The sequence below is a fragment of the Limnothrix sp. PR1529 genome (assembly GCF_002742025.1).
GTDB lineage: Bacteria > Cyanobacteriota > Cyanobacteriia > CACIAM-69d > CACIAM-69d > CACIAM-69d.
This window is the reverse complement of sequence record NZ_LIRO01000067.1, coordinates 1-49,058: the sequence shown is the minus strand read 5'-3', so window position 1 is coordinate 49,058 and position 49,058 is coordinate 1. Positions and strand designations below refer to the sequence as shown.

General features: G+C 54.0%; 41 protein-coding genes and 1 tRNA gene. 26 read left to right on the top strand and 16 right to left on the bottom strand.

From position 1 onward, the window contains the following. From AMR42_RS10930 to AMR42_RS10920, 3 genes are all read left to right on the top strand, one after another. On the top strand, positions 1-284 hold a 284-nt coding region (locus tag AMR42_RS10930; protein WP_199858149.1), incomplete at its 5' end, for a transposase. A 379-nt stretch (positions 285-663) separates the two neighbouring features. Further along, positions 664-1,353 carry a PEP-CTERM sorting domain-containing protein gene (locus tag AMR42_RS10925; protein WP_099533488.1) on the top strand — a complete coding sequence of 230 codons (690 nt, stop codon included), beginning with the start codon at positions 664-666 and terminating at the stop codon, positions 1,351-1,353. 275 nt (positions 1,354-1,628) lie between these two features. Further along, a complete protein-coding gene (locus tag AMR42_RS10920; RefSeq protein WP_099533487.1) occupies positions 1,629-1,826 on the top strand; it encodes a hypothetical protein in 198 nt (65 codons plus the stop codon). Positions 1,827-1,855: 29 nt separating this feature from the next. Here AMR42_RS10920 and AMR42_RS10915 read toward each other — a convergent pair whose 3' ends face one another. The 3 genes from AMR42_RS10915 to rsmA form a co-directional block, all read right to left on the bottom strand. Then, positions 1,856-3,331 (bottom strand): sensor histidine kinase KdpD, encoded by a 1,476-nt coding sequence (locus tag AMR42_RS10915; RefSeq protein WP_143473029.1) that lies wholly within the window; start codon positions 3,329-3,331, stop codon positions 1,856-1,858. Positions 3,332-3,406: 75 nt separating this feature from the next. Next, positions 3,407-4,627 carry a cysteine desulfurase family protein gene (locus AMR42_RS10910; RefSeq protein WP_099533485.1) on the bottom strand — a complete coding sequence of 407 codons (1,221 nt, stop codon included), beginning with the start codon at positions 4,625-4,627 and terminating at the stop codon, positions 3,407-3,409. Between the two features lie 117 nt (positions 4,628-4,744). Continuing rightward, entirely contained in the window at positions 4,745-5,626 is an 882-nt protein-coding gene (rsmA, locus tag AMR42_RS10905; protein ID WP_099533484.1) for a 16S rRNA (adenine(1518)-N(6)/adenine(1519)-N(6))-dimethyltransferase RsmA, read from the bottom strand. A 534-nt stretch (positions 5,627-6,160) separates the two neighbouring features. On the opposite strand from rsmA, the gene AMR42_RS10900 reads away from it, so the two are divergent. From AMR42_RS10900 to AMR42_RS10890, 3 genes are all read left to right on the top strand, one after another. Next, positions 6,161-6,532, top strand: a complete 372-nt coding sequence (locus AMR42_RS10900) for a sulfite exporter TauE/SafE family protein (protein ID WP_099533483.1) — start codon at positions 6,161-6,163, stop codon at positions 6,530-6,532. A gap of 104 nt (positions 6,533-6,636) precedes the next feature. Next, complete coding sequence (locus tag AMR42_RS10895) at positions 6,637-7,329, top strand: MotA/TolQ/ExbB proton channel family protein (RefSeq protein WP_099533482.1); 693 nt, start codon at positions 6,637-6,639, stop codon at positions 7,327-7,329. A gap of 964 nt (positions 7,330-8,293) precedes the next feature. Next, positions 8,294-8,773, top strand: coding sequence for an RNA-binding protein (locus tag AMR42_RS10890; protein WP_099533481.1), 480 nt, complete (start codon positions 8,294-8,296; stop codon positions 8,771-8,773). Between the two features lie 32 nt (positions 8,774-8,805). On the opposite strand, the gene AMR42_RS19865 is transcribed toward AMR42_RS10890, so the two are convergent. After that, positions 8,806-9,129 carry a hypothetical protein gene (locus AMR42_RS19865; RefSeq protein ID WP_143473028.1) on the bottom strand — a complete coding sequence of 108 codons (324 nt, stop codon included), beginning with the start codon at positions 9,127-9,129 and terminating at the stop codon, positions 8,806-8,808. Positions 9,130-9,840: 711 nt separating this feature from the next. Beyond that, positions 9,841-9,966, bottom strand: a complete 126-nt coding sequence (locus AMR42_RS21400) for a hypothetical protein (RefSeq protein ID WP_255407543.1) — start codon at positions 9,964-9,966, stop codon at positions 9,841-9,843. 211 nt (positions 9,967-10,177) lie between these two features. Here AMR42_RS21400 and AMR42_RS10880 point away from each other — a divergent pair, with 211 nt between their 5' ends. Beyond that, the gene (locus AMR42_RS10880) at positions 10,178-11,515 is read left to right on the top strand and encodes a glycosyltransferase family 4 protein (RefSeq protein ID WP_099533479.1); all 1,338 of its coding nucleotides are present in this window, start codon (positions 10,178-10,180) and stop codon (positions 11,513-11,515) included. Positions 11,516-11,617: 102 nt separating this feature from the next. Here the strand turns inward: AMR42_RS10880 and pheA are convergent, their stop codons facing one another. Next, positions 11,618-12,475 carry a prephenate dehydratase gene (gene pheA / locus AMR42_RS10875; protein ID WP_099533494.1) on the bottom strand — a complete coding sequence of 286 codons (858 nt, stop codon included), beginning with the start codon at positions 12,473-12,475 and terminating at the stop codon, positions 11,618-11,620. A 205-nt stretch (positions 12,476-12,680) separates the two neighbouring features. On the opposite strand from pheA, the gene AMR42_RS20450 reads away from it, so the two are divergent. The 13 genes from AMR42_RS20450 to AMR42_RS10815 all read left to right on the top strand — a co-directional run bounded on the left by AMR42_RS20450 (position 12,681) and on the right by AMR42_RS10815 (position 25,178). Continuing rightward, positions 12,681-12,830 (top strand): hypothetical protein, encoded by a 150-nt coding sequence (locus AMR42_RS20450; protein WP_158234450.1) that lies wholly within the window; start codon positions 12,681-12,683, stop codon positions 12,828-12,830. Positions 12,831-12,977: 147 nt separating this feature from the next. Continuing rightward, on the top strand, positions 12,978-13,571 hold the full coding sequence (locus AMR42_RS10870) for a DUF1997 domain-containing protein (protein ID WP_143473026.1): 594 nt from the start codon (positions 12,978-12,980) through the stop codon (positions 13,569-13,571). Positions 13,572-13,600: 29 nt separating this feature from the next. Then, entirely contained in the window at positions 13,601-14,410 is an 810-nt protein-coding gene (gene cobM, locus AMR42_RS10865; protein WP_099533477.1) for a precorrin-4 C(11)-methyltransferase, read from the top strand. A gap of 200 nt (positions 14,411-14,610) precedes the next feature. Continuing rightward, positions 14,611-16,179 (top strand): class I SAM-dependent DNA methyltransferase, encoded by a 1,569-nt coding sequence (locus AMR42_RS10860; protein WP_099533476.1) that lies wholly within the window; start codon positions 14,611-14,613, stop codon positions 16,177-16,179. Positions 16,180-16,252: 73 nt separating this feature from the next. After that, the gene (locus tag AMR42_RS10855) at positions 16,253-17,335 is read left to right on the top strand and encodes a virulence RhuM family protein (RefSeq protein ID WP_199858148.1); all 1,083 of its coding nucleotides are present in this window, start codon (positions 16,253-16,255) and stop codon (positions 17,333-17,335) included. 17 nt (positions 17,336-17,352) lie between these two features. Beyond that, on the top strand, positions 17,353-17,664 hold the full coding sequence (locus tag AMR42_RS10850) for a nucleotidyltransferase family protein (protein WP_099533475.1): 312 nt from the start codon (positions 17,353-17,355) through the stop codon (positions 17,662-17,664). Between the two features lie 113 nt (positions 17,665-17,777). Beyond that, positions 17,778-18,992 (top strand): restriction endonuclease subunit S, encoded by a 1,215-nt coding sequence (locus AMR42_RS10845; protein WP_158234449.1) that lies wholly within the window; start codon positions 17,778-17,780, stop codon positions 18,990-18,992. Then, the gene (locus AMR42_RS10840; protein ID WP_099533473.1) at positions 18,989-19,744 is read left to right on the top strand and encodes an abortive infection family protein; all 756 of its coding nucleotides are present in this window, start codon (positions 18,989-18,991) and stop codon (positions 19,742-19,744) included. Before AMR42_RS10845 ends, AMR42_RS10840 begins: the two co-directional genes overlap by 4 nt. An 87-nt stretch (positions 19,745-19,831) precedes the next feature. Continuing rightward, the gene (locus AMR42_RS10835) at positions 19,832-20,179 is read left to right on the top strand and encodes a DUF2442 domain-containing protein (RefSeq protein WP_099533472.1); all 348 of its coding nucleotides are present in this window, start codon (positions 19,832-19,834) and stop codon (positions 20,177-20,179) included. Then, entirely contained in the window at positions 20,179-20,628 is a 450-nt protein-coding gene (locus AMR42_RS10830) for a hypothetical protein (protein ID WP_099533471.1), read from the top strand. Before AMR42_RS10835 ends, AMR42_RS10830 begins: the two co-directional genes overlap by 1 nt. Then, the gene (locus tag AMR42_RS10825) at positions 20,625-21,383 is read left to right on the top strand and encodes a DUF1828 domain-containing protein (RefSeq protein WP_099533470.1); all 759 of its coding nucleotides are present in this window, start codon (positions 20,625-20,627) and stop codon (positions 21,381-21,383) included. The genes AMR42_RS10830 and AMR42_RS10825 overlap by 4 nt, the downstream gene beginning before the upstream one ends. 15 nt (positions 21,384-21,398) lie before the next feature. Beyond that, positions 21,399-21,995, top strand: a complete 597-nt coding sequence (locus AMR42_RS10820) for a hypothetical protein (RefSeq protein ID WP_099533469.1) — start codon at positions 21,399-21,401, stop codon at positions 21,993-21,995. A 45-nt stretch (positions 21,996-22,040) separates the two neighbouring features. Then, complete coding sequence (locus AMR42_RS10815) at positions 22,041-25,178, top strand: type I restriction endonuclease subunit R (protein WP_099533468.1); 3,138 nt, start codon at positions 22,041-22,043, stop codon at positions 25,176-25,178. Positions 25,179-25,199: 21 nt separating this feature from the next. On the opposite strand, the gene mfd is transcribed toward AMR42_RS10815, so the two are convergent. The 4 genes from mfd to AMR42_RS10795 form a co-directional block, all read right to left on the bottom strand. After that, positions 25,200-28,715, bottom strand: coding sequence for a transcription-repair coupling factor (gene mfd / locus AMR42_RS10810; protein WP_099533467.1), 3,516 nt, complete (start codon positions 28,713-28,715; stop codon positions 25,200-25,202). Between the two features lie 580 nt (positions 28,716-29,295). After that, a complete protein-coding gene (locus AMR42_RS10805) occupies positions 29,296-30,468 on the bottom strand; it encodes an Hsp70 family protein (protein WP_099533466.1) in 1,173 nt (390 codons plus the stop codon). A gap of 178 nt (positions 30,469-30,646) precedes the next feature. Then, positions 30,647-31,873 (bottom strand): elongation factor Tu, encoded by a 1,227-nt coding sequence (gene tuf / locus AMR42_RS10800; RefSeq protein WP_099533465.1) that lies wholly within the window; start codon positions 31,871-31,873, stop codon positions 30,647-30,649. A 339-nt stretch (positions 31,874-32,212) separates the two neighbouring features. Then, on the bottom strand, positions 32,213-32,485 hold the full coding sequence (locus tag AMR42_RS10795) for a hypothetical protein (RefSeq protein ID WP_143473025.1): 273 nt from the start codon (positions 32,483-32,485) through the stop codon (positions 32,213-32,215). 46 nt (positions 32,486-32,531) lie between these two features. On the opposite strand from AMR42_RS10795, the gene AMR42_RS10790 reads away from it, so the two are divergent. After that, the gene (locus tag AMR42_RS10790) at positions 32,532-32,987 is read left to right on the top strand and encodes an SRPBCC family protein (protein WP_099533463.1); all 456 of its coding nucleotides are present in this window, start codon (positions 32,532-32,534) and stop codon (positions 32,985-32,987) included. Between the two features lie 73 nt (positions 32,988-33,060). On the opposite strand, the gene AMR42_RS10785 is transcribed toward AMR42_RS10790, so the two are convergent. Beyond that, positions 33,061-33,471, bottom strand: coding sequence for a hypothetical protein (locus tag AMR42_RS10785; RefSeq protein WP_099533462.1), 411 nt, complete (start codon positions 33,469-33,471; stop codon positions 33,061-33,063). Between the two features lie 95 nt (positions 33,472-33,566). Between AMR42_RS10785 and hslO the strand changes: the two genes are divergently transcribed. Then, positions 33,567-34,469 carry an Hsp33 family molecular chaperone HslO gene (hslO, locus tag AMR42_RS10780; RefSeq protein ID WP_099533461.1) on the top strand — a complete coding sequence of 301 codons (903 nt, stop codon included), beginning with the start codon at positions 33,567-33,569 and terminating at the stop codon, positions 34,467-34,469. A gap of 87 nt (positions 34,470-34,556) precedes the next feature. Continuing rightward, positions 34,557-34,629, top strand: a tRNA-Ala gene (locus AMR42_RS10775). A 435-nt stretch (positions 34,630-35,064) separates the two neighbouring features. Here the strand turns inward: AMR42_RS10775 and AMR42_RS10770 are convergent. From AMR42_RS10770 to uvrC, 4 genes are all read right to left on the bottom strand, one after another. After that, the gene (locus AMR42_RS10770; RefSeq protein WP_099533460.1) at positions 35,065-36,201 is read right to left on the bottom strand and encodes a hypothetical protein; all 1,137 of its coding nucleotides are present in this window, start codon (positions 36,199-36,201) and stop codon (positions 35,065-35,067) included. A gap of 268 nt (positions 36,202-36,469) precedes the next feature. Then, the gene (locus AMR42_RS10765; protein WP_099533492.1) at positions 36,470-37,021 is read right to left on the bottom strand and encodes a GNAT family N-acetyltransferase; all 552 of its coding nucleotides are present in this window, start codon (positions 37,019-37,021) and stop codon (positions 36,470-36,472) included. Positions 37,022-37,060: 39 nt separating this feature from the next. Beyond that, positions 37,061-37,444, bottom strand: coding sequence for an STAS domain-containing protein (locus AMR42_RS10760; protein WP_099533459.1), 384 nt, complete (start codon positions 37,442-37,444; stop codon positions 37,061-37,063). A gap of 422 nt (positions 37,445-37,866) precedes the next feature. After that, on the bottom strand, positions 37,867-39,954 hold the full coding sequence (uvrC, locus tag AMR42_RS10755) for an excinuclease ABC subunit UvrC (protein WP_099533458.1): 2,088 nt from the start codon (positions 39,952-39,954) through the stop codon (positions 37,867-37,869). A 313-nt stretch (positions 39,955-40,267) separates the two neighbouring features. On the opposite strand from uvrC, the gene AMR42_RS10745 reads away from it, so the two are divergent. Together AMR42_RS10745 and AMR42_RS10740 are read left to right on the top strand one after the other, a co-directional pair. Beyond that, entirely contained in the window at positions 40,268-42,451 is a 2,184-nt protein-coding gene (locus AMR42_RS10745) for a calcium-binding protein (protein WP_099533456.1), read from the top strand. A 685-nt stretch (positions 42,452-43,136) separates the two neighbouring features. Then, on the top strand, positions 43,137-45,686 hold the full coding sequence (locus tag AMR42_RS10740) for a prolyl oligopeptidase family serine peptidase (protein ID WP_234406949.1): 2,550 nt from the start codon (positions 43,137-43,139) through the stop codon (positions 45,684-45,686). 89 nt (positions 45,687-45,775) lie between these two features. Here AMR42_RS10740 and AMR42_RS10735 read toward each other — a convergent pair whose 3' ends face one another. Further along, complete coding sequence (locus tag AMR42_RS10735) at positions 45,776-46,234, bottom strand: hypothetical protein (protein WP_199291368.1); 459 nt, start codon at positions 46,232-46,234, stop codon at positions 45,776-45,778. 515 nt (positions 46,235-46,749) lie between these two features. Between AMR42_RS10735 and AMR42_RS10725 the strand changes: the two genes are divergently transcribed. After that, the coding region (locus AMR42_RS10725) for a transglycosylase domain-containing protein (protein WP_234406948.1) at positions 46,750-49,058 on the top strand (2,309 nt) is incomplete at its 3' end.

Genomic DNA, 49,058 nt, shown 5'->3' with positions numbered 1-49,058 from the left:
TCCTAATTGAATGTACTATAATTCCGTCGCTGCTTCAACCCTCGGTTTTAGTCCTGGACAATGCGGCGTTTCATCGACCCCACAGGGTAACGGAGTTAATGGAGCAGGCCGGTCATCGAGTGTTATTTCTGCCGCCTTATTCTCCAGACTTCAATCCGATTGAAGGGGATTTTGCGGCCCTCAAGAAGAAGCGAGCCTATGAGTCAGACGAGACATCCCTGGATGAGCTGGTGGCATCGTACCAGCCCCAAGCAGGTAGACTGTCTCGTTCTTATTTGAAATGACTATAATTTTTGTGGATATTTTAAATCTTTTGTCTTGGAAGAATTAGAAAATATTGCAATTTCAATTGATTTTTTGAAAATCGGTCATTTCTTCTAAATTTCGCATCTTATTCGACCTTTGTATAAATTAATTCCACCCAAGAATGAAAATCAAAAGATATTTTCAATCACCCTGAAGACATTTCTTTAAACAAGAAGCCTATTGCTTGAAATTATCATTAAAAGCCATGATTATGAAGCACCAAGCGCTCTTCACGGAATCTTCGTCTAGAGATCACTTAATCTTTAAACCGATTTTTCAAAGTGTGATCTAAGATGTAACTCAAGAACCTAAACGTTGGGTGCTAGACCTCTCCACTACTGCGGAAAAATTGTCACTATGAAACGCTTCCAACAAATTGCTAGCACCCTGGCTCTTGCCCTAGTTCCTGCTCTGATTGCCACCCAGCCCGCACAGGCTGCCAACCTGGTTAAAAACGGCAGCTTTGAAGTGACCCCAGGCGCTCCCCTCAACGGCGGCTGGCGGACTTTTTCAGAAATTGAGGGCTGGTCTGCAACCAAGGGCGGCAAAATTGAGGTGCAAGCCGGGGTAGCCGGGAAAGCCTACGACGGCAAAAACCTGGTGGAACTCGACAGCCACTTCTACGACAGCAAAGCATCCGAGCTGGGCCTGTTCCAAGACATCGTGACCAAAGCAGGAAAGACCTATGAACTTTCCTTTGTTTACTCAGCTCGTCCGGGAATTGCAAACAACTGGAAAGGCGGCAAAGACCAAAATGCCTTCTCCGTTTTGTTTGGTTCCAGCTTCAACCAAGTTTTCAATGCGGGTAACGGCGGCAGTCAAACCAACTGGCTTAACAGCGGCCCTCTGTTGGTGAAGGCGGTGTCTGATCTAACGCGCTTGCAGTTCAACTACCTGGGCACGCGGGACACCTACGGAGCCTACATTGATAATGTCAGCTTGACGGAAGTGGCCTCGACCCCTGAGCCGGTTAGCTTGCTGGGTCTGTTGGCTGTGGGGACGGCGGTTGGTGTGGCTGCGAAAAAGCGCCAGCACGCGATCGACTAAATCGCGATTGCTAAGGGCTGCCGTTTTGGCTACTTTTTGACAATTGTTCATGCTTCGTTGAGGGCGATCGCTTGGAAATCAGGCGATCGCCCTTGTTTTGTTCATGTCCCCATGGCGGCTGAAGATTTGCTTTGAAGATCTCCCGTGAATGGCAGAATTGCCTAATACGAGGATGGCTGGAGAGCCAGAGCTGATTCACCCGGTGGGGTAAGCCATTGGCGGCTGGCTCCGCTGTTGTTGTTAAGTCCCTGATTACTGGAATTGAACGTTTTGCTATGACCCCTCCCTATTTGCGGCCGGCTCCTTGGTGGAATTGGTTGGGCCTGTTGGCTCTGGTGACGGCGGTGTTGTGGTTGTTGCGGGGGGTGGGGCTGTTGGGCTTTGTGCCGGGGATTGTGTTTGGTGTTTTGTTTTTGGCGATGGGGGTGTTGCTGCTGTTGGGCGTTTGGGGGGTGCGATCGCGCCGTTGGTAGTGGATGGCGGGCCGTCCCGTGGCAGCGCCCTATTGCAGGGGCAAGAAGATGGTCATCACTTCGCCGCGCTGGGGCCGTTGCCGGATGGTGAGTTTGCCCCCGATCGCCTGGAACAGGTTTTTGGTGACATGTAAATTCAAGCCAAAGCTGCCGGTTTCCGGTTGGAAGGTCAACAACTGCCCGATCGACTTCAGCGATTCCAGGCGGGTGGCCGCGCCCATTGCGTCGTAGCGCAATTGCACCTTCAGTTGGCTGCCGGCCGTTTCCGCTTCCATGTCGATGCGGCTACCGGCGGGCAGGGTGCGGGCCAGGTTTTCAATAATTTCCGCCAACATTCGATCGAGCAAGGTGGGGTCGCTGGCAACCGTGGGTAGTTTGTGCGGTAGCTTCACCGTCAGTTCCAAGTTGTGGCGGCTGGCCTGTTGTTGCCAACGGGGAATGCTGGATTGAAACACCTGGGCCAGGGGAATGGGCGTGAGGGACAGGTGGGCGCTGTTGCTGGTTTCCAGTTCAACGGCTTTGAAGATCAGGTCAAAGCGGTTGATTTGTTCAGTACATTCCCGATCGATTTTTTCGATATAGTTCACCGCCTTGTCCTGCAAATTTTGCTGGCGCATCAGCAGGCGGGTGAAGGTGCGGATCGTGGCCAGGGGCGTGCGGACGCTGTGGGCGAGGGCTTGCAAAAGCTCCAGGTCGATCGCGGGTTTGGCCGGTTGCGGCCGGGCTGAGGCCCGCAGGGGGCGACGGCGCGGCTCCGAATGGGCGGGGTTGCTGGGAGCTGGCAGGGCTTGCAGCAGGCGCTCTGTGAAGGCGCTGACGATCCGATAGCTGGGTTCCACCAAAGGAAACTGTTGAGCCAGGGCATCAAACGGCCCGAGCTGCTGCGGGGCGTTCAGTTGCACCCGGGCCCGCAAGGCTTGCCAGACGGCGGCGATCGCCTGAGGCTCAAAGGAGAAGCGAAAAACCAGTTGGCCGGTGGAGTCTTCTTGGAGTGAGAGGGCCAAGCTAAAGTCCCGCATTCGCACCACGCAAAAGGATTCTGCGGCCAGGGGATCCACCGGAGCTAGGCCGATCGCCCGTTCCGTCACTTCCGGGCAGGGTTCGCCCCCATCGGCGGAGGGCAACAGCCACAGGGATTGCCAAAGGTGGCTGCTGAATGTCCAGACCGAGAGGCGATCGAGCCAAGACCCCGTAAACAAGGGTAGGGGCCCCAACAGCACGACCCCTTGATCGATCGCTTCGGAGGGTAAGGCTTCCGCAAAGTCCGTGATGAAGGCCGCTTCGATCGCGTCGGCCGCTTCCATGGACTGGGCCATGATTTGGGCGATCGCCTTCGTGGCCCCCTGCCATTGGGCCTCGGCGGATAGGGTTCCTGGGCCCGCTCCGGGGGTAAGGGGAGCAAGCAGATGACCCACCGTTGGTAACACCCATCCATTCATAGTTGGTCGATCGATCCGTTGGCGATCGAGCGGGCGATCGCTCAGAGCAGGGGAGGGAAGCGGCATCGCGGGTTTGGGGTTCGCCGCAATCGTCGAGAGCGTCGTCACACGCGCTAGGGATTTAGACTTAGGGGATTTGCCTCAAGTGTATCGGCAAGGCCCCGGAGTCGCGCACCCCAAAACCGAACGTTGCGAGTCGCGATCGCCGCCATTGAGTTGGCCAACGCCCAATCGCTCCAGCACTTGAGCCAACACCAACGCAGTCCAATCAATATCCGCTTCCGTGGTGCTCTGGCCCAGGCTTAAGCGCAGGGCCGCTGTGGCTTCGGCGGGATCGTAGCCCATGGCCAACAGGGTGGGACTCGGGGTCAGGCTGCCGCTGCTACAGGCGGATCCAGAGCTGGCGGCAATGCCCGCTCGATCGAGCTGGCGCACCAAATCCCGACCACTGGGCAGGGGCAACCGTCCCCGTAAACAAAAGCTGACATGGTGGGGTAATCGATGGAGCCGATCGCCCGTGGGATGCAAAGCGGGCAAGGGAGCCAAGCGCTCAAACAAGCGATCGCGCAGTTGACCAAGCCGCTGAGCCTCCGTTTCCCAGGTTTGGGCCATGCGTTCCGCCGCCGCCCCAAAGGCCGCGATCGCCGGCAGGGCCTGAGTTCCCGATCGCCGCTTACTCTCCTGGCCACCGCCCAGCAACTGGGGAGCCAAATTAATCCCCGGCCGTGCCCACAGGGCCCCGGCCCCTTGAATGCCGTAGATCTTGTGGCTGGAGAGGGACAGCAAATCCACCGGCAGGGTTTGCAAATCCACCGCCACCCGGCCCACCGCCTGCACCGCGTCCGTGTGGAATAATGCGCCCGATCGCCGGGTAATCGTCCCCAACTCCGCGATCGGTTGCAGGGTTCCCACCTCGCTTTGGGCAAAAATAATCGACACCAGCACCGTTTCCGGGCGAATGGCCAAAGCCAAGTCTGAAGGATTCACCCGTCCGGCGCGATCGACCGGCAAGCGCGTAATCGCCCAGCCTTGGGCCTCCAGTCGCTCCAAGGTTCGCTCGATCGCCGAATGTTCCACCTGCGAGGAAATGATATGGCGCGGTTGGGTGAACCGCTGGGCCACCCCCAAGATCGCCAAATTGTCCGCCTCCGTGCCCCCCGAGGTGAAAATCACCCCCGTGGGATCCCCATTAATCAACGTCGCCACCTGCAACCGCGCCGTTTCCAGCACCATGGCCGAGCGATCGCCCCAACTATGAATGCTTGACGGATTTCCCCATAGTTCCGTCATCACCCGTTGGGCCGCCGCGATCGCCACATCACAGGGCGGCGTGGTGGCGCTGTGGTCTAGATAAATTTGCATGGGCAATCCATTGGCATCAAGGTTCAGGAATTTTGGCGCAGGAATTAAGGTTCAGGAATTTTGGTCTTTGGCCATTGAAGATGCAGTATTCAAGGTGCAGTCTTTAGGGTGCAGTATTCAAGGTGCAACATTGTCCATCGATTCTTCCGCCTCTCCTGCTGCGATCTCGATCGACAAAGAACCCAAAACCAAGCGATCGCTTAACTGAATCCATTGCTCCAGGCTCAGTTCTTCTGCCCGCGCCGTTTCAGGAATTGCCAGCTCAACCAAAGTATGACGCAACTGATCCAAATCCACGACGCTTTTTAGATTGTTGCGCAACATCTTGCGGCGACTGGCAAAGCCCAATTTCAACAACGTTTCAAAGCGCTTCACATTTTGCGGCGACTGCGGAAAAGGGCGGGGCTGAATTTTCACCACCGCTGAATCGACCTTAGGCGGCGGTGAAAAAGCCTTGGCTCCCACATCGCAAACCCAAGAGCAATCCGCTAAAAAGCGCGATCGAATCGAAAGGGCGCTGTAATGTTTGCTGCCCAAATTCGCCACCAACCGCAGGGCCACTTCCTTTTGCACCAACAGCACGATCGACTCAAAGGGTTGCGATCGCGGTTGGGCGATCGTCCCCAATAAATGCTCCAAAATTGGGCCCGTAATGTTATAGGGAATATTGGCCACCACCTTATTGGGATTTTGGAACTGGGGATTCGGAAAAGCCGCCAACTGTTCCGGCCAATCTAAAGTCAAAATGTCGCCCTGAAGCAGCAAGAAATTGTCCCGCTGCCCAAACTTTTTCACCAGCTCAGGACAAAGATCGCGATCTAACTCAACGGCAACCACTGCTCCCGCCTGATCCAGCAATTGCCGAGTCAAGACCCCCTGACCGGGGCCAATTTCCAAAACCCGATCCTTCGGGGTCAGTTCCGCCGCTGAAATAATTTTGGCAAGGGCTTTTTCACTTCTCAACCAATGTTGACCAAAGCGTTTCCGAGGTTTTGGCATGGCTTTGCTGCAATCTTTGCTCAGTGATCTGTACTCAGTAATTAATTCACTATTCAATCAGCATCAAAAATGGATTCATAATCCAATCAATGACCGATCGCACTTTTGAAAGAATGATCATGAAGAATAGGGGAATGTATGGATCTCATGATCGATCTATAGGATCCAATGAATCGAGAATCAGGAAATCATTGATCGGGGGTTAATTCATTGGGATTGATTCATCGGGTTGATTCATCGGGTTGATTCATCATTGAATCGCCAATCGATACGTCGTTAAAGGGGAGTGGATGGTTGATGAATCCCGGATCAACGCTGATCACTCGGGTCTTGCCAAGAAAAATGTGTCGCCTTTAACTTGTCTTGGTTCCAAAAACAGTGCCAGAGTCTGACGAGACAGCGCTTGGGAGCATGACTCGCTCAGGCTTAGGCTCCAGTACCAAGCCCAAGGGATTCACTCGAAATTGCCAAAATTGCGCTCACAGGCAAGCTGAACATCAAAAACCAGAATTGCTCAAGAAAGGAGAAAACCGAATGACGGACGTGGTTTGGCAATTGCTGCTGATTGGATTGGCGGCAGGGTTAGCGGGGGGCCTGTTTGGCATTGGCGGCGGGGCGATTATGGTGCCTGCCATGGTGCTGTGGCTGGGCCTAGACCAAAAATTAGCAACGGGCACATCCCTTGCGGCTCAGGTGTTGCCGATCGGGCTGTTGGGGGCGATGGTGTATTACCGCAACGGCAATCTCAATATCAAGTACGGGTTGTTGATTGTGGTGGGATTGCTGGTGGGGAATTACTTTGGGGCAATATTCGCCAATCAACCCTACATCAGTTCGGCCCTGATGAAGAAACTGTATGGGGGCTTTTTGCTGCTGATTGGGTTGCGCTATTTGACGGTGCGCTGAGAGGTTGATCAACAGGTTGGGCGATGATCGCACGGACTGGGAATCAAGGTGGGGGATGATCTGGCAAGCGCCATACATATGAAAACGATGGGAGAAAGTCGCCCATGATTGCTTGGGCTATTTTGCAGGCGGGTGGGCCGGTGGTTGTGCCCTTGCTGTTGGGATCGATCGCGACGGTGACGGTGGCGATCGAGCGGGCTTGGTTTTGGGCCCAGGTGCGGCGCGATCGATCCCAACTGGTTCCAGCAGTTTTTGAGCTGTATGGACGCGATGCCAAGGCGGCGATCGCCCGGTTCCAGCAATATGCCGACGGCCTCCCGATCGCCCGCATTAGTTTGGCAGCCTTGGAGCTACACCGCCCCCACCCGATCGCCTTTCGCTTGGCCCTCAGCGCCGCCACCCAAGCCGAACGGCCCCAACTGCGGCGCTTTGACCTGTGGTTGCAAACCGTGACGGCCCTGGCTCCGTTGTTGGGCCTGTTGGGCACGGTCACTGGCCTGATGGGAGCCTTTGCGGGTCTCGATTGGGCCGGGGAGGGCCCCAGCCGCGTGAATGCGGGTCTGAGTGAAGCGCTGGTTTCCACGGCGATCGGGCTGGTGGTGGCGCTGTTGGCCCTCACCCTGGGCAATCTGTTCCGGGCCTATGCTCGACGGGAGCAAATGGCCATTACGCGCGATTGTCGTACCCTAGAGCGGCTGTATTTGCATCATTACTGGCACTTCAACGCGCCCGATCGGCCCGGATACCGCCGCCGTCGGCGCGATCGGCGCGATCGTTCAAGCCCCGCCCAGCTCTAGGGTTACCCGATTTTCCAAGCTCCCGATTTTTCAAGCTCCCGATTTTTCAAGTTCCCGGCTTTCCACTGCTCAGAATCCCTGAGTGTCCAGATCTAGTGTCCAAATCTCTGGTGTCCAAATCTCTGGTGTTCAAATTTCCCCAATATTCAAATTTCCACCGAATTCAAATTTCCACCGATTCTCTACGCCAGATTTACAGTGTTGCTTCATTGATGTTACATTTCTTCACAGGAGGCTAATTAGCCAACGCCCGGAGAACTGTCAAGCACTAACCGCCGCTTCAAGTTGCCATCAACCCTATTCGTTGAAACTGCTGAAACTGCGATGGTGTGCGTCTTTGTCACTCAAAATGCAAAGTCGATGACATCCCCGGCCAGGTTTTAATTGGTATTCTCCCAACACAGCAAGCACGGCCAGCCGCCCCAACGGCTGGCTTTTTCACGATCGGGGTAGCAATCACCGCTGCGATCGAACCCGTTGCCCAGCCCTCGGAGATCTTGGCCCAATTTGCAAAGCGTCGTGATAGACTTTTATGCCAGCAAACCAGCCGCTCGATCGATGCTGTTTTAACTGTTTGGTGAGTTTTGCTGCCCCCATCGTGGCAAAATCTTCAGCAGCAACACACCCGATCGACAACGCACGGGTCACACGGCTCCGGATGGCTAAAGGTCAGCGCTTGACTGCTCAAGACTGGCGACAGATCCTTTCCTTTCAATTGAGCAATAGCAAGTCTATTTGAATTGAATAGTTATCAAACAACCTTTATTCAGCAGCTTGCAGCAGAGCGTTTGATATCCCCGCGCGAGCTGTGTTTTGCTCAGAGCTGGCAAGTTTTCCAAACTTGTCTTTTCCATCGAGGTGCTCTCGATTCAATGGCAACCGAATGGTAACTGCCAACCACCACATCCAGTCACCCGGCGCTTAGTCTCCTGGCGCTTGCTGCAAACCATCAGAGGGATCCGTCATGTCCATTCGCCTGTACGTTGGCAATCTGCCCAAAGAAGTCGATCGCAAAGAACTCGAAGCCGTCTTTGCCGGCACGGGCGACCTGACCTCCACCAAGGTCATTGTCGATCGCAAAACCGGAAAATGTCGCGGTTTTGCATTCGTGACGGTTCCCACTGATGAACTCGCCGACCAAATCATCGAACAGTTCAACGGTTCCACCTTCAAAGACACCGTGCTGAAAATTGAGAAAGCCATGCCCCGCAAAGGCAAGGGCGATGACGAAGCCCCCGAAAGCGCCGAAGCTAGCCCCGTCAAGGCAGCTCGCCGCAGCGGTGGCGGTGGTGGTGGCAAAAAAGGCAACGGTGGTGGTCGTCGTGCTCCTGGTGGGGCTGTGGTTGCCGAAAGCAGCGCCGCTTCTGCCCAGCCAGATCCCCGCTGGGCCGGTGAGTTGGCGAAGCTGAAGCAACTGCTGAACGCTCAAACGACTGGCTCCTAAGGTTTTCTAGGTTTCCGGCGGGGCAATTGGGTTCAGGTCAGCGGTTCGATCGCCCTCAATTGCCCGAGAAGCCAGAAAAGATTGAACGCCCATTGAACGTTCATCGTGCAACAATTGACCCGATCGCAGCTCTGATCCTGTTGATGAACCCAACGGCTTAAGGTCGGCTTCAGTCGGTTGAGGTTAATTCCAGACCAGTTGCCCAAACCGCACAACGTTTTCCACTCTTCAGAAATTGCAATCACACCATGTTTGGTCGTGGGTTTGTCCCTTGCCAGATGTGGTGTTTTTTTTGGCTGAATGCCAGAAATTCTCAAGAGTAATCTCCAAGGGCAATATTCAAGAGTAATCTCCAAGAGTAATCTCCAAGCATGAGTTGGCGGAACCGGAGGGCAAGGGCGATCGCTCGATCGCTCTCCATCGTGATAGCAAGGGAAACATTGACCCTTTAAGGATCTCTCGGAAAAAATTACGAATTGGAAATTTTAGCTGAACATCTAATCGATCTTCAGAGTAAGCTCTAATTGGGGATTAGCAGTTCGCCATCTACTCCAATTTGCTGGAATCTACTCCAATCGGCTGGGATCTACTCTAATTCGCCTGCGCTGATCTCCTCTTCGCCAGTGCTTTCATCGGCCCATATCAGGGACAATTTCAGCGAAATCTGGCATCTTTGGTTAGCCTTGCTCTGCAAAATGCGATGTAAGACGCAACTCGAGATTTTCAACCCAAGATTTTCAACCCAAAGCTTTATTGAAAACTGAATCCCAGACTAGATTTCAGACTGAATCAGGGACTAGATCTTAGATTTAAGGCTGAATTTAGACCGGAGTCTAAAAACCATATCCCGAATTGGAGGTTGGAATGGGTTAACCTCAATGCCATTCATTCAGTGATTCATTCAGTGCGATTAATTCAGCACCAAGAATCCAGTGATATTGATTCAGCACGGTTCAGAGCCGATCGAGCAGTTTGCATGATCCCACTGCCCATTTGGTCATTGCTGATCGCGTCCTGACCCATTTTGATTGAGTTACTTGACCATTTTGCTGACGGATGATCAGGAGTCAGTGGCGCGTCTTTGAGCCGGTCGCAGTGAGTTTTGCACCGGTTCCTAGGCGGAGGTTATACAGGGTGGTGGTGTGAATTCGCGATCGCCCGGTCACAGGTGCTTTGACCCATGAAAACTGCACTTCAACTAATCCTAAGGGTGTTAGGGTGTGCCCCCGATCGCAGCCTGCGGTTTTTCCTGGTTACAGACGCTGCGTCAGGGAATCAACAGAATAGGAACGGCCGCATCATGATCGGCTGGATTGCGGGATGCTCAAGTGCAATTGAATGGGCGAAACCACAACATAGTCACTCCTTGTTCTACGTCACCCTTAACCTGGTAAACCCAAGGCTATGAAGATTCTGATCTATTCCTACAACTACCATCCTGAGCCGATCGGGATTGCACCGTTGATGACTGAGCTAGCGGAGGGGCTGGCTCGGCGTGGTCACGAAGTCCGTGTTTTGACGGGAATGCCAAACTACCCGGAACGGCGGATTTACGAAGGCTATCGGGGCAAGTTGTATTGCACGGAAGTGATTAACAACGTGCGAATCGATCGCTGCTATGTCTGGATTCGACCCAAGCCCGGCCTGCTGACGCGGTTGGCCCTGGATGGCAGTTTTGCGATCACGAGTTTCCTGCGGGCCCTGAATGGCTGGCGGCCCGATGTGATGTTGATGACTTCGCCCCCGTTGGCGGCAACGGTTCCGGCGGCCCTGCTGCGGTGGATGTATCGCTGCCCTCTGATCCTAAATTTGCAAGATATTTTGCCGGAAGCGGCGGTGCATACGGGGTTGATTACCAGCAAGCGGGCGATTCAGGTTTTTGAGGCCCTGGAGCGATTTGCCTACAAAACCTCAACGGCGATCAGCGCGATCGCGGAGGGTTTTGTGGACAACCTGGTGAGCAAGGGGGTGTCGCCCAACAAGATTGCCCTGATTCCCAACTGGGTGGATGTGAACTTTGTGCAGCCCATGCCGAAAAACAATGCATTTCGTGCAGCCCATGGGTTACAGGGCAAGTTTGTGGTGCTTTATTCGGGCAACATTGCCTTGACCCAAGGGCTGGAAACAGTGATTGATGCGGCGAAGGTGCTGGATGGCCGGCCCGAGGCGGCCCAAATTCAGTTCGTGATTGTGGGTGAGGCGCGGGCGATCGAGCGATTGGGGCAATATTGCCGTGAAAATGCCGTGAGCGATCGGGTCAAGCTGTTGCCCTTTCAACCTCGGGAAGCACTGCCGGAAATGATGGCGGCGGCGGATGTGAGCTTGATTGTGCAGCGGCGCAACGTGGTGGGCTTCAATATGCCCTCGAAAACCCAGGTCATTTTGGCCAGTGGCCGGCCGATCATTGGATCTGTGCCGGGCCATGGCACGGCGGCCCAGGCCATCCGGCGCAGTGAGGCGGGGATTGTAGTGGAGCCGGAGTCGCCCCAGGCCTTGGCGGAGGCGATTTTGGCCCTGGCTCAGGATCCCGATCGGGCTGAACGGTTGGGTCGTCAGGGTCGCCAACATGCGCTGGAGATGTATAGCTTTGACTCGTCGCTCGATCGCTACGAACAGTTGTTTAACCACTTGGTGAAGCAGTCTCGCCGCCATTCGGCTGCGGTGACAGTTCCGGCGGCCTTGGCGGGCACGTCGCAACCGCTGCAACTGCCCCAACCCTCAGCCAGCAATCGATCGCACTAAATTACTCGCGATCTCAGCAATTAGCCTTCTTGATCCAGCGTGATTCAGCGAAATTCCGCCAGATCTCGCAAGGCTAGCCCAATGCGCCTGGGTCAAAAAGTCCTAGGTCAGCTTCAGGGCATCGTAACTGCCGAACACCTTCAAGGTTTCCACCCGATCGCGCAGTTCTGCCAATGCTGCCTGGGTGCGAGCTTCCTGTTGCCCGGCTTCCAAATCCAAAAAGAAAACATAATCCCCCAGGCCGCGCTTGGAGGGACGAGACTCAATCCGACAAAGATTGATGTCCCGTTCTGCCAAGGTGGCCAGGGGCTGCAAAAGGGAGCCGGGCCGGTTAATGGTTGAGAAGGCGATCGCCGTGTGGCTGCCGGTGAGGTGTGCCGGTTCTCGGGCAATGACCCAAAACCGGGTGCAATTGTCTGGGCAGTCACTGATATCACGAGCCAAAACGGGCAAATCGTACAGTTGGGCCGCTCGCTCTGAGGAAATGGCAGCGGTTTGGGGCTGTTCTTGCACGTTGGTCAAGGCTTCGGCGGTGGAATTGGTGGGCAGGGGCTTGGCGTTGGGCAAATGGGTTTCGATCCAGCGCTGACATTGAGCCAGGGCTTGGGGATGGGAATAGACCGTGGTGATCGCCTTCAGGTCTGGGGCTTGGGTCACCAGCACATGGGCGATCGGGAGCAACACCGCCTGTTGCACATGTAGCCCCTCCAGTTGCCAAAGGGTGTCGAGGGTGGTGGTGACGCTGCCTTGAATGGAATTTTCCACGGGCACGACAACCAGGGGCACTTCGCCGCTGGCGGCCGCTTCCAGGGTTTTGGCAATGCTTGGGTAGGGGCGAAACTCCCCTCGGAAGGCTTCCTGGCTCGATCGCCACTGGGCATAGCCATTGGTGGCGGCCTCGGCATAGGTTCCCGCCGGGCCAAGGTAGCCAATCGTGATTGGGTGGGGGGAATCGGTCATCGCCATAGCCATCGCCAGAATATGGGGTATGAAATCCGGTATGCGGAATTAGGGAGTTGCAGGGTGCGGAATCGGCAGCGGCCATCAAGAACCGTTGATGAACCCTCGTTTTGAATCGCTGCCCAGTTTGCAGAAAGTTCTCCGCAGAAAGTTCTTTGCAGATAGTTCTCAGAATACGATTTCCAGATCCCGACTGTGCCGGTTGATGCGCCCAGTCTTGGGCCGAATTGAAGCCAACCGATCGCCCCGAGACCAGGGTTTTGGCAAAATGCACCGCCACTCTGGGCGATCGCTCGGGTTCGGCTGGCCGCCCCCCGCTGATCGCCAAACCGGTATGATGGAATGCATTGGGTAGCGTTAAGTCATGCTTAGTCCCCAAAATTTGGGTCTAATCGGGTCTAATCTGCGCCAACCGCTTGCCAAGGAGCTGTTCTGTGGCGACAGCCCGGCGGTGACCACCGTTGCCCAAGGATGAGTTGAACCTAACGCGGAGACTTTTTCGGTGGCTGCTGGCTTCTCTGCCTCACAGACGATCGATATGCCGGTGCCGCCAATGCGTCGCCCGGTCGCTGAATATCTGCGTCAGCCGCACCGGGTCGCGTTGGCGGCGGCCCAACCGGGGCACTTAGTGGCCCTGGGGGGCGATCGCTATCGGCTTTCGGTGCCAACCCTAACCTTTGCTCATTTGCAGTTCCAACCCATGGTGGATTTGCGGGTTTGGACTGACGAAGCAGGCGTAGTGCGGATGCGATCGGTTGGTTGCCAACTGGTGGGCCTCAAGGGGTTGGACAACGGCTTTTCCCTGGAGTTGACGGGCCAAATGCGAGCCATTAGCACCTCAGCGGGCGATCGCCTGAAGGGTGTGGTGGATTTAGGGGTGCGTGTAAAATTGCCCCCACCGCTCGATCGCCTGCCGGCCGCCACCATGCAGTCCACGGGTCAACTGCTGTTGACCCAAGTGCTGGCCAAGATGAAATATCGCTTGGTAGACCGATTGAGCGCTGACTATCGCCGTTGGGCCACGGAGTCCACCTCCGCCTCGCTGCCCCTGCGCTCTATCCCAGGCTCCAATGCCGCCCGCCGCAAAACCCCATGACCTCCGATTCCAGCCCTGCAATCAATCCCATGACCCCTTTGCTCGAGTCGGCCCTCGATCGCCCCGCCACCGTGCGGATTGTGGGCGCGGGGCCCGGTGACCCCGACCTCATTTCCGTGCGAGGTCAAAAACTCCTGGCGGCGGCCGATACGGTCTTTTTTGCTGGCTCCCTCGTGCCGGAAGCAATGTTGAGCCATTGCCAGCCAGAGGTGGAAGTGATCGACACCCGATCGCTCGTCTTAGAAGATTGGTTGCCCACGTTGATCGATCGGGCCCGGGCCGGAAAACAGGTGGTGCGACTGCAAGATGGCGACCCCTCCCTCTATGGCGCACTCCATGAAGTGGTGGCCCAACTGTTGGAGCAAGAAATTCCCTTTGAAGTGGTTCCCGGAATCAGCGCCTTCCAAGCGGCCGCCGCCCGTTTGGCCGTGGAGCTGACCGTGCCCAACCTGGTGCAAAGCATCATCCTCACCCGGGCCCGAGGCGAAACCCAAGTGCCCGACGCGGAAGATCTAGCCAGCCTGGCCGCCCACAAAGCCAGCCTTTGTCTATACCTGAGTGCCCACCATGCCCAGCGGGCCCAAGACCAGCTCGCGGCCCACTACCCACCGGAGATGACCATCGCGGTTTGCTACCGAATCGGGTGGGAGGATGAGCGAGTGGTACTTTGCCGGTTGGATGAGTTGGCCAGCATCACCCACCAGGAAAAACTAACGCGCACCGTTCTTTATGTGATTAGTCCGGCCCTGGATGCCATGACCACGGCCACCACCGCCCGATCGCGCCTTTACAGCGGCGATCACCGCCACATTTTCCGTCCCAAAGCCAGCCAAGCCTAGACTTGAGGGGATCAACTACCCATCGCTGGAATGGGTATAGCCCAGCAGCAATAGAGTTTCGAGTAGTGCCAGAATTCAGTAATGATGAGCGACTAAAAGCCTCGCGGTGTCAGCGATCCGTTACCGAAAGCCATCACCACACAGGCACTACTCGCTTCTGAATATAATGGTCTCCTAACTCAGAATTGATCCCTATCTCCATGCCGAAGTCTGCCGCATCCACCACTAATCAGGGTGCCAACCTTGGTTATGAGTCCGACCTGTTTAAAGCAGCGGATAAGTTACGGGGCAACATGGAGCCATCGGACTATAAGCACGTTGCCTTGGGCTTAATTTTTCTGAAGCACATTGGCGATCGCTTTGAAGGGCGGCGACAAGAACTGATCGCAGAATTTCCCGATGATGCGGAAGCTCTGGAAGACCGGGACGAGTACATGGCCGAAAACGTTTTTTGGGTTCCCCCGGTGGCCCGGTGGTCACATCTGCAAGCGAATGCCAAACAGCCGACGATCGGGAAGTTGATTGATGAGGCAATGTTGGCGATCGAAAAAGAGAATGCCTCACTCAAAGGCGTGCTACCGAAGGAATACGCCCGGCCAGCACTTAGTGCAGTGATGCTGGGTGAATTAATCGATCTGATTTCCAATATTGCGTTGGGCGAGGCTCAGGATACTGCCAGGGACGTTTTGGGGCGGGTCTACGAGTATTTTTTGGGTCAATTTGCTGGGTCGGAAGGAAAGCGGGGCGGCGAGTTTTACACACCCCGATCGGTCGTGCGGGTGATGGTGGAAATGCTGCAACCATTCCAAGGGCGGGTCTATGACCCCTGTTGTGGTTCCGGCGGTATGTTTGTGCAGTCGGAAAAGTTTGTGCAAGATCACGCGGGGCGAATTGGCGACATTGCCATTTATGGCCAGGAAAGCAACTACACCACTTGGCGACTATGCAAGATGAATTTGGCGGTTCGGGGGATTGATTCCGATATTCGTTGGAATTCAGACGGATCGTTTCATAAGAATGAATTGCCCGATTTGCGCGCCGATTTTATTTTGGCGAATCCGCCCTTTAATATTTCCGATTGGGGTGGCGATCGCCTGCGGGAAGATGGGCGCTGGAAATTTGGCATCCCGCCAGCGGGCAATGCGAACTATGCCTGGTTGCAGCACATTTGGCATCATTTGGCCCCCAGGGGAACGGCGGGCGTGGTGTTAGCCAATGGGTCGATGTCGTCGCAACAGAGCGGTGAGGGTGAGATTCGCAAGGCAATGATTGAAGGGGACGCGATCGATTGCATGATTGCGTTGCCGGGTCAGTTGTTTTATTCAACGCAAATTCCGGCCTGTTTGTGGTTTTTGGCAAAGGACAAATCAAACGGCATTGCGAGGGATAAAAAGCTGCGCGATCGGCGGGGAGAAATCCTATTTATTGATGCCCGCAAGTTGGGCTACATGGTCGATCGCACCCGTCGCGAATTTAGCGATCAGGATGTGGCGAAAATTGCGGACACGTACCACGCTTGGCGCGAAGGCAGCGGCTATGAAGACGTGGCGGGCTTTTGCAAATCGGCGGCCTTAGACGAAATTCGCGGCCATAACTATGTGCTCACGCCGGGGCGGTATGTGGGAGCGGCGGCAACGGAGGAGGACGATGTGCCCTTTGAGGAGCGGATGGCGGAGTTGACGGCAACGCTGGCGGAACAGTTCAAGGAGTCGGCAAGACTGGAGGGGGCAATTCGGGAGAATTTGCGGGGCTTGGGCTATGACTTTTGAGGCCTTTTGCTAGGCGGTGGTATCGATTCCTGATATTTGTAGTTGTTCGATCGCCCATGGGAAGGCTGAAGCGATGGCAGATATAGAAATTACTGGCGATGTTCCGCAGGCTCCGGGGGGGCAAATTCTGATTTATCAGGATGGGGGGCTGAATTTACAGGTGCGTTTGGCTGGGGAGACGGTGTGGCTAACCCAGCGCTTGATGGCTGACTTATACCAAGTCTCGGTTAAGACCATTAATGAGCACCTTGTCAACATTTACAGCGAAGGTGAACTGGACTCGTCGGCAACTGTCCGGAAATTCCGGATAGTTCAAACGGAAGGGGCGCGGCAAGTCAAGCGAAACCTCGACCATTACAGCCTTGAGGCGATTTTGGCGGTGGGGATGCGGGTGCGGTCGGCGCGGGGGACGGTGTTTCGGCAGTGGGCGATCGGGCGTTTGGGGGAACTCCTGGTGAAGGGGTTCACGATGGATGATGAGCGCATCAAGGCGGGGCGGACGCTGGGGGATGACTATTTTGAGGAGTTGCTGGCACGGATTCGGGATATCCGATCGTCGGAGCGGCTGTTTTATCAAAAGGTCTTGGACATCTACGCCACGAGCATTGATTACGATGGCAATGCGGAGGCATCGCAGCTATTTTTTAAGACGGTGCAAAATAAGATGCACTGGGCGGCCCATGGCCACACGGCGGCGGAAATTATCGCAGAGCGGGCGGATGCAAACCAGCCGAATATGGGTTTAACGTCTTGGAAAAATGCACCCCATGGCAAGGTTCGCAAGGGAGATGTGGGAATTGCAAAAAATTATTTGAGTCAGGATGAGTTAGAGGCTTTGAATCGGATTGTGTCGGCGTATTTGGAGTTTGCGGAGCTTCAGGCGCTGAATCGAAGACCGATGTATATGAGTGATTGGATCACAAAGTTAGATGATTTCTTGAAGTTGTCGGATCGGGAGATTTTGACCCATGCGGGCAAGATTTCAGCAGCCCTGGCGAGGTCAAAGGCGGAGGCAGAATACGAAAAATTTCATGAGTTTCAGTTGGGGGAACCGCAACCGGTGGATGATGATTTTGGTGAGGTTATGGGCAAGGTTAAGAAAATTGAGACGATAACGAAGCGAAAAACTACCCGTAAGAAAAAGAGTACTGATTGATAAGAAGGTAGCGATCAATGAGTGATCTAAAAGAAAGACCGCATCTTAGCTTGCTACAGCAGAAACGAGAGGATATCCTCGCGATCGCCCAAAAACACGGGGCTAAGAATGTCAGGATTTTTGGTTCTGTGGCCAGGGGTGAAGCGGGCAAGGATAGCGATATTGATTTTTTGATTGATTATGACCTCGATAAAATATCGCCTTGGTTTCCTGCGGGTTTACTGCTAGATTTGGAAGCACTGCTGGGGTTTAAGGTTGATGTGGTGACTGAGCAGGGACTCAAGCCGCGAATTAGAGAGCGTGTACTAAAGGAGGCTCTCCTGTTATGAGAATGCTAGCTAGAAGTTGCGGGCGGTTTTGCCGAGTGTGGCGCGATTGACAGCGGCGTTAGATGAAATTATTGAAGGTAAAGGAAGGGCGATCAATGAGTGAGTGGCAAATAATGTCTCTTGCAAAAGCTGGAGTTGAGCTACTTGATTGTGTGCATAAAACACCAAAAGCTCAGTCAAATGGGATGCCTTATATTTCAATTCCACAAATGAAGAATGGAGAGCTTGACCCAACTGATGCTCGCCGAATTTCTCATGGTGACTTTGTAGAGTGGACAAAAAAAGCTCTTCCAAAACGTCATGACGTTGTTTTATCTAGACGTTGTAATCCTGGGGAAACAGCATATGTACGTGGTGATTTCCAATTTGCGCTTGGTCAAAATTTGGTTTTGCTACGATCAGTGGGGAATCACATAGCTCCAGAATTTCTTCGCTGGTTAGTGCGTAGTCCTGGTTGGTGGGAAAATATTGATAAGTTTCGGAATGTAGGGGCTGTATTTGATAGTTTACGATGTGCTGATGTGCCAAATTTCGAGCTACTGATCCCCCCACTCCCTGAACAACAAGCGATCGCCCGTATTCTCTCTGCTCTCGATGACAAAATCGAGCTGAATCGGCGGATGAACGAAACCTTGGAGGCGATCACGCGGGCGATTTTCAAGGATTGGTTTGTGGACTTTGGCCCCACCCGCGCCAAACAGGAGGGCCGCGCCGCCTATCTGCCGGAGCATTTGTGGTCGCTGTTTCCAGAGGCGATCGACCCTGAAACAGGTATACCGACGGGTTGGAAACTTAGTAGACTAGACGAATTAGTTGTTTTGCAAAGAGGATTTGATCTTCCAAAATCAAAAAGACAAAATGGAAATTTCCCGGTTATTGCAGCTAGTGGCTTCAATGGAACCCACAACGAATATATGGTTGAACCGCCAGGTGTTACCACGGGAAGAAGTGGAGTTTTAGGAAAGGTTTTTTACATACAAGAAAAGTTCTGGCCACTGAATACATCACTTTGGATCAAGCAGTATATTGATACAACTCCAATATACGCTTACTTTCTTTTGCAAAATATTGATTTCAGTTCGTTTAATGCTGGTTCTGCGGTCCCAACGTTGAATCGAAATCATATACATAATTTATTTGTGCCTAAGCCCAATATCGAAATCATTAGAGAATTCAGCAGCTTGGCAGAAAATCTTTTCAATCTACAATACCGCAACTCCAAAAGCTCGGATGATCTTGCTGACCTGCGCGATCGCCTCCTCCCCAAGCTCATGTCCGGCGAAATTCGGGTTAAAGATGCTGAAAAACTCGTGGAGGAGGCGGTATGACAGCAGATTGGTATCCCGGCATTCGGGCATTCTGCCAACATTGGAATCATGCCCAAACCCTACAAAACACCTTCGCAACATTAGAACAAACCTTTGCTGAAGAACAGGATGCTTGTATTGACGCGGCAAAAGCAATGGTTGAGTGTGCCTGTAGGGTAATTATCGAAACCCTAGATGATCCTCAGAATCCCAAAAAACCTACCGAATCTGATCCTAAGCTTGGCAAGCTTCTTGGGATTGCCACCCAGATGTTAAAGCTAGGAGAAATCAGGCATCGCGCCTTTTCAGATTTAATCCGAGAATATAACCGTCTTGCAGAAGCACTGCGAGTTCTCAGAAATGAAGCAGGCACAATTAGTCACGGGAGAGATGGTTTTATCACCAAACTCTCAATTCACCATCGCCGCACCGCAATTCTAGCCGCCGATGCAATTGTAACCTTTTTACATGAAGCCTATATAGAGCAAGGATTAGACCCTTTGCACACTCTGGAACCTTACGATCGGTTTGAACTTTCCAACACGATAATTGATAAATATACTGTCTTAAAGGTGGATGAATATCAAGATGATGGGTTTCTCTCCATCACAGCTAAATTACCCAATGACGATGAAATTTCTCTTGTCATTGAACCTTCGCGGCTCTTATTTGGGGTCGATCGGCAGGCTTATAAGGCGGCCCTTGATGCCTGCCGAGATGCTGAGTTGATGGATATTAAATCCCCAGAGACTAATCTAGAAGAAGCTGACTAGCAGTACTTAGCCAAGTCTAGCTTAGGAATACTTTGAAATCCTTCTAAAACTTCGCCTTAAAGTTTGTTGACTCCTTAAGCCAATCCAATGTTAAAAGACATCATTGCTGTTAAACCTATTCAGGACTATCAACTTTTTCTAACCTTTGAAGATAATCAGCAGGGAATCGTTGATCTGATCGAAATCATCGAATTTACAGGCATCTTTGAACCCCTCAAAAATCATGAATACTTTTTAACCGTCCGCGTCGATCCTGACCTCGGCACAATTTGTTGGGACAACGGCGCAGACATCGATCCCGTCCTTTTGTATAGCAAGCTCTCTCAGCCCGATCGCACCCTGGCCGACCTGCGCGATCGCCTCCTCCCCCAGAGCTTCATGTCTGGCAAAATCCGAGTCAAAGAAGCCGAAAAAATGGCTGAAGAGGTGCTGTAGTGCTGAATCAGGAAGAATTTGAAACATTGATCAACGACCCAAATAAATTGATCGAAGGCGATATTGCTTGGAAAAAAGAGCGATCGCCTTGGTCAGGTTTTCGGGCAGAAATCATCAGTCCTGCGGGCTATCCCCTCTTTCTCAAAGGCAGCTACAACCCGATTATTGCTGCCCTGTCCTATCACATTATTCATCACGCCGCTGGACGGATTTATGGACTCGATCTTGGCAAAGATCATCGCAACCCCAACGGCGAATATGTCGGCGAAAAACACAAACACCGCTGGTACGAACCCCTACGGGACAAACAAGCCTACGTTCCGCCAGATATTACCGCCCCCGCCACTGACCCCATCCAGGTTTGGCAGCAGTTCTGCCAAGAAGCAAAAGTCATCCATAATGGCATCATGACACCGCCCCCCGCCGCACAACTCAACCTGTTCCTATGACCACCTCGCCCTGCCAACTGATTGCAGACACCATCGGGCAACTCTACACCTGCTCCGAGGTGAATGGCTTGGTGCGGATTCGGACTCCCTATCTTTATCCCGACGGCGACGTAATCGACTTATTTCTTAAGCCCGAAACCCAAACCTTAACCGACCTCGGCGAAACCCTACGCTGGCTAGATCTGCAAACATTTCGGCAGTCCCTGTCTAAAAAGCAAGAATGGTTTCTGCAAGATATTCAAGTGACTTACGGCGTTGAATTATACGAGGGAATGCTGTTAGTTCGGGTGCAAAATAACCTAGCAGAAGCCATCACTCGGCTCGCCCAAGGCGCGATCGCTGCATCTAATTTGTGGTTGCTGAATCGAACTCGACTCGCCAGCACGGTGAATGATGATCTTGCCGACCTTCTAGAAGAGCGTCAAATTCCCTATGAACGAGATATTAAGGTAGTGGGGCGATCGGCTCGCTCTTGGTCGATGGACTTTCAAACGAGACACCCACGACGCAGCACCTTAATTAAAGTTCTAAGCACCGGCAATCGGGGCGCAGCCAATAGCAAAGTGAATAACGCTGTGGCTGCTTGGGTTGACTTAAATCAATTGCAACTCACCACAGAACCATTACATTTCATTTCGTTATTTGATGACAGCTTAGATGTGTGGAGTTCTAGCCATCTCAGCCAACTTGCTGAATTTTCCAATATTTGCTACCTATCTCAGCCAGAAGAACTGATTGAACAATTGGTAACATGATCTATTTGAACCGCTATGGCCTACAACAACTTCACCCTAAACTCCGTCAAAGACCTATTTAAACTCAAAGTTAAAGACGCTCCCTTCTGCGAAACCTTGCCGCCCGCAGAACCCTCGCCCGAAATGGCCAGCATTCTCGCTGAATGGTTCCCGATCGCCCAGGCCGCCCGCACCGAAAAAGCACTCTCTGAAATGTTGGTGAGTCCCATCCTGCTCGAAGCCAGAAAACTCGCCCACCGACAAGTACAACTCTTTTCGGGTGAAGAATTTGATGTCGATCGCGATCGGGGCCTGAATGGCTTCTGTGATTTTTTATTTAGTCGATCGGAAAGTCGATTAACGATTGATGCACCCGTCCTAATGATCGTGGAAGCCAAACGCGGCGAGTTGGAATCTGGCCTCGGCCAATGCGTCGCCGAAATGGTCGCCGCCCAAATTTATAACCAACAACAGGAACAGCCCATTTCAGTGATTTATGGCTCAGTCACCAGCGGCAAACTTTGGCAATTTCTCAAACTAGAAGCCAACACCGTCACCGTTGATTTGGCCACCTATCCCGCCATGCCCGTCCAAAAAGTCCTGGGTATTCTGAAATGGATGTTAGTTCAGTGAAAAACCGATAACAGAAACCTTGATCAAAAATCAGCAGCTCCCGCCATGCCCTACCTCAGCGAAGCCCAGGTTGAACAACTCCTCCTTGAGCAATTCCAAACCCTTGGCTATGGCTACCGGGCGGATGTTGTGGTTAACCCCGACGGCTCCCAGCCAGAACGGGAAGCTTATGCCGATACGATCCTGAGCCAACGGTTGCGAACCGCCCTCGATCGCCTGAACCCAACGATTCCCGCCGCTGCCCGCGATGATGCATTTAAAAAAATCATTGCCACCGAAAAGCCCAATTTAATTGAAGAGAATCGGCGACTCCATCAAGCCTTAGTTGAAGGAATTGATGTGGAGTTTTACGCCGAAGATGGCACGATTCGCGGTGATAAAGTCTATGCGATCGACTTTGCCAACCCCGACAATAACGATTGGTTAGTCCTCAACCAATTTACGGTCATTGAAAACGGCCACAAACGCCGCCCCGATGTGGTGGTTTTTATTAATGGTCTGCCGATCGCCGTAATCGAAATTAAAAAACCCGGCAGCTCCACCAACACGCTCACCGCCGCCTATAACCAACTCCAAACCTACAAAGCCCAAATCGCTACGCTCTTTCGCACCAACGCCGCCCTGATCACCACCGACGGCCTCACCGCCCACATCGGCTCCCTCACGGCCGATCGAGAACGCTTCGCGCCCTGGCCCACGATCGACGGAATAGCGATCGCGCCCAAAGGTCAACCCCAAATGGCCGTGCTGATTGAGGGCGTATTTGAAAAACAACGCTTCCTAGACCTCATTCAAAACTTCACGGTCTTTAGCGACTCCGGCTCCGGCATCCGTAAAATCATCGCTGGCTATCACCAATTCCACGCCGTCCACAAGGCGATCGACCGCACCGTTTCTGCGATCCAAACTGATCAAAAAGCCGGCGTGATTTGGCATACCCAAGGCTCCGGCAAAAGCTTCCTAATGGCGTTCTATGCTGGCCAACTGGTGCGCCATCCTGACCTACAAAATCCGACGATCGTTGTGATCACCGATCGCAACGACCTAGACGATCAACTCTTTGGCACGTTTTCCATGTGCCGCGACCTGATTCGCCAAACACCCCAACAGGCCGACAGCCGCGAAGACCTGCAAGCCATTCTGAACCGAGCCGCCGGGGGCGTTGTTTTCACCACAATCCAAAAATTCGCCCCCACGAAAGGCGAAACCACGTATCCCCTGTTGAGCGATCGGCGCAACATCATCGTGATTGCCGACGAGGCCCACCGCAGCCAATACGGGTTTAACGCCAAGGTCGATCGCACCACGGGCGACATGGCCTACGGCTTCGCTAAATATCTGCGCGATGCCCTGCCCAATGCCTCGTTTATTGGGTTTACGGGCACACCGATCGAGTCCAGTGATGTCAACACCCCCGCCGTTTTTGGCAACTACATCGACATCTACGACATCAGCCGCGCCGTGGAAGATGGCGCAACCGTGCCGATTTATTACGAAAACCGCCTCGCTCGAATTCAACTCCCCGAAGATCAAAAACCCCAAATTGATGCGGAAATCGAAGAACTTTTGGAGGACGAGGAACAATCAGAGCGGGTAAAACTGAGTCAAAAATGGGCTACGGTTCAAGCGCTAGTCGGCGCAGAATCTCGCCTCAAACTAGTTGCCGCCGATTTAGTTCAACACTTTGAAAATCGGGTTGCAGCTTTGATGGGCAAGGCCATGATTGTCTGTATGAGTCGATCGATTGGCATCAAGCTCTACGACCAAATCATCGCGCTCCGTCCCGATTGGCACAGCCTGGATGACAACACCGGCCGGATCAAAATCGTGATGACGGGTTCTGCCACTGATCCCCTGGAATGGCAACCCCACATTGGCAACAAGGCCCGCCGCGATCTGCTGGCAAAACGCCTGAAAGACCCGGACGATCCCCTGCAATTGGTGATCGTTCGGGATATGTGGCTGACCGGGTTTGATGCCCCCGACCTGCACACAATGTATGTGGATAAGCCCATGAGAGGCCATGGACTGATGCAGGCGATCGCCCGTGTGAATCGGGTTTTTCGTGATAAGCCTGCGGGCCTCGTTGTGGACTACATCGGCATTGCCCAACGCCTGAAGGAAGCCCTCCGCGATTATTCCGCCCAAGACCAAGAACGCACGGGCATCGATGAAGCCGAGGCGATCGCCGTCATGCTGGAAAAGTACGATATTGTGCGCGCCCTTTTCCACGGTTTCGATTACCAACGCGGCTTGATAGGTACAGCTCAAGAACGACTGGTGGTGATGGCTGAGGCGATCGAATGGGTTCTGGAAAAACAGCACCAAGCCGCCCAGCAAGAAACCGATGAAAACGCCCAAAAACGCGCCCACCGCCACTATCAAGATGTGGTTTTGGCGTTATCCAAAGCCTTCGCCCTGGCCAGTTCTAGCGATCAAGGCCGCCAAATTCGCGATGAAGTGGGCTTCTTCCAAGCGATCCGTGCTGCGCTGGTGCAATCAACCGCAACTGCTCAACCAACCACGACCGGCCGGGAATTTGCCGTCCAGCAAATGATCGATCGGGCCATTACCTCCACTGAAATGATCGATATCCTCAGGGCGGCTGGGCTGTCTTCCCCGGATCTTTCGATTTTTTCCGATGATTTTTTGCTAGAGATTCAGCAAATGCCCAAGAAGAATCTCGCCCTCGAAGCCCTCAAGCGATTGCTCAATGATGAAATCCACTCTCGCAGTCGCACGAATATTACCGAAGAAAAGAAATTTTCTGAGCGATTGGAAAAGGCGATCGCCCGCTATCACACCAACGCGATCAGCGCCGTTGAAGTGATCCAGGAAATGATTAATTTGGCTCGGGATGTCCAAGCCGCACGGCAGCGGGGTGAGGAGCAAGGTTTATCTGCCGATGAAATCGCTTTTTATGATGCCCTGGCCGAGAATGAAAGCGCGGTTGAAGTGATGGGCAATGACAGCCTGAAAGTGATTGCCCACGAACTCTTGATCAGTTTGAAGTCAAACATCACGATCGATTGGGCCCATCGGGAAAGCGCCCGTGCTCGCCTGCGAACTGCCATTAAGCGCATTCTCAAAAGACACGGCTACCCACCAGATTTAGAAAAAGCTGCGATTCAAACCGTCTTGCAGCAAGCAGAAGCCCTATCCAGTCATTGGATGGGCTGCTAAGTCTCGGAAGCTCCATTTTGTCTAGGAAGCCTTTAGCGGGGCTTCTGGTAAAGCACCTTGCATTCGACCTAGCCAATCGATCAAATTATCCAGTTGCTGTTCCGGTTTCACCACGCCTAAACCGCGCACCATTACCTTTTTGGGCATGTAGACAAAGCGCGATCGCAGGTGGTCGGGCAGGTTTTCGGCTAACAGCTTCCAAGCCGGTTCTTCCATCGGTGTTTCCAGGATCACGTGCTGTTTATTCTCGATCCGAATGCGAGAGAAGCCGAGCTGTTTAGCCACCTGTTTTAGTTCCATCACCCGCAACAGTTGCAGGCAAGCGGGCGGAATTGGGCCGTAGCGATCGCTCCAGTCAGCAGCGATTTCCGTGAGTTCCCGTTTAGTGCTGGCGGCGGCAACCGATCGATAGGCACTCATCTTCTGTTCCAGGTCGGGAATGTAATCGTTGGGGATAAAGGCCGTCAGGTGCAAATCGATTTGGGTGTCGTCCACCTGCGGGATTTCTTGGCCACGAATTTCATCGATCGCCTCTTGCAACATTTCCATGTAGAGATCGAAACCGATCGCTTCCATTTGTCCCGATTGTTCCGCGCCCAACAAGTTACCCACACCACGAATTTCCATGTCGCGCATGGCGAGTTGATAGCCCGATCCCAGTTGGGTAAATTCTTGAATCGCGCGCAGTCGTTTGCGGGCGGCTTCTGATAGTAATCCCTGGCGGTTATAGAATAACCAAGCGTGGGCTTGCACCCCGGCCCGACCGACGCGGCCGCGCAATTGGTAGAGCTGAGATAGCCCAAATTTTTCCGCATCTTCAATCAAAATTGTGTTGACGCGGGGAATATCCAAGCCCGATTCCACAATCGTGGTACAGACCAAAATATCCGCTTCACCACTGCCAAAGGACAGCATGGTGGCTTCCAATTCGCCCTCGTCCATTTGCCCGTGGGCGATCGCAATTCGCAGGCTGGGAACTAATTCCACCAATTGCGTTGCTACCTTTTCAATGCCTTCCACCCGAGGCACTACGTAGAAAATTTGCCCACCCCGATCGAGTTCTTGCCGAATGGCCGATCGCACCGCTTCCGGGTCGTAGGGAGCCAAGTGGGTTTGAATCGGACGGCGGTTGGGCGGCGGAGTTGTAATCAAGCTCATTTCTCGAATGCCCGAGAGCGCCATGTAGAGCGTTCGAGGAATCGGCGTGGCGCTGAGGGTCAACACATCCACTTGGGTTTTCAGGGCTTTGATTTTTTCCTTTTGATTCACCCCAAAGCGCTGCTCTTCATCAACCACTAAAAGACCTAAATCTTTGAACTGAGTGGATTTGCTCAAGAGGGCATGGGTTCCCACCACAATATCCAATTCTCCGGTGGCCAAACGCCGTTGAATTTCCTTGCGTTCCTGGGGCGATCGAAACCGATTCATCAGCCCAATTTGAATCGGATAGGGCGCAAATCGTTCCTTCAACGTGTGGTAATGCTGTTGAGTCAAAATCGTGGTGGGAGCCAACAGGGCGCACTGTCTGCCAGCGGTAACGGCTTTGAAAATCGCCCGCACGGCCACTTCCGTTTTGCCAAAGCCCACATCGCCACAGACCAAGCGATCCATGGGGCGATCGCTTTCCATGTCTCGTTTTACGTCCTGGGTTGCCTTTAGTTGATCCGGCGTGGGTTGGTAGGGGAATGAATCCTCTAGCTCCTGTTGCCAAGGCATATCCGGCGGCAGGGCCACGCCCCGCTGTTCCGATCGCGCCGCATACAATTGCAGCAAGTCCACCGCCAATTTCTTGATCGTTTTGCGAACTTTCGCTTTCGTTTTTTCCCAGGCTTTCCCGGTCATCCGGTGCAATTCCGGCGGGCTATCTTGGGTGCGGCGATAGCGCGACAGGCTGCCCACTTGATCCGCCGCCACCCGCAATAATCCATCGGCGTATTGCAACACCAAATATTCGCGGGTTTGGTTATCAAAAACGATTTTTTCGAGCTTTAAAAACCGCCCAATCCCGTGGTTGCGATGCACCACATAATCGCCGGGAGCCAGCTTGTTGGGATCCACCTGTTTGGAGGTGGCGCGGCGACGTTTGCGCACATAACCGGGCGTGGCCAAGGCGTGCTGACCAAAAAACTCCCGATCGGTCAGCACCGTGATCCGATAGGTGGGCAGCACGAAGCCTTCGAGTTCCGCCAAGCCGGAATATTTGACCGCCACGGGGGTGTGGTTGCCCTGGAGCCGATCGATCGCCTGAAAGTCGCGCGGGCTGGGCACAAACTGCGCCGGACAATCGTGCTCTTGCAGCAGGGCCACGGAGCGGCTGGGCTGGGCCGACAGCAGCCAAATGGCGAATTTGCGATCGACCTCACCGCGAATGAAATCCGCCAACTTGCTGAACTGGTGCGGCGTGGGCGGCACGGGCCGGGAAGCCAAATTAATCGGCCGGGGCGGGTTGGCAATCAGGGGCGAGGCCACCTCCGTTGCCAGCTCACTGAGAAAGAAGCGATCGAACCGATCGAGCGCCGCCAACACCTCGCCAAAGGTGCGATGAATCGGTCGCAGGGGTTCCCCGTGGGGCAAGCTGTCCGGGTGCTGATTGACGATCGCCCAATGCTCACCCACCTGCTCCACCCAGCGATCAGCATGGCCCCCGCAATGGTCGATCTCATCGATCGCCACGATCGTCCCCTCGGGCAAATAATCCAGCAAGCAAGCCGGTTGCTCAAAGGCCCGCCCCAACAGCCGCCGCATCCCTTCCGCGTCCGATCGTAACTCCGCTTCCGCCTCCGATTCGTCCAAGGGTTCCGGCTCCCAACCCAAGGCCGCCCGGACGATCGGCCCAAAATCCGTCGGAGTCAGCACCACCCGCGCCACCGGATCGAGCGATCGTTGATTAGCCGGGTCAAACTCCCGAATTCGCTCCAAAGCGTCGCCAAACCACTCCAACCGCACCGGCAATTCCGACGACACCGGGAACACATCGATGATGTCGCCCCGCTGGCTCCACTGGCCCTCCGTTTCCACCAAGGAAACCCGCTCATAGCCCAGCCGCGCCAGCTTGCGCCCCAAATCGCCCAAATCCGACTCGGCCCCCGGCTCCAGATTGATGCAGTAGGGATCAAAGGCCGCCACGGGGGGCAAGTGCGGCTGCAAGGCGCGCTCGGTGGTGACGATCGCGATCGGCTTCGGGTCACTGTGGAGCGATCGCCCCCGCAAATCCGCCAACACCTGTAACTGACCCCAAAGGGTTTCCTGTTCCGGGTCAAAGGGTTCGTAGGGCGAGGCTTCTGAGGTGGGATAAAAATGCAGGGCCCCAAACCCCATCTCTTCCATTTGGGCGGCCCAGCGGCTGGCTTCCTCCAGCGTCGCCGTCACCACCAGCAGCGATCGCCCCCGCGCCTGGGCCAGGGCCGAAATCGTGAAGGCCTTGGGCAACTGGGCCGCGCCGCTAAAAATCAACTGGCGATCGCGATCGAGCCGTCCTAAAAACTCCTCCGTCAAGGGAGACCGCTGCAAGGCACGAACGATCGACGCGAAAGCCATAATCCAGACCCCTTAAAACCTAAACAGAGCGCCAAAATCCCCACCACAGGGAAATTGTGGCGCTTTTGCAGCGTTAGCGTGAATAGTCAGCCCTTCTGATTCTAGGAGGTTGTTGGGTACATTTACCGACCGGGCGATCGGGCGCGCAACCGCTCAGGAGCCGTAGGGTGGGCAATGCCCACCACTATCTAGCCAAAATAGTATCCATCTTTAAAACAATAATTGCCTTTCACCGTAGGGTAATTGGATTGCTTTCACTATGGACTATAGGTGTAGGTGGGCAATGCCAACCCTACTAGCTCCAAAATTCAACGACAGCCGATTTCACCCGATCACAGAGGACTGTGTAATACATTTCTTGCGTGTTATGGCCGCCCAAGCTTAACTGAAAGACCGGGAATCCCATTCAACGGATCCACGCAGATTTTGTGAAATTACCAAGAACGTGGATGAGTCTAATTCAACAGCATTGTTGAGAAGTCATCGTCTCAACGGATCCACGCAGATTTTGTGAAATTACCAAAAACGTGGATGAGTCTAATTCAACAGCATTGTTGAGAAGTCATCGTCAATGAGTAGCTCAGTCATTGCCAACTAATATTCTCGCCTGAGTTGCTGCTCCCACCGCCACTGCTTCATCTGCCCTCACTGAAGTGGGAATAAAAGATTTTTCCTGAAAAATGCGTTTAGCCATTTCCTTGACTAAGGGCATATAGGTCATACCGCCATCTAAAATCACTTCATCAACGTCAGACGCTGTAATACCTGCATCAAATAAAGCTTTTTGGCAAGGATCGATAGTCTTTTCAATGAGCCGTTGCGCTAGAGATTCTAATTGACTTCTTTTCAGGATATATTCAAAATTTACTGGAGTGCTATCTTTCATTACCAAATACGGAAGATTAATGGCATAGTTCATAGCAATTGATAAAGCTTTTTTAGCTGTTTCAGCTTCCATTTTAATTCTTTGCAGTGCTGACAGCCAAGCTCCCCTATCTACAGCTTTTAAATTAACATTATGGGCATTTTCAATTTTATTAATTAAGAAATTCACAACTGCATCATCAATAGTTTCGCCGCCAAAGTTTGACTCACTTTGGCTAGCTAATACCTCAAAGCCCCCATCAACAATATCCAAAATTGAAATATCGAAAGTTCCCCCACCAAGATGATAAACAGCTATCTTCCCGCACTTCTTGCTTTGCATTCCATGGGCTAGTGCAACCGCAGTGGGATCATCGATCACTCTTAAAACTTCAAGCCCTGCAATTTGCCCCGCATCTTTTATGGCTTGGCGTTGTTGGTCATTAAAATAAGCAGGAACAGTAAGGACAGATTTCGTGACAGCCTCACCAAGATTAATTTCGGCAGCTTCCTTGACTGTCCTTATGAGGTGGGCACAAATTTCTTGTGGAGTAAAAATCTTCCCATTAAACCTTATGGCGGATGCACCATTTCTCTTGCTATCCTCCACTATCGAAAAAGGGACACTGCTTGTTATATCCTGTACTGCTCCGAAACTTCTTCCCATGAGTCTTTTTACGCCATAAAAAGTTCCCTTGGGATTGAGCAAAGCTTGGTTTTTTGCTTTTTGTCCAACCAATACTTCATTTTCTTTAAAAGCAACAATCGACGGAATAATTTTTGCGCCATCTTGATTGACAATGACCACAGGCTGTCCAGTGACTTTATCAATTACTGCGGCACACATGTTCGTTGTGCCTAAGTCAATACCAAGAATATTTTCCGTCATAGCTTTTCTCTTGTTGCGAAAGATGGTTGAGTAGTTGTTGAAAGTACCTAACTATAAATTAGGCAGGTATTTTTCACCATAGTCAGTTGGCTTCAATAATTCTTGGCTGATTTTTATGCAGTGATCACTCAATTATTATTATTTGTCTTTGCGATCAGACGCAGAAAAGTGTAACCATTTATTCGAGAATTTCGGTAATGGCTCCAGAACCAATCGTCCTACCACCTTCACGAATGGCAAAACGCAATCCAACAGTCATAGCAACACCTTTACCTAAATAAATAGTTGCATTAATATTATCTCCAGGCATTACCATTTCAAGGACTTCTTTCTCTTCACTATCACGCAATTCAAATAGCTCACCAGTGACATCTGTAGTCCTAAAATAGAACTGTGGTTTATACTTGGAGTGAAAGGGAGTTTTTCTGCCACCTTCTTCAGATTTTAAAACATAAATTGCAGCTTTGAACTTGGTATGAGCCTTAATACTTCCTGGCTTCGCTAAAACCATTCCGCGCTCAACTTCTTCTTTTTTTGTGCCGCGCAGTAATAAACCAGCCATATCGCCAGCCTCACCACGATCGAGTTGTTTTTTGAACATCTCAACACCAGTAATCGTTGTTTTCAAGACAGTTCTACCCTCTCGTAATCCAACGATTTCAACTTCATCACCGATTTTGATAACGCCCGATTCAATTCTTCCAGTTACAGCAGTTCCACGACCCGTAATAGACATGACATCTTCCACTGGCATCAAAAATGGGGCATCAGTATTTCTGACAGGATCAGGAATTACCGAATCGAGTGCATCCATTAATTTCTCAATAGACGAGATACCATAACCTTTGTCATCTTCCTCACCATTTAGAGCCATCAATGCCGATCCCCGAACAATGGCTGTATTGGCTCCGTCAAATCCATATTTAGTCAATAAAGATCTGATTTCATCTTCAGTCAGTTCAAACATATCTTCATCGTCTACTTGATCACATTTGTTCAAATAAACAATGATGTACGGTACCCCAACCTGACGAGACAGCAAAATATGCTCCCGGGTTTGAGGCATTGGACCATCCGTAGCTGAGACAACCAGAATCGCACCATCCAGTTGCGCCGCCCCAGTAATCATATTTTTCACATAATCTGCATGACCTGGGCAATCAATATGACCATAGTGTCTTCTTTCTGTTTCATATTCAATGTGCGCAGTGTTAATTGTGATACCCCTCTCTCTTTCTTCGGGAGCTTTATCAATTACGCCATAGCTTGTTGCTTTAGCGCGACCTTGCTTAGACAAAACAGTTGTAATAGCAGCCGTTAAGGTTGTCTTACCATGATCAACGTGGCCAATGGTTCCTACATTCAAATGAGGCTTTCCTCTTTTAAAGGTTTTGTCGTAAGTCATAAAATATCTCGCTTCAATCGATTAGAACAGGCAATAGAAGAGACGGCCAACAACTGAAGAGTTATGAAAGCACTACAGTCGTCCAGGCTTCTTGGTAGCGTGCGCCAAACTGGTCTGGCATCTCAGGCGCAAGATAGATCGCTTTTACCGAAACTTTGTCTTGTTTCACCAGAAGCGCCACTCTCAAGGTGTAGGCTTGCCAGAAGCTCAAGCTTATCCATCACCATATTGCTACCTCCAGCAACTCATGTCCTCAATCACGGTGGTCGAGGTGATCGCAACTCCTCAAATAACCCTGTCTAGCCGTTAGCCTGTCGAAGTTTCTGAAGTTGTAAAAATTTACGAACTCGGCAGAATGATCGCCCGTTGTGCCTGCCCTGCCCGATCGCCCCGCGCCGTTAGCTCCACCACCATTCCCGGTTCACCACGCACCAGCCAGACCACCCGCGATCGATCGTCCGTAGGGTCGGCGTGGTCGTAATAGGGCGTAGTTGGTTGGTGCGATCGCCCTGCCAGATGACCCAGGCTCACTTCCGGTTGACCGCTGACCAGCTCCGCACCCGGCGGTAGGACGATCGCCACGACCGAGAGCCAGAGTGCTATCGTAGGCATCGGTTGAGCGTTTCACCGGGCGATCGCAACAGCCCGCCAATTTCCCATGACCGACTGGCTCGAACACAGCGTTCAAGTAGAAGTTCCGGTTCCGATCGAGCATGTGTGGAGCCTTTGGTCTGACCTAGAACAAATGCCCCGCTGGATGAAATGGATTGATTCGGTGCATATTTCCGATGCGGATCCGGAAATTTCCATTTGGCAGTTTGCTTCGGGAAATTTCCGGTTTGATTGGAAGTCGCGGATCGTGCGGCTGGTGGATAACCAAATTATTCAGTGGGAATCGATCGACGGGTTGCCCAACCGGGGAGCTGTGCGGTTTTACGATCGCAAGGGCAGCAGCATCGTGCGCATGAGCATCGCCTACGACATTCCGGGGATCGTTGGGCAGTTGATGGATCGGCTGTTTTTGGGGCGGATTGTGGAATCAACGCTACAAGCGGATTTGGAGCGCTTCCGGGTCTATGCTGAACAGTCCTTGCAACAAACGGGCCCCACTTAAAGCCGTTGTTGGGGCGATCGGGACTGGCGCAACCGGCGTTTGGGGGGCACTGAGCATGGGGCAATCAACGGCTCTAGGTGGCCATGCCCGATCGCACGGTGTTGTTCTGGCGGCTGAGATAGGCCTTCAGGCGCAACAAACTGGTCACATGGCCTAACCGCAAGGGCAAAATCGAGATCCCTTCAACGCGCGATTGCAGCCATCCATCGCCCCAATGCCATTCGTGGTGGCCATCGATCGCCCCGGCCAGAATAAGCGAAAGGCCCCGATCGTTTGCCCATTGAGCATGATGCTGAATTTCCAGGGGCCCCAGCCAACTGGTGTAGGTCGTGCCGGTGACCAGGCGATCGGGCAAATTTGCTGAAAACCGCTGGGGGCCAATCCAATGGGGCCATTCGCTAGGGCGCAGAATGCTATCGCCAATTAGGGTTGCGGAAGCTTCGAGTTCAATGCGCAACTGGGCTTGTTGAAATGTGCCGAACATAGGCTTTGGGGTTCCGTAGGTTGTGCCGTAATTTGGACAGATCCAATGGATACAATGAATTAATAACGCAGGTTAAGAAATGTAAGGGTTTTGTCATGGGCGATCGTCTAATCCGAGCCACTGCCGCCGATGGGGGTATCCGCGCGGTGGGAGCCATCACCACCCGTTTGACCGACGAAGCCCGCGCCAGGCACAACCTATCCTACGTAGCCACCGCTGCATTGGGTCGCACCATGACGGCCGGTTTGCTGCTGGCTGCCAACATGAAGCGCACGGAAGCTCGCGTCAATTTGCGCTTTCGGGGTGATGGGCCCTTGGGCGTGGTGATGGCGGATGCGGGCTGTGATGGCACGGCTCGGGGCTATGTGGGTAATCCTAGTGTGGAGTTGCCACCCAATGCCAAGGGCAAGCTCGATGTGGGCGGGGCGATCGGGAAAGGCTACCTCTACGCTGTGCGTGATTTTGGCTATGGCTATCCCTATTCCAGCACCACGGAAATTGTGTCTGGGGAAGTGGCTGAGGATGTGACGCATTACTTGGCGAATTCTGAACAAACGCCTTCGGCCCTTTCCTTGGGGGTGTTTGTGGAGCCAGACGGGGTAACAGCGGCCGGAGGATTGCTGATTCAGGTCATGCCGCAGGCCTCGATCGAGGATTCGGCCCTGGCGCTGTTGGAAAGCCGCATTGAAGCCCTTCAGGGGTTCACCCCACTCTTGCGGAGCGGCAAGTCTTTGCCCGAGATCCTGCAAGATTTGTTGGGGGACATGGGGTTGGAAATTTTCCCGGAAGTGCAAATGTTGCGATTCCACTGTGGTTGCACCAATGAGCGTGTGCTGCGGGCCCTGAAGACGTTGGGCGAAGATGAACTTCGGGACATGATTGTCAAGGACGGCGGCGCAGAGGCCACCTGCCATTTCTGTAATTCGGTCTATCAAACGGATGTTTCAGGCTTGGAGCAACTGATTCAAGAATTACGGGCCGAGGCGGCGAATTCCTAGATCAACGCCATCGAGGCAACTTTTTTGCGCAGGGGGCTTGCATCTCTCGGAAAATTTGCTAAACTTGGTTTCGCCGCACCACGGCGCGGGGGTTTAGCTCAGTTGGTAGAGCGCCTGCTTTGCAAGCAGGATGTCAGCGGTTCGAGTCCGCTAACCTCCATTTAGATCTCAACAAATTAAGACAACTTAAATCTTGGAAGCCATGGCAGCATTTTTAGCGTGGTCTTCGGGGCTAGCTAGTAGCGCGACAGGCATAATGCATTAGGTCAAAGTTGCAGGGCTAGTCGTGGTAACAAGGGGCTTAAGCCCCTTGCTGCCTAACGATCAGGTGACGGTAACAGTCATATAGTCTGACCCAGTGAATTAAGGCAGCCGCGCTACTAGAGTTTGGTTGATGGCTCTCGCCCTTGATTCCGCTGGGCTGGCTCTAGTGGGCTGTGGCGATCGGTTGGGGGCATGAAACCAGCCCGCAAACCACCGCCATCGATCGGGGCCAGGGGTCAAATTGACCGGCCCCGATCGGGCTAGTTGATCACTGGAACGGTGTTGCTGAGAGAGTTGGGTCTCAACGCGCCGGCCTGGATGTTATTTGCGATTATTTGCGATCGATCCAAACCTTCAGCGCTTCGAGTTGCAAACCATCACCCCGCAGACCGCAGAACTCGCCACCACTCAGCACATTGGAGTTGCCATAGCGGGCAAAGTGTCCTTGGTAGAAGAGTTGATAGCGATCGGCTTCGGGGCCCGTCAGCTCGATCGTGAATCCTTCTAGGCGGCGACTCTCGCGGCGGGATCCGACATATTCCCCTTCACCCACCCAAGCCGTGTCACCGGTGCTTTGCAGGTGACCCATGTAGCGGATGCCCAAACCGGGAATCGGTTGCTTAAAGCGAATTTGCATCCCTTCGATGGCGCGAGATTCGCCGATGGTTCCAGCAAATTCCCGATCGCTGAAGGTGCGATCGCCAATGCCGCCGATGTGTACCATCACTTCCAATGCCACCGTGCCAACTGTCGAAGCCGTGGCCCCAAAAATCACATCGTTGGCTTGCAAAGGCGCGACCGTTTGGGTGTTGGGGGCTTCGCGGGGAGCGGGGGCCGCTTGACCACCTACTTGCAGCTTGCCTCGGGACGCGGCCACGGCCAGCGATCGACCAAAGGAGCGGGCCACGGTATCTTCCAGTTGCACCCAGCGATCGTCATCTAGGCGATCGGCCTCTTCCAACAGGGTCAAAAGGGCACAAAGGGGATGATTGCCCTTCACCAAGGAAATGGCCACCTGGGGCAAATTTGTGGGCACAGCGGTGGCCACTAGGCCGCGCACCTGCCGCGCCTGGGTTTGGCAATCTTCAAGGGCCCCTTGGGCATCGCTGCTGCCGCTGTAGCGAATGGACAGCAGGCGATCGAGCATGGCCAGCGCCTGTTGTTGAACCGCTTCCGGCGATCCAATGGGCATCAAGGAGCGAATAAAGGCTTCCAGTTCCCGCACAGAAACCAAGTTGGCCGGAATGGCTCCCCCTGTTAAACCCGCTTCCTTGGCTAGGGCGATCGCGCGATCGCGCAGGGTTTCAAAAACTTGTTGATAGCGGGCAGCTTCCTGGAGCAGACCGGCGCTGGGTGGCGTACCCAAATTGGTTAACTCACCGGCCGCCAGGGAAAGCCGGGTCCCCAAGCTGTTGTAGCTACTGGCGAGGGCGCTCAACTCTTGCAGCAGGGTGTCGAGGGCGAGCATAGGAAATTCAGTTTGAAGGGATTGAGTTAGTTGAATGGACTCCTGGGCAATGGTTTGGGGTATGCACAATTGGGGTGCGACTGACGATTCGGCATCTGTGATTCATCGTCTGTGATTCAGCATCCGTGATTCAGCATTCGCGAATCTTCGATCCCCAACCCGATCGATCTGATTCGATCAATCAGGCCAATTGTGCTGGATTAACCAAGCCTAGTGGAGCCAACGATAACCATACCACCGGCTCTAATCGGCCAATGAATTAATGAATTTATGAGTTTGTGTATAGGTTTGTGGAAATTGAGTTTGTGGCACTGGGTTGATGGGCGGTAATTGATCCACGGGCGATCGGTTTGCAGTAGAGACGATCGCACCGTGGCGTTTCAACCCCTTGGGTTAATTGATAGCCGCTGGTTTCATACAATTGCACGGCCGTTGCAAGGACGCTGGCGGTTTCCAACCAAGCAATCTGGAAGCCACGCCTAGCCGCAGCTTGCTCCAGTTGTTGCAACAGCCAGCGCCCCAAACCCTGGCCACGGGCCAATGGAAGCAGATACATTTTTCGGATCTCAACCGCGCGATCGCCTCGGTCGATCGGATAGTAGGCTCCAGTGCCTACGAGCTGCGACCCTTGATAGATCACCCAAAATTCTCCCCCGGTCGCAAGATAACAATCTTCCACGGCCAGGACATCTCGATCGGCCCCTGTCGGTTCCCAAGGCAGACCATACTCCGTCAGCACAGTACGGATCACAGTTGCGGCAGCCGCCCGATCGCGAGGTTGCCAATCCTGAATCCGAAACCCCTTAAACACTGCTTCCATGGCATCTAACAGGCAGGATTCCAACCCAAGCGGTTTCCACTAGGCCGCCAAGGGATTAAAAGTCGGCTCCAGGGTTTGTTGTTCCCAAGCGGCCAATGCCGCCGCTTGCGATTCGTAGATGGGAAACACCCGATCGAGCTGAGCAATTTCAAACACCATCCGCACCGGATCCGAGGGTGCACAGAAGAGCAGCGCTCCACCCTGCTGTCGAGCCAATTTGAAACCAGCAATGAATGCCGAAAGACCGGAACTGTCGATTGAACTCACCTGAGATAAATCCAGCAACCAAACCGGGGCGGAAGTGTCCGTAGCGCTAACTTCCTGGGCCAGTTGCTCAAATTGTTGACGCAGATCGGCGCTGCTGTGGGTGTCGCAGCGACCTTGGAGTTCGAGTACATGAGGGCTGTACATCATGGGCACCATAAACCTTCCTAGAGAGCGAGCATTAACAACCGGCTCGGGGCCGGCCCCGTGTTTCGAGCCACGGGTCTATTCTGCTAATTGGAGGAGAGTGGAGGTGCGGCGGCGATCGCCCTAATAGGGTAATCGCGATCGCAAGTTACACGGGGCTAACTGGACTACCAAATGGGGCGCACCCCCGATCGTTGCCCGTTACCAAGGCTATTTTGTCAAGAGAGCGGCCCAACACACCCTGGAAAAGGTTCGGAGATTACGACCTGAGACGGGCGGTGATGGTTCCAGCCGTTGTTCCTCGATCGGGCTGTTGGCTCAGGGAGTCAAGGGGCTGAAACGTTGCGATCGACCCGGTTTTCTGTTGATGAACCCCAGCGTGGCCCCCGGAGCCAGGTTGCGCCCGCCGCTGGGCGATCGGCTAAAGGCGGCAATCACGAAACTGTGCCGGTCAAATCACTCGGATGAAAGTACTCATAAATTTGTTGGGCCAAGCGGGGGCCAACGCCGGGGACTTCCTGTAACTGGGTAGGTGTAGCCTCGCGGATGTAGTCGATCGAGCGGAAGTGGGCTAACAGTTGCTTTTGGCGATGGTGTCCCAAGCCGGGAATCTCTTCGAGGCGCGATCGCCGCATTCGTTCCGTGCGTTTTTGGCGGTGGAAACTGACCGCAAATCGGTGAGCCTCGTCCCGCAAACGGCGCACCAACTGCACCCCCGGCTGCTCTGGATCCGTACGTAGGGGCTGGGATTCTTCGGGCAAAAAGATTTCCTCGTGTTTTTTAGCCAGGCTCACCACCCGCAGCTCATCCAACAAATCCAGATCCCGCAACACGGCAACCACCGCCGACAGTTGCCCCTTGCCTCCATCAATCACAACCAAATCTGGCCAATCTTGGGTTTGACGCTCACGCCCACCCAAAACGCTCAGCGCCGCATTGGGTGCGCTACGGGGTTGGTAATCGCGGAATCGCCGCCGAATGGTTTCCGCCAAGCTGGCGAAGTCATCGGAGTGGCCGGGGCCAATTTCAGGGTTCCGAATTTTGTAATGACGGTAATGTTGCTTGGCAGGCAAGCCATCCACAAACACAACCCGCGAGGCCACCGCATCGGATCCCTGGATGTGGGAAATGTCATAGCACTCAATCCAACGGGGCAGATCGGGCAAGTCCAAGAGATCTGCCAGATCCTGGAGGGCGGCTTGGTTTCGATCACTGCTGCGTTGGGTGCGGGCTAGCTCGTAGTCCGCGTTGCGGGCCACCAGAGCAATCAAGTCCGCTTTCAGTTGCCGTTGAGGGGTTTCGATCGCCACCTTGCGGCCCCGGCGCTCACTCAGCCAGTCCGCTAGCCAAGGCCCGTCGGGCAATTCGTACTGCACCAAAATCTCCGCCGGAATTTCAACGGATTCCACGGTGCTGTAGTGCTCTTCGAGGGCCTGTTGCAAAATTCGCCCCAAAACGCTGGGGGCAATGGCTGGGGCCATAACTGGCGGAATGGCGGATTCGGTTTCGGCAGCAACTTCGGTCGCGGCTGGGGCGATCGCTTCGGTGACAACGGGCGATCGGGACTCGGATGTTATGGGGGCCGTGGTGGTCGGTGCGGGAATTTCCGCCACAAAACCCAACCGTCCCACCAGCCGCCCGGCCCGAATTTGGAACAGTTGAATGCAAGCATGGCGATCGCTGGTGGCCAGGGCGATCGCATCGCGAGAAACCCGATCGTTGGGCAGCTCCACCTTGCGATCGGCCCCCAACTGTTCCAAGCCTCGCAGTCGATCGCGCAACTGAGCAGCCAGCTCAAAATTCAGTTCCTCCGCTGCGGCAATCATCTGCTGCTGGAGTTGCTCCATCAACTCGCCCGATCGTCCCTGAAACACCATGGCCACCTTCTGCACCGTTTGGCGGTAATTCGCTGGTGTAATCAAACCCTGACAAACACCCGGGCAGCGACCAATGTCGTAGTTTAAGCAGGGGCGATCTCGAAACAAGGGCTTTGGCCGTTGCCGCAAAGGAAACAAACGCTTCACCAGCCGCAACGTTTCCCGCAAGGCCCGCGCATCGGTGTAGGGGCCGTAGTAGCGATCGCCGGGTTGGCTCAGCTTGCGTTTGCGGGTAATGAACAGCCGAGGATAATCCTCCGACCAAGTAATGCAGAGATAGGGATATTTCTTGTCATCCTTCAGCAGCGTGTTGAAGTGGGGTTGATGCTGCCGAATCAGGTTAGCCTCCAAGGCTAGGGCTTCCGATTCCGTATCGGTAACGATGAATTCAATCTCCGCCACCTGCCGCACCATCAGTTCCAGGCGCGGACTGTGCAGTTGCTCCCCGATCGGCTTGTTGGACTGACCCTGAAACGGCCGGAAGTAAGAGCGAACCCGCGATCGGAGGCTTTTGGACTTGCCTATATAAAGGATGCGATCGCGATCATCCTTCATGAAATAAACCCCCGGCTCCCGAGGCAACTCGGCCAAGCGGGTCACCAAACGGGGGCGATCGTGAATGAGCAACCGTTGATTAACGCCCATGCTGACCCGAATTTCATCAAAATCATCCCACCCCTGTACAATGCCTCATAACCTGAGCCACGATCTCCACCACCTCTCCCAATTTTCCCGTGAATCTTGGGGAACCCATTGGAGAGCCTAGTCGTCAAGGGCTTCAGCTAGACAGTATCAGTCAACCTAAGGTAAACTTGCGCTGGCTGTACGAGTCTTTTTGGCAGTCTCAGATCAACAGAAAGCTCATAAGCTGCCTGTCACTGGATGCAACGCTGAATTGTCGATCGTTTGGTACAAGCACAGACATACAGCTACAGCAAATTTCAGAGGAGTGGAATAAGTGACTCAGTTCGGCAACAACCTACCCAACTTTTTGATTGGGTCTGGCGTAGATACCCTGATCGGTCTGGGGGATGCTGACTCGCTCGTCAGTAGCACCGCCGGCCGTAACGCAATTTTCGGTAACGCAGGCGCTGACTCGCTGATCAGCCAAGGTGGCGCTGACACCATCTACGGTGGTCAAGGCGCTGACATCATCCGCAGCCGCGGCGGCTCGCTGCTGTACGGCGATCGCGGCAACGACACGATCGTGGGTGAGGCTAGCTCCACTGGCATCATCGGCGGTTCGACTGCTGGTGGCGGTGACACCGTATATGGTGGCGAAGGCGATGACTCGCTGGTTGCTAACTCCGTTGGCCCTTCGTCCCTGTTCGGTAACCAAGGCAACGACGTACTGGTAGCTGGCAATCGGGCCGACACCCTGTACGGTGGTCAAGGCAACGACACCCTGACCTCGACTGTTGGTGGCCTGCTGTACGGCGATCGCGGCAATGACAGCATTGTTCTGAGCGGTTCCGGCGTTGCTGGTGCAACCACGGTTTACGGTGGCGACGGCGACGATGCAATCACCGGTGGTGGCCGTACCCTGCTGTTCGGTAACCAAGGCAACGATACGATCACGGCTGGTGCCGCTGACTCCGTATACGGTGGCTCGGGCGCTGATGTGTTGACCGCTAGCGGCTCGGGTGCCTTCATCTCTGGCGACCTGGGTAACGATATCCTCCGCAACACCGGTGCTAACAACACCCTGGCTGGTGGCGAAGGCGACGACACGATCACCTTTGACGGTGGTGCTGCCTTCTCGACCGCGTCCGGTGGTGGTGGCAAGAACTTCCTGCAAATCCTGCCCACCATCACGGGTTCGGGTAACGTGCTGATTGCCGGCAGCCTGGGTGACACCCTGGTCGGCGCTGGTGCGAACACGATCCAAGGTGGCGCTGGTGATGACTCGCTGGTTTCCCAAGGGTCGAACGTCACCCTGGTGGGCGGCGCTGGTCGCGACACCTTCAACGTGTTGGCCGGTGGCGCAATCTCCGGTTTCAACCCCGGCGAAGGCGACACGATTCTCTCGGGTACTGCTCCCTTTACGATCATTGCTGGCAGCACTGGCTTGTACCTGACCGGTACCCCGAACCGTGACACCCTGACCGGTGGCGCTGGTAACGATACCCTGGAAGGTCTGGGCAATGCTGACATCCTGACCGGTGGTGCAGGCGCTGACGTGTTCCTGTTCAAGGGCGTTGCCATCAGTGATGTGGCTTCAGTCGCCTTCAGCAACAACGTTCTGCAGGTGGGTGGTACCCTTGGAGCTGGTACCCAAGCTGCGGTTGTTCAGGATGTTGTCTATTTCACTAGTCTTCCCAATCCTGCTCATGGGCAGTCTACTGGTGGTAACGCAGCAGGCACAACTGCAACGTACAGCTTTGCCGGCGCTGGTACAGTATCTAGCCTTGGCGGAACCTCTGGTACGTTTATTGCTCCTCCGTATGGTGCTGCGTTGTCTGTAACCTACGGTACGACCGGTGGGGTGGGTACGGTGGTTACTCCCTCCTTTGGTTCATACCAAGCCACAGGCACAACTGCAGTTGTACCTGTATCGGGCTTCGGCTATGCGCTGAGCGGCTTCGACACCATTACAGATTTTGAGACGGGTGTTGATCAAATCCGACTGGAAGGTCGCCTATTCAGTACCGGTGCTAGTTTCCCGAATGCTAATGCGCCTGGTGCGTTCCTCTCAGTTACTTCTATCACTGGGACTAATGTTAGCAACCTTGTCAATAAAACTGAGTTGCTAATCTACGCACAGGATAGTGGAATCCTGTACGGCCGGGCAGTAGCTGGTGGAACTAACACCAACACTGCGGGTACAGGATTGGGGAGTCAGTACGTTTACAGTCCGACCCCGGTTCCTGCGTTCGGTACGCTGGCTTCTCTTAACGGTCCTGGAGATCAGAAGGTTATTATTTCTTCGCCTGGTACCGTTTCCGTGGTTGGTACAAACAGTAACCATGTTGGCACGGTTCAGTACTTCCTTCTGCCTCAGACTCCGATTTCGGGTGTTGCATTCAGTAACTCTGGTACCAACACCGTCAGCAGTGTACTGCCAATCCCATTTGCGCAAGTGCTCAGGGGTGGTGCACCAGTTACTGGTCTGACCTATGGTCGCGATATCGTGATCTTCTAAGGTTTGGTAGATTGACTCTCAAGGCAGAGTTTCGACTCTGCCTTTCCTCCCCAGCTCGGATTCCGGGTCTGGGGAGTTTTTCTTTGGGTGTATAGGGCCGATCGCCCGCTTAAACCGTGTCAGAAGGTAGGCAGCAGTCGTTGGGGAAAATGTTAGAAATTGATCAGAGTTCTGAAATATTTGCAAATTTAGTCAAGCTAGCTATATTTTTGACGCAGTACTTTCCGTAAGTCATTACTATGTCAAATTCGGGATATTAATCAATGGCTGATCAGGGTTAGGTTGTGGTGAAATCCTAATCTCTGATTTAAAAAATGCCAATTTGTCTATGTAAAAAATGATGCTTTTGATTGCGTCCCATTGGTTCTACTCACGGAAATCGGATCGGTTATAAAGGATCTGTAATCAGGACTAAAATGGGTTAATTAGGCTCTTAAAGTCATTAAACCTAGGACAAAATTAATGCCTTTAAGAGAATTTTTGACCGTAAAAACGGGGTCGCCTTGTATTTGTTAATTGAGTTGAGATCTTGCTTGTGTTGAGCATGACCCGACTGGGATGTCAGCGTGGGGTTTATTGATTCGAGTATTGATTTTTAAGGGGCAAACAAGAACGCGGTCATGGTTGATGCGACTGGTGGAGTTGGATTGCTTGCCGTTTTTGATTAGTCAGGAGTGTGAGGCCTGTGGTGGATGGAGATCGATCGAGCCGATATCGATCGCGCTGGTGGTCAGTTCTGGGATGTTTGGTCACAGTCATGGGTTGGGGATGGGTTGAATTATCGGTTTTGGCACAACCATCGGTGAAGTTACCGTCGGTGACTGGGGCGGCCCGTTGGCAACCCGCACCGCCACCGATCGATCAAATGCTGAAAGCACCGGCCACGCCGATCGTGATGGTTTCCCCTAACCGGCGCTACACGATCGAGCTGTTACCGGTGGGGATGGCGGCCCTTGTTGATCTGGCTGCTCCGGCTTTACCCTTGGCCGGTTTGCGCATTAATCCCCAAACGAACGGCCCCTCGCTGGGGACTTACTATCGCGGCATCACCATTACTGAGCTAAGTACAAGACAACGACAGGCGGTATCCTTACCGGCTAACAGTCGCCTCAGTAATCTGCGCTGGTCACGGGACGGCCGATCGCTGGCCCTAACTCAAACAACCGATCGCGGACTGGAATTGTGGGTCATTGATTTGGAAACGGCTAGCCCCCGAATGTTGACGGGGCCAATTTTGAATGGGGCTTACGGGCCGCCCTGCGATTGGTTGCCGGGGACAGAGGGCTTGGTTTGTAAGGTCATTCCTACCGATCGGGGTGCGCCTCCACCCATGCCAGTGCCGCCCGAGGGGCCGATCATTGAGGATCACGACGGACAACGATCGCCCAATCGCACCTACACCAATCTGCTCAACAGCCCCCACGATGAGGCCCTCCTGAGGCATTACCTAAGCGCCACGATCGAGCAGATTGATCTACAGGGTCGTCGCTCATTACTGCTCCCCCCGGATTTGTACGACCACGTTACACCCTCGCCCAACGGTCAACATCTACTGGTCGAAACGGTGGAAACGCCTTTTTCCTATAAGGTACCGATTGATCGTTTTCCCCGTCGCATTGCCTTGCATCACCTCAATCAAGGGCGAAACCAAGGGCGATCGCAGATCTTGACCCGCTTGCCCTTGGCGGATAACTTACCGCTCGGTTTTGATGCTGTGCGACCGGGTAAACGGTTATTTGGGTGGCGAACCGATCGCCCCGCCACGCTCTATTGGGTTGAAGCCCTGGACGGGGGCAATCCAGGACAGGCCGCAACCGATCGGGATGCTCTCTACGTCCAGGAAGCCACTGCCTTGGATCAGCCACCTCAGCGGCTTTGGCAGTCCTCATTTCGGTTTCGCTATGCCTGGTGGGGCAATGGCAACCTGGCCCTGATTGAGGAATTTTGGTTCGATGAACGGCGGGTGCGGTTGTGGCAAGTGGCTCCCGATCGCCCCGGCGCGGCCCCCTTGCTGCGGGGCGATCGCAACTATCAGGATCGATACCGTGACCCCGGCGACCCTTTGATGGCTCAAGGGCCCTATGGCCTCGAAGTGTTGCGGCTGGCGACCGATCAACAATCCCTTTACCTCGTGGGTCAAGGGGCCTCGCCTCAGGGCATCCATCCGTTTTTAGACCGCTGGAACTTGGTAACCAATCAAACGGAGCGGCTGTGGCAGGCCACTGATCCTTACTATGAATATCCGATCGACCTGCTCAGTCAGGGTCAACTGCTTACCCAACGGCAATCCCAGCGCGAGGCTCCCAATTACTTTTTGCGGAACTTAGCCAGTTCCGAAAGCCCAGCCCAGCCCTTGACCCAATTTGCCGATCCCATCCCCGCCTTGGCTGACATTCAGCAAGAGATTGTCTACTACCAGCGGGCTGATGGTGTTCCCCTCTCCGCCACGCTCTATCTGCCTCCCGGTTACGAACGCGATCGGGATGGGCCCTTGCCCATGGTGTTTTGGGTTTATCCCGAAGAATATGCTGATCGAAACACCGCCGGGCAGGTCACCACCTCCGCCAACTTCTTCAGTCGCCCTGAAGCCGATTCACCCCTGTTTCTGTTGGCCTTGGGCTATGGGGTATTGCTCGATCCTAGCCTCCCGATCGTGGGTGAAAACGGCGCAGAACCCAATGACACCTACATTGAGCAACTGATCGCGGGAGCCGAAGCGGCGGTGAACTATGTGGTCGATCGCGGCATTGCCGACCCCAAGCGATTGTTAGTGGGGGGCCATTCCTACGGAGCCTTCACCGTGGCTAACCTGCTGGCCCATACCAATCTCTTCAAGGCCGGGATTGCCCGTAGCGGAGCCTATAACCGTACCCTCACCCCCTTTGGGTTTCAGGGCGAACAACGCACCTACTGGCAAGCCCAAGAAACCTACACCCGTCTGTCTCCCTTCACCTTTGCCGATCGCATTAATGAACCCCTGCTCCTGATTCATGGTCAGCGAGATTCTAATCCTGGTACTTATCCCATTCAAAGTGAACGGATGTATGATGCCATGCGCGGATTAGGGGGAACAGCGCGGCTGGTGCTGCTGCCCTACGAAGACCACGCCTACGAGTCCCAGGAAGCGATCGGTCATGTGTTGTGGGAGATGGCCCGTTGGTGTGATTTGTATATTGGCACTTCCACAGTGCAGCGGCTACGGATGGATTTTCAGCAAGCCCATGCCCATCCCTAGAGCTGTGAGTTTGTCCCGACTGGGCTGGGCAATCCAATCCTGACTCGGCAGTTCTGAATCCCTCTCAACCAGCTAGCTGAACCCCAAGGCTAGAGCACTTGATGGGTGTAGGCATGTTGCTTCACGTTGTCTTCGGGGCGCACCATGCTGTTGGCGTTCAGAACACGCTTGCGATCGACCGAGTGATTCAAATCCGTGCGCCGTTGCCCGATCGGGATGTGTTGTTGGGCGCTGGGTCGGCTGCGGTAGGTGCGAGCCGCCGCGATCGCCCGTGGTTCAAAATCAGCACACCAATGGGATTCGGGCGGGAACCCTTCCGGCAACTGTCCCGCCGCACTGGCAGCCAAAGCCGCTTCGATCGGCAGGGCGATCGCCCACTGATAAGAGGTGGGAATGCCTTGCAAAATCGTTTCTAGGGCTGCTGAAGGAATCGGCTCAATGAGGCTGACTGACTGCAACTCGCCCTCTTCTTTGAGAAAGCAAGTGGCCAAGCCCAAAACCAAATAATCTTGATTGCTTAAGTCGGTGACGTGGGAGGGAAGGCTCATAGAGCAATCAATCAACTTCATGAGTTTTGGTCAGTAACCCAGCTTAAGGCCACGATCATCGCGATCGAATTGGTCTTGCATTACCTCAACTCGTTCTCTCACCAACATTTCAGCCCCTAGATGACCCGCGCATTCGGCCTCTTGGCTTTGGATTTACTTTGGATTTGCACTAAATTTGCACTGGATTTGCTGCGAACCAGTCAGCGTGACATCGTTCTAGGCGATCGCTGCGATTTGCCAGCACAAGACCGTTCCAGGCGATCGCCCCGAATCCAAACCTTCATCGGCATGATGCAGATTTTGCAATTTATGATTTTGCAACTTATACAGAGGCAAGCAACAGAGGCAAACATTACCCAATGGCTTCTACACTCTAAATCAGCCCAAAGTTAGACTTCATCAGTCATTGAGCGACTTTTTTCCTCAGACTTCCTTGGGGTCATGTTAAGTTATTTGCCAACCGGCGGGCCGCATTCTCTCCTCCTGCACCGACGGGCCAGCAACGAGGAAAAGCTGTGAGTCAATCAGATTCGGGATTTACAGATTTACCACCAGCCCCTAGCCAGGGTGGTGAGGGATCGACAGCGACTCCGGCTGATCCATTGCCAACGCTGCCGCCAACGGTTGCCACACCACAACGGGCAGCCTTTCCTTGGCCTCGGTGGTTGCGTTTGCCCTCCCGATCGACCCGCCACCCCTCCGATGGCCGTCCCCGCTCCTTTGGTAAATATTGGGGAATCCTGATTGGGATCAGTTTTTTAGGTGGCAGCACTGCCCTTGGCTGGGCCGGCTGGCGTTCCGTCAAAGCCTTTGAGGATACTCTGCCTTCTGCCCAAGATGTCTTCACGTTTTCCCGCGATGGCACGGTCACGATCATTGCTGCCGATGGCACGATTTTGCAGCAACAGGGGCCAGCAACCCGGGAAAAAACGCCCCTGAAGCGAATTCCCAAAAAGTTGCTCCAGGCGTTTATGGCCGCTGAAGATCGGCGGTTTTATGAGCATGACGGGGTTGATGCGATCGGGATTTTGCGCGCTTCCTGGACCAACCTGCTCGCGGGAGAGGTGGTGGAAGGTGGCAGCACCATCACCCAACAGCTAGCACGGATTGTTTTCCTGAACCAAGAGCGCAGCGCCACCCGCAAACTGCGGGAAGCGCTGTTGGCGGCCAAAATGGAGCGATCGCTCACCAAAGACCAAATCGCCGAAAGCTACCTGAATTTGGTCTATCTCGGCTCCGGAGCCTATGGGGTTTCCGATGCGGCTTGGGTTTACTTTGGCAAAAGCCTCGATCGCCTCACCCTGGCGGAAATGGCAACCCTGGCCTGTTTGGCTCCCGCCCCGAGCTATTTTTCGCCCCTGGTTAACCCGGAAATTACCAAAGAGCGCCGGAACATTGTGCTCGATCGAATGGTGGTGGCCGGTTTCCTGAGCGCGGCTGAAGCTGACGCAGCTCAAAGCGAGCCAATTACCCTCAACCAAAAAATTCCGCGCCGCCTGATCGTCACGGCCCCGCACTTCACGTCCTATATCCTGCAAGAGCTGCCCAAACACCTGCCTTCGGAAGTGATTGAGCGCGGCGGTCTGACCGTTGAAACCACCCTCCGCCCCGACTGGCAAACAGTCGCTACCCGCGCGGTGCAGGAGGCTGTCCAAAAACGCGGTCGATATCAACGATTTTCCCAAGGGGCTTTGGTGGCGATCGACCCGCGCACCGGGGAAATTCGAGCCATGGTGGGCAGCGGAGACACCAATTTCACCGCCAGCCAATTCAACCGCGTCACCCAAGCCAAACGGCAGCCCGGCTCCACCTTCAAAACCTTCGTCTACAGTGCCGCCATTCAAGCGGGGATGTCTCCCTATGCGGGTTATGCGGACGAACCCTATCGCATTGGGGGATACGAACCCAAAAACTTTAGCGGTAAGTTCTCCGGTTGGCAGTCGGCCACTGCGGCCTTGACCAAATCCGTGAACATCATTGCCCTGAAGGTGATGCTGGATGTGGGGCGGGAAAACGTGATTGACCTGGCCCGCAAGATGGGCATTCAGTCAGAGTTAAAGCCCACCTACTCCTTGGCCCTGGGGGCTTCGGAGGTGAATTTGCTGGAACTGACGGCGGCCTATGGCACATTGGCCGCTAAGGGTAAACATTTCCCCACCTACGGCATTCGGCGGATTCGCGATCGCCGAGGTCAGGTGATCTATGAAAATAAAACGGCCCCCGTCGTAGCCTTGAACACCAATGATGCGGCGATCATCAACTGGATGTTGCAGCAGGTGGTGAATGACGGAACTGGGGCCCCCGCAGCCCTGGAAGGCCGCCCGGTGGCGGGTAAAACCGGCACGTCGGATAAGGCGCGGGATCTTTGGTTCATTGGCTTCATTCCGCAATTGGTGACCGGTGTTTGGTTGGGGAATGACAATAACCAACCCACCTATGGAGCCAGTGCGGCGGCGGCGGCCACTTGGAACGACTTCATGAAAGAGGCCGTGAAGGGGTTCAAGGTGGAAACCTTTGACAAGCTGCCGAACCTGTCTGGCCGTCGCTTCCGACCCAAGAAACGGGCTGATCGGGGTTCCCGGGAAGGCCAGGCCGCTTCCGAGGACGATCTGAAGCGTCGTCAACAGGAGGATCGCGAAGAGGAACCCCGGAGCGGCAGTTCATCGGAGCGTTCCCCGCAACCCCGGAGCGGTGAATCGCGATCGGGTCGTGGCGAAGAGAGCCGTGGCGAGGGTGAGCGTCGTTCCCCGCGTTCCAGTGCCCCAAGTCCGGCGGTAGCCCCAGCCCGCTCCGGATCTTCGGAACCGGCCGCCCCAGTTCGCTC

Excerpts from the sequence above, each read along its gene's own strand:
- AMR42_RS10925 (WP_099533488.1), top strand. The coding sequence starts at position 664 with ATGAAACGCTTCCAACAAATTGCTAGCACCCTGGCTCTTGCCCTAGTT.
- AMR42_RS10920 (WP_099533487.1), top strand. The coding sequence starts at position 1,629 with ATGACCCCTCCCTATTTGCGGCCGGCTCCTTGGTGGAATTGGTTGGGC.
- AMR42_RS10915 (WP_143473029.1), bottom strand. The coding sequence starts at position 3,331 with ATGCCGCTTCCCTCCCCTGCTCTGAGCGATCGCCCGCTCGATCGCCAA.
- AMR42_RS10910 (WP_099533485.1), bottom strand. The coding sequence starts at position 4,627 with ATGCAAATTTATCTAGACCACAGCGCCACCACGCCGCCCTGTGATGTG.
- rsmA (WP_099533484.1), bottom strand. The coding sequence starts at position 5,626 with ATGCCAAAACCTCGGAAACGCTTTGGTCAACATTGGTTGAGAAGTGAA.
- AMR42_RS10900 (WP_099533483.1), top strand. The coding sequence starts at position 6,161 with ATGACGGACGTGGTTTGGCAATTGCTGCTGATTGGATTGGCGGCAGGG.
- AMR42_RS10895 (WP_099533482.1), top strand. The coding sequence starts at position 6,637 with ATGATTGCTTGGGCTATTTTGCAGGCGGGTGGGCCGGTGGTTGTGCCC.
- AMR42_RS10890 (WP_099533481.1), top strand. The coding sequence starts at position 8,294 with ATGTCCATTCGCCTGTACGTTGGCAATCTGCCCAAAGAAGTCGATCGC.
- AMR42_RS10880 (WP_099533479.1), top strand. The coding sequence starts at position 10,178 with ATGAAGATTCTGATCTATTCCTACAACTACCATCCTGAGCCGATCGGG.
- pheA (WP_099533494.1), bottom strand. The coding sequence starts at position 12,475 with ATGACCGATTCCCCCCACCCAATCACGATTGGCTACCTTGGCCCGGCG.
- AMR42_RS20450 (WP_158234450.1), top strand. The coding sequence starts at position 12,681 with ATGCGCCCAGTCTTGGGCCGAATTGAAGCCAACCGATCGCCCCGAGAC.
- cobM (WP_099533477.1), top strand. The coding sequence starts at position 13,601 with ATGACCCCTTTGCTCGAGTCGGCCCTCGATCGCCCCGCCACCGTGCGG.
- AMR42_RS10860 (WP_099533476.1), top strand. The coding sequence starts at position 14,611 with ATGCCGAAGTCTGCCGCATCCACCACTAATCAGGGTGCCAACCTTGGT.
- AMR42_RS10855 (WP_199858148.1), top strand. The coding sequence starts at position 16,253 with ATGGCAGATATAGAAATTACTGGCGATGTTCCGCAGGCTCCGGGGGGG.
- AMR42_RS10850 (WP_099533475.1), top strand. The coding sequence starts at position 17,353 with ATGAGTGATCTAAAAGAAAGACCGCATCTTAGCTTGCTACAGCAGAAA.
- AMR42_RS10845 (WP_158234449.1), top strand. The coding sequence starts at position 17,778 with ATGTCTCTTGCAAAAGCTGGAGTTGAGCTACTTGATTGTGTGCATAAA.
- AMR42_RS10840 (WP_099533473.1), top strand. The coding sequence starts at position 18,989 with ATGACAGCAGATTGGTATCCCGGCATTCGGGCATTCTGCCAACATTGG.
- AMR42_RS10835 (WP_099533472.1), top strand. The coding sequence starts at position 19,832 with ATGTTAAAAGACATCATTGCTGTTAAACCTATTCAGGACTATCAACTT.
- AMR42_RS10825 (WP_099533470.1), top strand. The coding sequence starts at position 20,625 with ATGACCACCTCGCCCTGCCAACTGATTGCAGACACCATCGGGCAACTC.
- AMR42_RS10820 (WP_099533469.1), top strand. The coding sequence starts at position 21,399 with ATGGCCTACAACAACTTCACCCTAAACTCCGTCAAAGACCTATTTAAA.
- AMR42_RS10815 (WP_099533468.1), top strand. The coding sequence starts at position 22,041 with ATGCCCTACCTCAGCGAAGCCCAGGTTGAACAACTCCTCCTTGAGCAA.
- mfd (WP_099533467.1), bottom strand. The coding sequence starts at position 28,715 with ATGGCTTTCGCGTCGATCGTTCGTGCCTTGCAGCGGTCTCCCTTGACG.
- AMR42_RS10805 (WP_099533466.1), bottom strand. The coding sequence starts at position 30,468 with ATGACGGAAAATATTCTTGGTATTGACTTAGGCACAACGAACATGTGT.
- tuf (WP_099533465.1), bottom strand. The coding sequence starts at position 31,873 with ATGACTTACGACAAAACCTTTAAAAGAGGAAAGCCTCATTTGAATGTA.
- AMR42_RS10795 (WP_143473025.1), bottom strand. The coding sequence starts at position 32,485 with ATGCCTACGATAGCACTCTGGCTCTCGGTCGTGGCGATCGTCCTACCG.
- AMR42_RS10790 (WP_099533463.1), top strand. The coding sequence starts at position 32,532 with ATGACCGACTGGCTCGAACACAGCGTTCAAGTAGAAGTTCCGGTTCCG.
- AMR42_RS10785 (WP_099533462.1), bottom strand. The coding sequence starts at position 33,471 with ATGTTCGGCACATTTCAACAAGCCCAGTTGCGCATTGAACTCGAAGCT.
- hslO (WP_099533461.1), top strand. The coding sequence starts at position 33,567 with ATGGGCGATCGTCTAATCCGAGCCACTGCCGCCGATGGGGGTATCCGC.
- AMR42_RS10770 (WP_099533460.1), bottom strand. The coding sequence starts at position 36,201 with ATGCTCGCCCTCGACACCCTGCTGCAAGAGTTGAGCGCCCTCGCCAGT.
- AMR42_RS10765 (WP_099533492.1), bottom strand. The coding sequence starts at position 37,021 with ATGGAAGCAGTGTTTAAGGGGTTTCGGATTCAGGATTGGCAACCTCGC.
- AMR42_RS10760 (WP_099533459.1), bottom strand. The coding sequence starts at position 37,444 with ATGGTGCCCATGATGTACAGCCCTCATGTACTCGAACTCCAAGGTCGC.
- uvrC (WP_099533458.1), bottom strand. The coding sequence starts at position 39,954 with ATGGGCGTTAATCAACGGTTGCTCATTCACGATCGCCCCCGTTTGGTG.
- AMR42_RS10735 (WP_199291368.1), bottom strand. The coding sequence starts at position 46,234 with ATGAGCCTTCCCTCCCACGTCACCGACTTAAGCAATCAAGATTATTTG.